Genomic DNA, 57089 nt, shown 5'->3' with positions numbered 1-57089 from the left:
CGCGAGCTCCTGCTCCGAGAGGGCCTGGATGGCGTTCATGATGTCGTCCGTGGCCCCGCGACGAGCGCGTCCCGACGACGCGGCACCGTGATGCGAGAGATCGATCGGCTCACCGAATCGCACCGTGACACGTTCGCGCAGCGACGGCATCTTCGCGCCCACGGGCATGACGCGGTCTGTGCCGATGAGGCCGACCGGCACCACCGGAGCGCCCGTCTGGAGAGCGAGGAAGGCGACGCCGGTGCGCCCCTTGTAGAGGCGCCCGTCGAGGGATCGAGTCCCCTCCGGGTACAGTGCGACGGCGCTGCCCTGATCCAGCAGAAGTCGCTGCTGGTCGAGGGCGTCCAGCGCCGCCTGCCCGGCACCCCGCGTGACGGGGATCGCGCCGATCGAGAGGAAGAACTGCTTGGACAGCCACCCCTTCATCCCGGGCCCGTCGAAGTAGCTCGCCTTGGCGAGGAAGTGCACCGGCCGCGGAGCGGCGACGGGTATCGCGATGCTGTCGATGAAGGACAGGTGGTTGCTGGCGAAGATCACCGGACCCTGCCGGGGGACGTGATGCCGGCCCTCGACCCGCGGACGATACAGCAGCCGACCGAGCGGGGTCACCACCATGCGGCCGAACGCATAGGTCGCGCCCATGCGGCGCACGCCCTCCGGCGTGCGCTCGTCGTCGTTGCCGGTGTTCTCGGAATCGGGGGTTTCCGCAGACATCACCCGACGAGGCTACCGCGGATCGCATGCCCGGCACGTTATGCTCCGGGCGCGTGGAGCCGGTCGGCTCTCGGCTCGTCGATCCACCGGATCCCGGCCCGGGCGACGGGGCTCTCAGCCCGATCAAAGAGATCGTGGGGCAGGATGGGGGCGACCGTGTCTGTCCACCGTCTCGAGGTCTTCGTGCGCAATCGCTCCCTGTTCGCCGTCTCCGCCGTCGCCGTTGCGGCGATCCTGCTCGCCGGATGCGGCACATCCGACCCCGAACCGGACGCGTCCGCCGATGCGCTCTGCGCCGCCGCCGCCCCCTCGGGGTCGGCCTCCGAAGCCGTGACCGTCGAGGGCGAGACGGGCGAGGAGTCCACCGCGACGTTCGAGTTCCCGCTCGAGGTCGGCGAGCTTCAGAGCTCCGTGGTGACCGAGGGCGAGGGAGACCCCGTGGAATCCGGCGACCTCGTGTCCTATGCGCTCACCGCCTACAGCGCCGAGACCGGCGAGGAGCTGGGAACGCTCGGGTACGAGGGCGCGGAGATCCTTCCCGCACAGATCTCCGCCGACAACCCGATCGGTCAGATCGTCGGGTGCGCGACCCCCGGCACGCGCGTGGTCGCGGCCTTCCCCGCGAGCGACACCAACGGTGCGGAGGTCTACGTCTTCGATCTGCTGAGCGTCGTTCCCGACGCCGCGTGGGGCGAGGAGCAGGAGCCCGTCGAAGGCATGCCGGACGTGACCCTCGACGACGACGGCGCCCCCACGGTGACCATCCCCGACGCCGAGGCGCCGACGGAGGTCGAGATCGCCGAGTTGAAGGTCGGCGACGGTGCGACGGTCGAGTCCGGCGACACGGTGCTCGTGCACTACGCCGGTGTGAAGTGGTCCGACGGCGAGGTCTTCGATTCCAGCTGGGATCGCGACACCCCCGCCACCTTCACCACCACCGGTGTCGTGGCCGGCTTCCAGCAGGCGCTGGAAGGGCAGACCGTCGGTTCGCAGGTGCTCGTGGTCATCCCGCCGGAGTTCGGATACGGGGACAGCGAGGGAAACGAGCTGCAGGACGAGACGCTCGTGTTCGTCGTGGACATCCTGGGCACGCAGCACGCCGTCGCGGCCGAGTGACCCCACGCGTGCGGCGTCGGTAGTCTGACCGCATGCGGCGCGTCATCGTTCTCGGTTCCACCGGCTCCATCGGCACCCAGGCGCTCGAGGTCATCCGCGCGAACCCGCGTCGTTTCGACGTCGTCGGTCTGTCCGCTCACTCCTCGCGCGACGCGCTCTCCGCCCAGGCGGAGGCGTTCGGCGTGGAGCACACGGCGCTCGGAGCGGAGGAGGCCGCCCAGCTGGTGCACGACGTCGAGGCCGACGTCGTGCTCAACGGCATCACCGGTTCGGTGGGGCTGGGACCCACGCTCGCCACGCTGGCGACCGGCACGACGCTCGCCCTGGCGAACAAGGAGTCGCTGATCGTCGGCGGTGATCTGGTGCGTCGTGCGGCGCGCCCCGGACAGATCGTCCCGGTCGACTCGGAGCACTCGGCCATCGCGCAGGCCCTGCGAAGCGGTGAGAGGGCCGAGGTGCGCAGGCTCGTGCTCACCGCGTCGGGAGGTCCTTTCCGCGGACGCTCGCGCAGCGACATGGCGACCGTCACTCCGCGTGAGGCGCTCGCGCATCCGACCTGGGACATGGGCCGGGTCGTGACGACCAATTCCGCCACGCTGGTGAACAAGGGCCTGGAGGTCATGGAGGCGCACCTGCTGTTCGAGGTGCCGTTCGAGCACATCGACGTGGTCGTGCACCCGCAGTCGATCGTGCACTCGATGGTCGAGTTCGTCGACGGATCGACGATCGCTCAGGCATCGCCTCCCGACATGCGGCTGCCGATCTCCCTCGGCCTGGACTGGCCGCACCGCGTCGGCGGGGTGGGGGCACCCCTCGACTGGACGAGCGCCACCTCGTGGACGTTCGAGCCGCTCGACGACGATGCGTTTCCGGCCGTCGGGCTGGCCAAGCAGGTCGGTCGTGCGGGATCGACCTTCCCCGCGGTGTTCAATGCGGCGAACGAGCAGGCCGTTGACGCGTTCCACGACGGCGCGATCGCTTTCACCGACATCGTCGAGACGATCGCCGCCGTGGTCGATGCGCACGAGCCTCCGACGGAGCTCACGCTCGAGACCCTCGCCGAGGCCGAGCGCTGGGCGCGTGAGGCGGCGGATCGCGCCGTCGCCGCGGCCTGAGTCAGCGCGACGGGCGCAGCGGGTCGGAGTCCGGCGTCCGATCGTCGGGGTAGGGCACGGGCCAGCGCGGTTCGGGCACCGGCCATCCCCTGTCGCGCAGAGCGCGGCGGGCGAGCTCGCGGGCCGAATACGGTGTGCGCACGCCGCGGATGTCGCGGTAGTCCTGGTGGCCGGGCCCGGCCCACAGGATTGCATCGCCGTCGCCGACGAGCTCGACGGCCTCGCGGATGGCGCGCTCCGGCGGTGAGGACTCGCGGATGTCCGCGTCGGGCCGCGCCCGGCGCGCGCCTTCGACGAGGCTCGCACGGATCGCGTCCGGCTCCTCATGACGGGGGTGATGGTCGGTGACGATCAGGATGTCGCTGCCGTCGACGGCGGTGCGGCCCATGTCGTGTCGCTTCGTGGTGTCGCGATCGCCGTCCGCGCCGAACAGCATGAGGACCGTGCCCGGCGTGACGCGCCGGACGGCGGCGAGGGTCTTCTCGAAGGCGTCGGGGGAGTGCCCGAAGTCGACGTAGACGGCCGGGCCGGTGTCGCCGGAGACCAGTTCGGTGCGACCGGGCAGGTACGCCTCGATGCGGCCGCCCTCGAGCGCCGCGGTCAGCCGCTCCCACGGGTAGCCGGCCTCCAGGATCATGACGATCGCGAGACCCGCGTTGGCCGCCATGTGACGGCCGATGACCGGCACGGTCGTCTCCAGCCGCCGGCCGTCGCGAGCGGCGAGCGCGAAGCGTGTGCCGATCTGCTGCTCATCGATGATCTCCACGACCCAGTCGGCGTCCGCGGCAGCGTCGCGATCGTCGGCGATGTCGGGAGTGCCGATCGTGACGCACGGCACCTCGCACGCCGCGACGACACCGGCCCCCGATGCGGAGTCGAGGCTGATGACGGCGCGTCGCGAACGGTCCGTGCGGAACAGCGGGAGCTTGGCCTCGAAGTACTCGGCCATGTCGGCATAGTCGTCGAGATGGTCGTGGGAGAGATTCGTAAACCCGGCGACGTCGAACATCATCCCGTCGACGCGGCGCCGCGACAGCGCCTGCGCGCTCACCTCGACGGCCACGGCCTCGACGCCGCGTTCCCGCATCAGCGCCAGCAGCGCGTGCATCTCGTAGGCCTCGGGCGTGGTCAGTCGCGACACGATGATCTGTCCGGCGATGTGGCGCTCGGCGGTGGACGAGAGCCCGGTCACCGCGCCGATCTGCGACAGGATGCCCTCGAGGAGGTGCGACACGCTCGTCTTGCCGTTGGTGCCGGTCGTGCCGAGCAGGAGGGGCAGGTCGTCGTCGGCGCCGGTCGCGTAGACACGCGCCGACATGTCGCCGAGAGCCGCTCGCGGGTCGTCGACGACGAGCACGGGGATGCCGGCCGTGCGCGCGATCGCCTCTCCGGCGGCGTCGGTGACCACCGCGACCGCTCCGGCGGCGGCGGCATCGGCCGCGAACTCCGCGCCGTGCCGGTTCACCCCGCGCACCGCGACGAAGACGTCGCCCGGTCGCAGGTCCGCGGTGGCGAGCGTGATGCCCGACAGCGTGACGCCGGCGAGGTCGTCCGAAGAGCGCGCGCCGACCTCGCGCGCGAAGTCGGCGAGGCCGTGCGTCGGCGGATTCTCGGGCCGGAGCACGGGTGGCAGATGGGAGGCGGTGTCGGTCGGCATGGCGGCATCCATCCTCTCACCTCGCGGCCTCTTCATAGGCAGGCGCGAGTACCGTGGGGTCGTGATCGCATTCGTCATCGGCTTCGCCCTGCTCTTCGTGGGCCTCGCCGTGTCGATCGCCCTGCACGAGATCGGTCACCTGATGCCCGCTAAGCGCTTCGGGGTTCGCGTCGGGCAGTACATGATCGGCTTCGGGCCGACGCTGTGGTCCCGCCGTTTCGGTGAGACCGAGTACGGCGTGAAGGCCCTCCCGATCGGCGGCTACATCTCCATGGCGGGAATGTATCCGCCCACCCCCGCCGAGCGTGCCGGCGAGGGACGCGCCGGCGGCGGATTCTTCGCCACGATGGTCCAGGACGCCCGTGCCGCGAACGATGAGACCGTCCACGGTGACGGCGACGATCGCGTCTTCTACCGGCTGCCGGTGTTCAAGCGCGTGATCATCATGCTGGGCGGCCCGGTCATGAATCTGCTGCTGGCGATCGTCCTGTTCGCCCTGTTGGCCTCGGGCATCGGATTGTCCACGGCGACGACGACGGTCGCTGCCGTGTCCGAGTGCGTGGTGCCGGCGTCGGCGGCGGGCGCCGAGTGCACATCGGCCGACCCCGTCGCACCCGCGGCGGAGGCGGGGATGCTGCCCGGCGACGAGATCGTCTCGATCGACGGCACGCCCGTGGCGAGCTTCGACGAGGCCTCGTCGATCATCCGCGACGCCCCGGGCGAGACGCTCGAGGTGGTGGTGCTCCGCGACGGCGTCGAGACGGCCCTCGCGGTCACCCCGCTGCTGACCGAACGGCCCGTGACCGATGAGGCCGGGCGAGCCGTCACCGACGAGAACGATGTCGCCGTGACCGAAGAGGTCGGATTCATCGGCATCTCGCCGGTGAGCGAACTGCAGCCGCAGCCCATCTGGGCGGGTCCTCAGATGGGCTTCGAGAACGTCGGTGCCGTGGCGGGCATCATGTGGCAGCTGCCGGTGAAGGTCTGGGAGACCGGCGTCGACCTCGTCACGGGGGGAGAGCGTGATCCCGACGGGCCGCTGAGCATCGTCGGCGCGGGCCTCATCGCCGGTGAGGTCGCGTCCGCGGAGGCTCCGGTCCTGAACCGGGTCGCGGGCATCCTGTCGGTCCTGGCCTCGCTGAACATCGCCCTGTTCGTCTTCAACCTCATCCCGCTGCTGCCGTTGGACGGCGGTCACGTCGTCGTGGCGCTGTCGGAGGGGATCAAGCGGGCGTGGGCGAAGCTGCTGCGTCGTCCGCCCCCGGCTCCGGTGGATGCGACCAAGCTCGTCCCCGTGACCTTCGTCGTGGTCGTGTGCCTGATCGCCATGGGCGCCGTGCTGATCCTCGCCGACATCGTCAATCCGATCTCGATCTTCGGCTCCTGAGCTGCGCCGCCCGTCGATCGCGGGACTTCGCAGCGCTCAGGCGGGGGTGACGGCGAAAGCCTCGGCGACCAGCCGCTCGAGGGTGCGCAGCCCGTCGCGCGACAGGATCGACTCGAGGTGACCCTGCACCGAGGCGAACCCCGGCCCGCGCAGCGCATACACCGCGCCGGATTCGGGGTCGGCGGAGACCTCGGCCTCGCCGATGCGGCTCGTTCCGGCGGGCACCGTCGCGGTGAAGGTGTTGTAGAACCCGATCGAAGCGGGCTCGCCGAAGATGTCGACGCGCAGCTGCACACCCTGGTGCGGGCGCGCCAGCGGAGCCAGCTCGATGCCGAGGCTGTCGGCGAGGATCTGATGGCTGAGGCACACGGCCAGCAGGGGCCGGCCGCTCGCGCGCCGCATCGCCACGACCTCGCGCATCCGAGCGATGCGCGGGTTCTCGAGTCCGCGGGGGTCGCCGGGGCCGGGACCGCACACGAGCAGCTCGGCGCCGACGATCTCTTCATCGGTGGCGGCGTGCCACGGGGTGATGGTGACGTCGAGGCCCAGGTGGCGCAGCTGGTGCGCGAGCATCGTCGTGAACCGGTCCTCGGCATCCACCATCACCGCGCGGTGTCCGGCGAAGGGGCCGTCGGTGCCGCCGGATTGCGGATTGAGCCAGAAGTCGGCGAGGCGGGAGTTGCGCGAGGCGAGCAGGCTCGCGACATCCGGGTCTTCCGCGAGCCGCGCGGGAGGTCCGGTGGGAGCGTCGTCGTCGCCGGCGGATGCGGACGTGTCACGCGCGACGGCGCCGATCGCGCCGAGCACCCCGGCGGCTTTTCCGTGCGTCTCGCCGACCTCTCCGTACGGGTCGGAATGCCGCACGAGCGTCGCGCCGACCGGCACCCGCAGCGCCCCGTCGACGAGGTAGGCGGTGCGGATGAGGATCGGCGCGTCGAGATCGTGCGTGGGCTCATCCGGAACCTGCGTCGGGCGCGGCGTGAACAGGGCGGCGACGCCCGAATAGTATCCGCGCGGGGAGGTCTCGTGCCGGGCGATGACGGTGCAGGCGTTCTGCATCGGGGATCCGGTGACGGTGGGTGCGAACATCGTCTCGCGGAGGATGTCGCGCGGGTCGAGGCGGCTGCGTCCGCGCAGCATGTACTCGGTGTGCGTCAGCCGCGACATCTCCTTCAGGCGCGGTCCGGTGATGCGGCCGCCGTCGGAGCACACGGCGCTCATCATCTTCAGCTCCTCGTCGACGACCATGAAGAGCTCTTCGGTCTCCTTGGTCGATTCGAGGAACTCGCTCAGCGTCGCCACGGTGGCGCCGCCCTGCGGGTGGCGGAACGTCCCCGAGATCGGGTTCATGGTGACCACGCCCCCGGTCGCGCTCACGTGCGCCTCGGGGCTTGCGCCGACCGCCACGTGACCGTCGGTGACGATGGCGAAGGTCCAGTACGCGCCCTGCTCGTGCTCGGCGAGCGCGCGGAACCACGTGAGCGCGGCGACGCGCGGGTCGGCGTCGACCGAGGCCGTGAAATCACGTCGGATGACGAAGTTCGCTCCTTCGCCGCGGCCGATCTCATCGGCGATCACTCGGCGCACGATGTCGGCGTAGTCGTCGTCGGCGATGTCGAAGCCGGCATCGGAGAGGGTGACCGGCGCTCCGGGGAGCTCGGCGAGCACGTCTGCTCGCGGGAGGGAGGTGTGCTCGTCGACGAGCAGGCATCGCAGCGGTGCGCCGTCGTCGTGGCAGACGAAGCCCCGCTCGCGCACCTGCCGGAACGGCACGAGAGCCAGCACCTCCCGAGGCGTGCCGTCGCTTGCGACCAGCGGGATGTCGCCGAGCAGGTCGACGTCCACGACCTCGCCGGTGAGCACCTCGACCGTGTCGGCATCGCGGGCGATGAGAGCGAAGGGAGCGTCGCTGGCGGCCAGGGCAGCGAGGGAGGGGGCAGGCGTGCTCATCGGGTTCTCTCGTCGGATGGGCGGTCGGCCCTTGCAGGGAAGAGGACCGCCCGTGTCAGTCAGGGGCGGTCTGTCGTTCGCGCGAAAACCCACCGCCTATGCGGTGAGCCACCAGTGACGTCGCGGGAACATGCGCCGAACCTACCACAGGCCCGTGAGGCCGCCTGCGGCCGTGCCGGGTGCTCCACGGCGTACCCTGAAGAGGTGCCCGCAGTGAACATCGGTATGCCGAGTGTCCCCGACGTGCTCGCGCCCCGGCGCAGAAGCCGGCAGATCCGCGTCGGGAAGGTGCTGGTGGGCGGCGACGCGCCGGTCAGCGTGCAGTCGATGACGACGACGCCGACAACGGACATCAACGCGACCCTCCAGCAGATCGCCGAGCTGACCGCATCCGGATGCGAGATCGTGCGCGTCGCGGTGCCGAGTCAGGACGATGCGGATGTGCTGCACATCATCGCGAAGAAGAGTCAGATCCCGGTCATCGCCGACATCCACTTCCAGCCCAAGTACGTCTTCCAGGCCATCGACGCGGGATGCGCGGCCGTGCGGGTGAATCCCGGCAACATCCGCAAGTTCGACGACCAGGTCGGCGCGATCGCCCGCGCGGCGCAGGATGCCGGGGTTTCGCTGCGCATCGGGGTCAACGCCGGCTCCCTCGACAAGCGGCTGCTCGAGAAGTACGGCAAGGCGACACCGGAGGCCCTCGTGGAGTCGGCGGTATGGGAGGCGTCGCTGTTCGAGGAGCACGACTTCCACGACTTCAAGATCTCGGTCAAGCACAACGACCCGATCGTGATGGTGAAGGCCTACCGGCAGCTCGCCGAGCGCGGCGACTGGCCGCTCCACCTCGGGGTGACCGAGGCCGGGCCCGCCTTCCAGGGGACCATCAAGAGCGCGACGGCGTTCGGCATCCTGCTCTCCGAGGGCATCGGCGACACCATCCGCGTCTCGCTGTCGGCCCCTCCCGCCGAGGAGGTCAAGGTCGGCCACCAGATCCTGCAGTCCCTCAACCTGCGCGAGCGCAAGCTCGAGATCGTCTCGTGCCCATCGTGCGGGCGCGCGCAGGTGGACGTCTACACCCTCGCCGACTCGGTGACCGAGGGCCTCAAGGACATGACCGTTCCGCTGCGGGTGGCCGTGATGGGATGCGTCGTCAACGGGCCCGGCGAGGCCCGCGACGCCGACCTGGGGGTCGCCAGCGGCAACGGCAAAGGCCAGATCTTCGTCAAGGGCGAGGTCATCAAGACCGTTCCGGAAGCGGACATCGTCGCCACCCTCATCGCCGAGGCGAACCGGCTCGCCGATGACATGGGTCCGGATGCGCCCGTCGGCACGGCCCAGGTCCTCACCTCCTGACCCAGCCCCGCGTCGCGTCCGCGCCGCGCCCGCCGCGCCCGCCGATGTCGGAGAATCACGCCGATGTCGGAAGATTCGGGCCGATTCCTCCGACGTCGGGCGGATTCTCCGACCAAGCCGCCGGCGCAGGGGTTGGTCAATGGATGCTGCCGGCCGGCTCCGAGAGGTCGTGCGGGGTCGCGAGCGTGGTGGCGATCGCGACGTGCAGGGCCGCGGCGATGTCCGCGAGCGGCACCGCGGGCTGGCCCTCCGGGGCGTGCGCGGTGTCCCACGGCACGTGGATGAAGCCGGCGCGCGTTCCGGGGCGCGACGCGGCGCCGTGCGCGGCGACGTAGAAGACGTGGTTGCACACGTAGGAGCCCGCCGACAGGGAGACCCGCGCCGGGATGCCGCCGGCCGAGACGTCTCGTGCGATCGCCTTCACCGGGAGTGACGAGAACAGGGCCGCGGGGCCGCCCGGCACGCACGGCAGATCCACCGGCTGCGCGCCGTCGTTGTCGGGAATCCGCGCATCCTGCAGGTTGATGGCCACCCGCTCGGGGGTCACCGCGTCTCGCCCGCTGGCGAGTCCGGTGGAGATCACGATGTCGGGACAGTGGCGCTCGATGAGTTCCTCGAGCCGCACGGCGGCACCGGCGAAGGTCACCGGCAGCACGTCGGTGACCAGACGCGCGGCGCCGTCCCATCCGCCCGCCACCAGGCGCACCGCGTCGCCCGACGGGTTGGTCGGATCGGCGGCGAACGGCTCGAAGCCGGTCAGGAGCACGGTGGTCACCCGGTCCACCCTAGATCGCCGGTCGCGCGCCGTCGGGCGAGGTCACTCCCACAGCGCGTGATAGGCGTTGATCGCCGGCTGACCGCCGAGATGGGCGTACAGCACGTTCGAGTCGGCGGGGATGTCGCGGTCGCGAACGAGGTCGATGAGCCCCGCGAGCGACTTCCCCTCGTACACGGGGTCGGTGATCATCGCCTCCAGCTGCGCGCCGAGGGCCATGGCCGCCATCGTCGACTCGACGGGAATGCCGTACAGGTCCCCGGCCCAGCCCTCGAGCACCTGGATCTCGTCGTCGCGCAGGTCGCGGCCCAGCTCGATGAGATCGGCGGTGTGGCTCGCGATACGTGCGACCTGGTCCCGCGTCTTCTCGAGCGTCGCCGAGGCGTCGATGCCGATCACGCGACGCTTCACGCCGGTGAGGTCTTCGAGGGCGGCGAAGCCGGCGATCATGCCCGCGTGCGTGGAGCCGGTCACCGTGCACACGACGATCGTGTCGAACGTGATCCCGAGCTGCCTCTCCTGCTCGGCGAGCTCGAACGCCCAGTTGGCGAAGCCGAGGCCTCCCAGCGGATGCTCGGAGGCGCCCGCCGGGATCGGGTAGGGCGTGCCGCCGGCCTCCTCGACCTCACGCAGCGCATCCTTCCAGGAATCGCGGATGCCGATGTCGAAGCCGTGATCGTCGAGTCGCGAGTCGGCGCCCATCATGCGCGAGAGCAGGATGTTGCCGACGCGGTCGTTGGTGGGGTCGTCCCACGGCACCCACTTCTCCTGCACGAGGCGCGCCTTGAGCCCGAGATGAGCGGCCACCGCGGCCACCTGACGCGTGTGGTTCGACTGGTAGCCGCCGATGGAGACCAGGGTGTCGGCGCCGGAGGCCAGCACATCCGGCACGATGTACTCGAGCTTGCGCACCTTGTTCCCGCCGAAGGCGAGGCCGCTGGAGACATCCTCGCGCTTGGCCCAGATCTGCGCTCCGCCGAGGTGCTGGGTCAGCCGCTTCAGGTGCTGCAGCGGGCTCGGGCCGAAGGTGAGTGGATGGCGGGGGAACTGGTCGAGCTTCACGGGGTCTCCTCGTGTCGGGGGTCGGTAGGGGAGGCGTCGATGACGAGTGCCTGCCAGATCTCCTCGGCGAGCGCCGCCGCGGACTCGGCATCGCCGGCCGCGCACAGCTCGATGAACCGGTCGTGACGGGCCGCGGAATCCCTGCCCTCCTCGACCGATGCGAACCGCAGTCGCTCGGCGCGGTGGAGGATCGGCTCGTACTGCGCGATCACCGCCCGGGCGGCCGAGTTGCCGCACACGTCCACCGCGACGGCGTGGAAGGCGGCGTCGGCGACCAGCGCGCCGTCGGCGTCGCCGGCCGCGTGGGCGGCCGCGAAGCGGGCGTTGGCCGCGCGCATCCGATCGAGGTCGACGGCTGTCATGCGGGGCACCGCCGTGAGGACGGCGAGCCGGTGCATGGCGGCGACGACCCGCTGCGCGTCGCGCACGTCATCGCTCTCGAGGGGCGAGACCACGGTCGATCGCCCCGGCGAGGAGCGCACGAGCCCGGCCCGCCCGAGTTCGAGGAGGGCTTCGCGCACCGGGGTTCTGCTCACGCCCAGCCACGTCGCGAGATCGGCGTCGCGCACCTGCTCACCCGGGGTGAGAGTGCCGTCGACGATCGCATCGCGGATGCGGTCGAGAACATCGTCGCGCAGGAGGGGGCGCGGAGGTCGAGCCTCCGTGGGAATCGGCATGCAATATATTGCATACTCATCGAGCGTCATCTGTCAAGGCGATGCCGCGTCGTCGCGGTCCGTACACTTGTCGATCGTGGTCACCCGTCTGTCGCACCTGTTCCTCCGCACCCTCCGTGAAGATCCCGCGGATGCCGAGGTCACCAGTCATCGGCTGCTCGTACGCGCCGGGTACATCCGCCGGCAGGCTCCGGGCATCTTCGCCTGGCTGCCGCTCGGACTCCGCGTGAAGAACCGCCTCGAGCGCATCATCCGCGAGGAGATGACCGCGGCGGGGGCCCAGGAGGTGCACTTCCCGGCGCTCATGCCGAGAGAGCCGTACGAGGCGACCGGTCGATGGGAGGAGTACGGCGACGGGATCTTCCGCCTGAAGGATCGCAAGGACGCCGACTACCTGCTGGCGCCGACGCACGAAGAGGCCTTCACCCTCCTGGTGAAGGACCTGTACTCGTCGTACAAGGACCTCCCCCTGACGATCTACCAGATTCAGGACAAGTACCGCGACGAGGCGCGTCCGCGCGCCGGTCTGCTGCGCGGCCGTGAGTTCACGATGAAGGACGCCTATTCGTTCGATGCGTCCGACGAGGGCCTCGATGCGTCCTACATGGCGCAGCGCGACGCGTACGAGCGCATCTTCCAGCGTCTCGGCCTCGAGTATGTGATCGTGCAGGCCGACGCGGGTGCGATGGGAGGCTCGCGGTCGGAGGAGTTCCTGCACCCGACGCCGGTCGGTGAGGACACGTTCGTGCGCAGCGCGGGCGGCTACGCGGCCAACGTCGAGGCCTTCGCGACCGTTGCGCCGGAACCGGTCACCATCGAGGGACAGCCGGCGCCGGTGATCTTCGACTCGCCGAACACGCCGACCATCGCCACCCTCGTCGACCACTGCAACGCCCACCTGGACGGCCGCTTCACCGCCGCGGACACCCTCAAGAACGTCGTGCTCGCCCTCAGACACCTCGACGGCACCCGCGAGCTCGTCATCGTGGGAGTGCCCGGCGACCGCGACGTCGACGACAAGCGGGTCGAGGTCGCGTTCGCGCCCGCCGAGGTCGAGCCCGCGACCGACGAGGACTTCGCCCGCCACCCGGGCCTCGTCAAGGGGTACATCGGGCCGTGGTCTCCCGAAGGTGCGGTGCTCGGTGGGGAATCGACGACCGGCATCCGCTACCTGGTCGATCCGCGCGTCGTGGACGGCTCGCGCTGGATCACCGGCGCGAACATCGACCAGAAGCACGTGCACTCACTCGTCGCCGGCCGCGACTTCGTCGCCGACGCCGTGGTCGACGTCGCGAGCGTGCGAGAGGGCGACCCCGCTCCGGACGGCTCCGGGCCGGTGTCACTGGCACGCGGGATGGAGATCGGGCACGTCTTCCAGCTCGGCCGCAAGTACGCCGAGGCGCTGGGCCTGAAGGTGCTCGATGAGAACGGCAAGCTCGTCACGGTCACCATGGGCTCCTACGGCATCGGCGTCACCCGCATCCTGGCCATCATCGCGGAGCTCAACAACGACGATCGCGGTCTCATCTGGCCCACCTCGGTGGCGCCGTTCGATGTGCACGTGGTCGCAACCGGCAAGGATCCGGTGGCCTTCGAGCTCGCCGAGACGCTCGCCGCACAGCTGGAGCAGGCGGGGCTGGATGTCGTCTACGACGACCGCCCGAAGGTGTCTCCCGGGGTGAAGTTCGGCGACGCGGAGCTGGTCGGCGTGCCGCGCATCCTCATCGCCGGTCGTGGCGCGGCCGACGGCAACGTCGAGCTGTGGGACCGGCGCACCGGCGAGCGCGTGACGCTCCCGGCCGCCGACGCGGTCGCCGCCCTGACCTGACGCCCCTCTTGCCGGCGCGAAGGTGACATCGTCACGGCGAAGAACACCTAATCGTCGAGGCGGGCGTACTTCCCGCGCAGAACCGAGAAGACGCCATAGGCGATGAACCCGAACCCGACGCCGACGACGAGCGCCGGGCCGTAGGGGAGACCCACCAGCGTCTGGATGGCGCCGTCGAGGCCGCCGGCGGCATCCGCGTCGACGCGGACCGCGGCGACGAGCACCAGGATGCCCACCGTCACCAGCGAGATTCCCTTGGCGATGTAGCCGATGACGCCGATCACCACCACGGTCCTCCCCATCGCGCCGACGGGGAGATCGACCTTCTTCCGGAATCCGCGGCGGATGCCGATGACGACGAATCCGACGCCGATCCCGCCGATCACGAGTGCCCCGGCGCCCAGGAGGAAAGGACCGCCCGGGAGGGAGAGGACTCCGCGGCTGACGTTCTCGGTGCTCTGCTCGCCGTTCGGACGCGCGCCGAGGGCGACGGATGCGGCGATGCCGCCGAGGGCGAGGTAGACGACCGCGCGCGCCCACAGCGAGGCCCGTCGGCCCCACTTCTTCGCCGTCCCCTTGCTGCCGGGGCGATCACGCTGCAGGAACCCGTCGAGCACGTACCAGGCGCCGAGCGCCCAGAGACCGGCGACGAGGGCCCACAGCGCCACGAAGCCCATCGGGGCGGCGGCGAGCGCCTTGAAGGCGCCGGACTGGTCGCTGTCGGCGTTTGCTCCGAAGGCGATGGAGACGATGATCGCGCCGAGGATCAGATGCAGAACGCCGTTGGCGACGTAGCCGAGGCGAGCGGCGATGCGCACCGCCGGCGCGGAGCTCGCGTCGCGTGCGGCGGCACTCGCGGATGTACCCATGCGGCAAGGTTAGCCGCGGCCCCGGGCGCGCCTGCGGGGTTGCCCGTCGCTCGCGGATATGTCAGTCGCGCGCGGACCTCTCGTGCAAGTGGTCGCGGTGCTTCTCCGCCTGGCGGCCGCGGGTCGTGAGATCGATCGGCCCGGTGACCGACAGCTCGTCCTCCCACATCTCGATGTTCGCCACCCCGGGCAGCCGGTCACGGGTGAAGACCGGGTCCTTGCCCTCGCGCCGCTGCTGCGTGTAGTCGCGAAGGAGCGCGAAGGCGATGCCCGAGAGGAGTCCGATCGCCACGAGGTTCACCAGGGCCATGAAGCCCATCGCGCCGTCGGCGAAGGTCCAGACGACGTCGGCGGACAGCAGCGCTCCGATCAGGACGGCAGCGATCGCGGCGATCCGGTAGCCGAGCAGCACCCCGCGGCTGCGGGTGATGAATTCGATGTTGCTCTCGCCGTAGTAGTAGTTGCCGAGGATCGAGCTGAAGGCGAGCAGGAAGATGATGACGCTCAGCAGGATGTTCGACCACTCGCCGAGGGTGCCGATGACGGCGCCCTGAGTCAGGTCGATGCCCCGCTCGGCGTTCGCCAGATCCGGAACCGACACCAGGATGATGAACGCGGTGATCGAGCACACCAGGAACGTGTCGAAGTACACTCCGAGGGTCTGCACGAGGCCCTGTTTGACCGGATGCGTCACGGCCGCCGAGGCGCCGGCGTTGGGCGCCGAGCCGAGACCTGCCTCGTTGGAGAACATGCCGCGCTTGACGCCCGTGAGGATGATGTATCCGAGCGTCGCGCCCACGACCTCGTTCGGCCCGAACGCCTGGGTGAAGATCGTCGCGACCGCAGCGGGCAGCCGGTCGATGTTCAGCGCGACGATGACCAGCCCGATGAGCAGGTACAGCAGTGCCATGAGCGGAACCAGGAGCTGGGTGACCGAGGCGATGCGGCGCACGCCGCCGAAGATGACCAGCGCCATCAGCGCGCTCAGGACGATTCCGATCACCCACGGCAGCCAGGCGGAGGCGGAGTCGTCGAGGCCTCCGGCGATCGTGGCCTGGATGGTGTTGGCCTGCAGCGAAGAGAAGGCGACGGGGAAGCAGATGATGAGGATGACGGCGAACACCACGCCCATCCAGCGGGCTCGCAGTCCGCGCTGCATGTAGTAGGCCGGGCCGCCGCGGAAGCCGTCGGCGTCGCGGGTCTTGTACAGCTGCGCAAGCGACGATTCGATGAACGCCGATGCACCGCCGATGAAGGCCATCAGCCACATCCAGAACACCGCGCCCGGACCGCCGATGGCGATCGCCGTGCCGACGCCGGCGATGTTCCCCACTCCGACGCGGGAGGCGGCGGAGATCGTGAATGCCTGGAACGCCGAGACCGACTGGGGTCTGCCCTCGGCGGTGCGCGGCGTCTTGTCGGTGAGGGTGCGGAACATCTCCGGGATCAGTCGGAACTGGACCACCCCGGATCGCACGGTGAAGTACAGCCCGAGCAGCACCACGATGGGCAGCACCAGCCACGTCCAGAGATTGTCGCCCCACGTGGCCAGCCACGCGCTCACATCCGCCATCCGGTCAGTATGGCGGTGATCGGGCGGCCGCGTCGACGCCGCAGCGGTTTCGACCTGCCTATGCTGACGAGGTGAATCGGGTGGACGCATGGCGACGGGGATTGAACGCCCTGCCGCGCCTGATCGCCGGCGCTCCGCCGATCGTGGTGATCCTTGTCGGCGGAATCGCGCTGCTGCTGGGCGCCCTGATCGTCACGCGGCCGCTGACCTCGCTCGTGCTGCTCACGGTCTACGTCGGATTGAGCGCGCTCATCTTCGGACTCGTCCAGTTCGCCGCACCCCACCAGGAGCGCGGATGGGCCGCCCGGATCTTCGCGGCGCTGTGGGTCGTGCTCGGCCTCGCGATGCTGCTGGGACTGGGACGCACCCTCGAACTCCTTCCGGTCGCCCTGGCGCTCCTTCTCCTCGTCGGCGGTGCGCAGGCCGTCGTCGATGCTCTGGTCGGCGGCACCCTCAGCCAGCGCGTGCTGTGGGCTGCCTCCGGCGCCGCGCAGATCGTCTTCGCGGTGCTCTCCCTCACCTGGCCCGACGTCACCGTGCTGGTGGTGGCCGTCGTCTTCGGCGTGCGCACCCTCGCATTCGGTGTGTCCACCGTCGTCCGCGGGTCGGTCGCCTTCACGCGGGCACCCCACGAGCGGGACGCCGCGCTGTTCGCCCGGTCCTCGCTCAGCATCGCGGAGGTTCATGATCGACGCCGGCGCGTGTGGGCGGCCGCGGGTCGCTATGCGCTGGCCGTCCTCCTCGTGGCCGTTTCGGCCGGCGGCTGGTGGCTCAACGACTGGCTCCAGGATGGCGCGCCCGTCGTCGACGCCTTCTACGATCCGCCTGCCGTTGTCCCGTACGACCACGGGCAGCTGATCCGCGTGGGTGACTTCTCGGGTCAGCAACCCGACGGCGCCGAAGTCCAGCGCATCCTCTACACCACGCGCGACGCACTCGGGCAGCCCGCCGTCGGCAGTGCGCTCGTGATCTCGCCGACCGCGCCCACGCGGGGTCTGCGCCCCGTGGTGCTGTGGAATCACGGCACCACCGGGGTCGCCCAGGGGTGTGCGCCGAGTCTGCGCGACGCCGCCGCGACGAAATGGTCCGTGCCGAGCCTCGACGAGGTGATCGACAACGGATGGATCGTCATCGCTCCGGACTACTCGGGGCAGGGGGCGCCGGGCACCTTCCCTTATCTCATCGGACTCGGCGAGGCGCGCTCGTCCCTCGACGCGGCCGTCGCCGCGCGGCAGATGGACGACCTCTACGCGTCCACCCGCACCGTCGTGTGGGGCCACTCCCAGGGCGGGCACGCTGCGCTGTGGGCATCGCAGATCGCCGACAGCTACACGCCCTCGCTGCAGGTTCTCGGGACGGCCGCCATCGCGCCGGCGGCCGATCCGCACGCCCTCGCCACCGAGCTGCTGCGCGAGAGTGCATCCGTGGAACTGTCCATTCTGATCTCGTGGGTGCTCGTGCCCTATGCGGACACCTACGACGACGTCGAGCTCGCCCGGTACGTCGCCCCCGGCGGCGAGGCGATCGTGCGCGAGATGACGCAGCGGTGTCCGTCCGAACCCGGTGTCGTCATCTCGGTCGCCACGGCGCTCGGCGTCTCGGAGGATCGTCCGCTGTACGTCGAGAACCTCGCGGCCGGACCCCTCGGGCAGCGCCTGCGCGAGAACACGCCGCAGGGTCCGTGGGAGACGCCGTTGCTGATCGCTTGGGGCGGAGACGACGAGGTCATCCCGCCGGTGCTGCAGGAGCGCTTCGTCGCCGACCTCTGCGAGCAGGGGGAGCACGTGCGCTTCCTCGAGTACGAGGGGTACGAGCACCTGAACGTGATGCAGCCGCGGTCCGCGCTGCTGCCGGTGCTCGTGCGCTGGACGAAGGACCGGTTCGAGCTGCGCGAACCCGCGCGCGACGACTGCGTGACCGGGGCGCTCCCCGGCTGAGGGGATCGCCTCCGGGGTGATCGGGTAACGTATACGGGATGCCGTCGGCCACGCCGCGACGGCGTGAGAGCTGAATAGGGAGGTCGACGTGGACATCGATCTGGGTCTGCTGCGGACGGTCGAGCGCGAGAAGGAGATCCCCTTCGACGAGCTGGTGCGCATCATCGAACAGGCGATCCTCACCGCGTACGCGAAGCACAGTTCGCCGTCCGGAGAGGTCCCCGACGGTGCTCGTGCGCAGCTGGACCGAAAGACCGGCCACGTGGCCATCTTCGTGCCCCTGCAGGATGACTCCGGCGCCGTGATCGGCGAGGAGGAGACCACTCCCGACAACTTCGGGCGCATCGCCGCCTTCGCCGCCAAGCAGGTGATCAGCCAGCGCCTGCGCGACATCGCGGACGACGCCGTGCTCGGAGAATTCCGGGGCAAGGAGGGCGACATCGTCGCCGGCGTGATCCAGCAGGGTCCGAATCCCCGCATGATCCACGTCGACCTCGGAACGGTCGAGGCGATCCTGCCGCCCGAGGAGCAGGTGCCGGGCGAGGAGTACACGCACGGCTCTCGCATCCGGGTCTACGTCACCAGCGTCTCCAAGGGGACGAAGGGGCCGTCGATCACCGTCTCCCGCACGCACCCGGGCCTCGTGCGCAAGCTCTTCGCGATGGAGGTGCCCGAGATCCCCGCCGGTCTGGTCGAGATCGTCTCGCTGGCCCGGGAGGCCGGGCACCGGTCGAAGATCGCCGTCAAGGCGAACGATCCGGCGATCAACGCCAAGGGCGCCTGCATCGGGGAGCTCGGCCGTCGCGTGCGCGCGGTGACCGAGGAGCTCGCCGGCGAGAAGATCGACATCGTCGACTACCACGCCGACCTGCCGACGTTCGTGGCCAACGCCCTGTCGCCGGCGAAGGTCACCTCGAGCTTCGTGCTGGACGCGAACAACAAGGCCGTGCGGGCTCTCGTGCCCGACTATCAGCTGTCGCTCGCGATCGGCAAAGAAGGCCAGAACGCTCGACTGGCAGCCAAGCTCACGGGTGCGAAGATCGACATCCAACCCGATTCCATTCTCGAGTAGCGGGCGGAGCGGGCGTATCGAAATCTCCGTGCGAACCCCGGCGTTCGCCGCCGTGGGAAACGTCTCGGGCGCCGAGGTGTAGGATGGAACCCGTACGAACGTGCGTCGGTTGTCGCACGCGTGCTTCCCGGTCCACTCTCCTTCGGGTGGTCGCCATCGATGACCGGCTCGTCCCCGACGACCGCGCTTCGATGCCGGGAAGAGGCGCGTGGGTCCATCCGACACCCGAGTGCATGACAGCCGCTCTGCGGCGACGTGCTTTCGTGCGTGCATTGCGTGTGTCAGGACCACTTGACGCGCAGACCATCGAGAAACGGCTGAACGGCTATGGAAACAAAGTGAACGGCTCGAAATGAGACCCGTCCGCGACTAACGGTCTGCCCTGCCTGGGTGGACCCCAGACAGGAGAATTGTGGCAAAACCACGCGTACACGAGATCGCTTCCGAGCTCGGCGTCGACAGCAAGGTGGCCCTCGCCAAGCTCAAGGAGCTGGGCGAGTTCGTCAAGAGCCCCTCATCGACGATCGAGCCCCCGGTCGCCCGCAAGCTTCGCGCAGCCCTCGCCTCTGAGGGCGGGTCGGCTGACGCCAAGCCCGCCGCCGGCGCGCCGAAGCCCGGTTCCGCTCGACCCGGCGCGACCGCTCCGAAGCCGGGTGCGGCACCCAAGCCCGGTGCGGCCCCGAAGCCGGGAGCCGCGACTCCGGCAGCCGCGGCGGCGCCCGCCGCGAGCGCTCCGAAGCCGGGTGCACCGGCGCCGAAGCCTTCCGCGGACGCACCCGCTTCGCGTCCCGGACCGAAGCCCGCCCCCGGCGGTTCGACGCCGCAGGCTCCCCGTCCCGGCGGCACCCAGCGTCCCGGCGGCAATCAGCGTTCCGGTGGCTCTCCCCGCCCGGGCAACAACCCGTTCGCGTCGTCGCAGGGCATGGGCCAGCGTCCCGCGGGCCCGCGTCCCGGAAACAACCCGTTCGCGTCGTCGCAGGGCATGGGGCAGCGCCCCAACCCCGGCAACATCCCGCGTCCGCAGGCCCCGCGTCCCGGTTCGCCGCGTCCCGGCGCCCCGCGTCCGGGCGGCGCCGGTCGTCCCGGTGGCGGCCGCGGCGGTGCCCCCTTCCAGCAGCGTCCGGGCGGCGCCGGTCGTCCCGGTGGCGGCGGCGGTGCCGGTGGCGGTTTCGCCGGTCGGCCCGGCGGCGGTTTCGCCGGTCGGCCCGGCGGTGGCGGCCGTGGCCGCGGCGGCGGCACAGCCGGTGCCTTCGGCAAGGGCGGCGGCAAGTCGAAGCAGCGCAAGTCGCGTCGGGCGAAGCGTCAAGAATTCGAGATGAGGGATGCGCCGCAGGTCGGCGGCGTCAACGTTCGCAAGGGCAACGGCGAGATCATCCGCATGCGCCGCGGCGCATCGATCTCCGACTTCGCGGACAAGATCGAGCAGCTCGCCGGCTACTCGGTGCAGCCGTCGACCCTGGTGACCATCCTGTTCAACCTGGGCGAGATGGCCACCGCGACGGAGTCCCTCGACGAGGCCACCTTCGAGGTGCTCGGCGATGAGCTCGGCTACAAGATCCAGATGGTATCGCCCGAGGACGAGGACAAGGAGCTCCTCGAGGGCTTCGGCCTCGACCTCGAGCAGGAGCTCGCAGAAGAGGACGACGACCAGCTCGAGATCCGTCCGCCCGTCGTGACCGTCATGGGCCACGTCGACCACGGTAAGACGCGCCTTCTCGACGCGATCCGTGAGACGAACGTCACCGAGGGCGAGGCCGGCGGCATCACGCAGCACATCGGCGCCTATCAGGTGTGGACCGAGCACGAAGAGATCGAGCGCGCGATCACCTTCATCGACACCCCGGGCCACGAGGCGTTCACCGCCATGCGTGCCCGTGGTGCGCAGGTGACCGACCTCGCGATCCTCGTGGTCGCCGCCGACGACGGCATCATGCCCCAGACGGTGGAGGCCCTGAACCACGCCCAGGCCGCCGAGGTTCCGATCGTCGTTGCCGTCAACAAGGTCGACAAGCCCGACGCGAACCCGGGCCGGGTGCGCCAGCAGCTCACCGAGTACGGTCTCGTCGCGGAGGAGTACGGCGGCGACGTGATGTTCGTCGACGTGTCGGCCCGGCAGGGCACGGGCATCCAGGACCTTCTGGATGCGGTGCTGCTCACCGCCGACGCGGGTCTCGACCTGCGTGCGAACCCGAACAAGGACGCCCGCGGTGTCGCGATCGAGGCCAAGCTCGACAAGGGTCGCGGTTCGGTCGCGACGGTGCTGATCCAGTCCGGAACCCTCCGGGTCGGAGACGCCATCGTCGCCGGCACCGCCTACGGCCGCGTGCGCGCCATGATCGACGAGAACGGCGAGCAGGTCGCAGAGGCCGCTCCGTCGCGGCCGGTCCAGGTGCAGGGTCTGAACTCGGTGCCCCGTGCGGGTGACGTGTTCATCGTGACCGAAGAGGACCGCACCGCGCGCCAGATCGCCGAGAAGCGCGAAGCCGCCGAGCGCAACGCCCAGCTGGCCAAGGCCCGCAAGCGCATCTCGCTCGAGGACTTCACCCGCGCTCTCGAGGAGGGCAAGGTCACCTCGCTCAACCTCATCATCAAGGGCGACGTCTCCGGTGCCGTCGAGGCGCTCGAGGAGTCGCTGCTGAAGATCGAGGTCGACGAGTCGGTGCAGCTGCGGATCATCCACCGCGGTGTGGGTGCCGTCACCGAGTCCGACGTGAACCTGGCCACGATCGACAACGCGATCGTGATCGGCTTCAACGTGCGCCCCGATGCCAAGGCTCGTGAGCGCGCCGCGCGCGAGGGTGTGGACATCCGCTTCTACTCGGTCATCTACAACGCGATCGACGACGTCGAGCAGTCGCTCAAGGGCCTGCTCAAGCCGGAGTTCGAAGAGGTCCAGTCGGGTGTCGCGGAGATCCGCGAGGTGTTCCGCTCGTCGAAGTTCGGCAACATCGCCGGAGCGATCGTGCGAAGCGGCACCATCACGCGCAACGCCAAGGCCCGCATCATCCGCGAAGGCGTCGTCATCGCCGATGGCCTGGCCATCGAGTCGCTGCGCCGCTTCAAGGACGATGTCACCGAGGTCCGCACCGACTACGAATGCGGTATCGGCCTCGGCAAGTACAACGACATCCAGATCGGCGACGAGATCGAGACGATCGAAATGGTGGAGAAGCCGCGCGGCTGACGGTTGTGCTGCTCCGGATTCGGATGTCCCACTCCTCGCAGAGCGGGGGCCCCGCCCGCTTCGCGGGCACCCCGATGCTCGGATTGGGACATCCGAATCCTCCACCCCCGGACGCCGTGCAGAAGGTAGGAAGAGATGAGCTCAGAACGACAGGCGCGACTGGCGGACCGGATCCGCGTCCTCATCGCCGAACGTCTCGAGAAGGGGCTGCGCGACCCGCGGCTCGGCTTCGTCACCATCACCGACGTGCGCGTGACCGGAGATCTCCAGCACGCGTCGGTGTTCTACACGGTGCTCGGAGACGAGAAGGAGCGGGCGTCGTCGGCTGAAGCGCTGCGCGCAGCCACCGGGATGCTCCGCAGTGAGGTGGGACGCAAGCTCAGCGCCCGCCTCGTGCCGACCCTGGAGTTCATCCCGGACGGGATTCCCGAGAACGCCGGCCACATCGAGGAGCTCCTGCGCGAGGCGCGTGAGCGGGATGAGGCCGTGGCCGGGATCGCGGGAACGGCGAGCTTCGCCGGCGAGGCGGACCCCTACAAGAAGGTCCGCGACGACGACGAGGAATGAGCGCGTCGCGTTTCAGCGCGGCAGTCGGAGCATCCCGTCGACCGCCTCGATGAGCCCATCGGCCACGAGGGAGTCGATCGCGCGATCGCGCTGGACCGGGTCCGGCCACGCGGGGATGACCTCCTCGGCGGAGACCTGATGCGCCTCGATCTCCCGCAGCGCGGCGAGGATCGCGCCGCGCGCCTGTCGGTCGCTTCCCTCGTATTTCGCCTGCTTCTTGCGGGTGTCGCCGGTGTCGGGGTATCCGGCCGCCCGCCAGGCGCATATGGCGGAGACGGGGCACGACCCGCATCGCGGTGATCGCGCGGTGCACACCAGCGCGCCCAGCTCCATCGCGGCGGCGTTGAAGCGTGCGGCGGCGCCGTCGTCCGACGGCATGAGCGCCTCCATCGCCGCGAGGTCGCGACGATGCGGCGCGCCAGGGTGAGCCTGACCGTCGATGATCCGCGCGATCACCCGCCGGGTGTTCGTGTCGACGACCGGATGGCGGTCGCCGTAGGCGAACACGGCGACGGCGCGGGCCGTGTAGTTCCCGATTCCGGTGAGTGCGAGGAGATCCTCGACCGAACGGGGAACGACGCCGCCGTGGCGCTCCGTGATCTCCACGGCGGCGCGATGCAGCCACAGGGCGCGGCGCGGGTAGCCGAGATTGGCCCACTGCCGGACGGCGTCGGCCGGGGGAGAAGCGGCCAGAGCCGCGGGCGTGGGCCAGCGTCGCAGCCACGCCTCGAGCAGCGGGATCACCCGGTTCACCGGTGTCTGCTGCAGCATGAACTCGCTCACGAGCACGCCCCAGGCGCCGAAGCCGGGGTGTCGCCAGGGGAGATCGCGCGCGTTGTCGGCGAACCAGGCGTTCAGCGGCGTGGCGATCTCGGCGCTGCGGGGCATCCCTCCAGCGTACGATCCGATGCCGCGCACGGGGCAGGCGAGCCGGGCCACGTAGGCTGGGAGGATGCGTCCTGCCCCCGGCATCCTGCTCGTCGACAAGCCGGGCGGCCTCACGAGCCACGACGTCGTCGCGCGTGCGCGGCGCGCACTCGGAACGCGGAAGATCGGCCATGCGGGGACCCTCGATCCCATGGCGACGGGCCTCCTCGTGCTGGGGGTGGAGGCGGCCACCCGCCTGCTCACCTTCGTCGTCGGCCAGGACAAGACGTATCGCGCGACCATCCGGCTCGGAGTGGCGACCGACACCGACGACGCGGACGGCCAGGTGACGGGCCGGATCGACGCCGGCGGCGTCTCACCCGACGCCGTGACGAGCGCCATCGCGCACCTTCGCGGAGACATCTCGCAGATCCCCAGTCGCGTGTCGGCGATCAAGGTCGACGGGCGCCGCGCGTATGACCTTGCGCGGGCGGGCGAGGATGTCGAGCTCGCCGCTCGAGAGGTCACGGTGTCGCGCTTCGACGTGATCGCCGAGCGCCGCGAAGGCGACATCCTCGACCTCGACGTGGTCGTGGACTGCTCCAGCGGGACCTATATCCGGGCGCTCGCACGCGATCTCGGCGCCGCGCTGGGCGTGGGCGGTCATCTGACGGCGCTGCGGCGCACGCGCGTCGGATCGTTCGACGTCGCCGATGCCTCGGCGCTCGATGACCTCGATGCGGCGCGGATGATGCCGGTCGCCGCGGCGGCGTGCGCGGTGCTGCCGCGGCTCGAGGTCACCGCCGACCAGGCCCGTGACCTGCGACACGGCAAGCGGCTGCACGGACTTGCCGCGACGATCGACGCCCCGCGCGCCGCGGCGATCGCGCCGGACGGGACCTTCGTGGGGGTCGTGCGTCCGCGCGGCGACGATCTGCGGAGCGAGATGAACATGCCCGAGGAGGCCGGGGCGTGATCGAGTGGTTCACCTACGTCCAGGTCGCTGTCGCCGTCGTCGCGGGTGCCCTGTGCATCGTGCTCGGCCTCGCCGAACGCCGCCCGAGCGACCTCACCGTGGGCTCGCTCGCGCTGGTCGAGCTGCTGCTTCTCGCCCAGATCGTGATCGCGATCATCGCCCCGTTCGCCGGCAACCCGCCGACCGGGAGCCTGCTCGAGTTCTGGGTCTATCTCGTCAGCGCGGCGCTCGTTCCGCCGGCGGCGGTGCTGTGGGCTCTGCTGGAGCGGAGCCGGTGGAGCACGGTCGTCCTCGGTGTCGCCGCGCTCGCGGTGGCGATCATGGTCTACCGCATGCAGGTGATCTGGGCCGTCCAGATCGCGTGACGCGGCCCGCTCGCGCGAGGCCTAGAATCGAGGTGCGATGTCCACACCCCCGTCCCGCCCCCGTATGACCGGCATCGGTCGGGTGCTCGTGATCGTGTACGCGATCATGGCCCTCGCCGCGACCGGCCGCAGTTTCGTCCAGATCGTCCAGCGCTTCGACGAGGCACCGCTGGCGTATTCTCTGTCGGCTCTGGCCGCCGTCGTCTACATCCTCGCGACACTGGCCCTGGTGTTCTCGGCCTCCGCGATCTGGTACCGCATCGCCTGGGTGGCCATCGGCTTCGAGCTCGCCGGTGTCCTGATCGTCGGAACGCTGAGCTTCGTGCTCCCCGACCTCTTCGCCCACCCGACGGTGTGGTCCTGGTTCGGCGGGGGATACCTCCTCGTGCCGCTCGTGCTGCCGTTCCTCGGACTCTGGTGGCTGTGGACGCACCGCGCCCGCGTCACCGCGGAGCCGCATCCCGCTTCGGTGGCCCCGTGACGGTGTGGCGTCATCCCGACGAGGTTCCGGAGGGCTACGGACCGTCGGTCGTCGCCATCGGCAAGTTCGACGGCGTGCACTCCGGTCATCGCGCGGTGATCGATCGCGCGCGCGTCGATGCTGCCGCGACCGGTGCCCGTGTGGTCGCGGTCACCTTCGACCGCAATCCGCTCGCGGTCCTGCGACCCGAATCGTGCCCGGACGCGCTGGCGAGCACGACCCAGAAAGTGCGGCTCCTCGCCGACGCGGGTGTGGACGCGACCCTCGTGCTCACGTTCGACGAGCAGCTCGCCGCCCTGGATCCCCGCGACTTCGTCGAGCACGTTCTCGTCGACGCCCTGGCCGTGCGCACGGTTCTCGTCGGGCAGGACTTCCGCTTCGGCCGCGCCGGTGCCGGCGACCCGGAGACGCTGCGCGCACTCGGAACCGAGCTCGGGTTCGACGTGCATGTCGTCGAGGACGTCTGCGCGGTCGACGGCCGCCGCGTGTCGTCGACCTGGGTGCGCGACCTGCTCGCCGAGGGGGATGTGGCCACGGCCGCGCGGCTCCTCGGTCGGCCTCACGCGGTGCGCGGCGAGGTCGTGCACGGGCTGAAGCGGGGGCGCGATCTCGGGTACCCCACCGCGAACCTCTCCGCCGATGGCGACGGCCTCGTTCCCGCCGAGGGGGTCTACGCCGGATGGCTCGTCGATGAGGGCGAGCCGACCGGTTCGGGTGCGGCGCCTCACGCCCGCACCCGCTATCCCGCCGCCATCAGCATCGGCACGAATCCGACGTTCGGCGATGTCCTCGTCCGCCAGGTGGAGGCCTATGTGCTCGATGAGACCGATCTCGATCTGTACGGACACACCGTGGAGATCCGCTTCGTGGAGCGGCTGCGCGGGATGGTGGCCTTCAGCGGCATCGAGCCGCTGATGGCGCAGATGGCCGATGACGTCGCCCGCACGCGGGCGACGCTCCTCACGCGCGGCACCTGACGCCCGAGCGCCTCGCGCGTCAGTAGGAGGACTCGTCGACTCCGCCGGCAGGCGTCTCGCCGGCATCGTGCGCGCGGGCGGCGCCGAGGATGGTCGCCGCCGCGGAGGTGCCCAGGCGCGTGGCGCCGGCGTCGAGCATCGCGACGGCCGCGTCGAGGCCGCGCACTCCGCCGGAGGCCTTCACCTGCACGCTGTCCCCGACGCTGTCGCGCATGAGCCGGATGTGCGCGACCGTGGCGCCTCCGCCGGCGAATCCGGAGGACGTCTTCACGAAGTCGGCTCCCGCGGCCTCGCTGAGGCGGCACGCGCGGATGATCTGCTCGTCGTCGAGGTAGGAGGTCTCGAAGATCACCTTGACGACGTGGCCCTCAGCTGCCTCGACCACCGCACGGATGTCGGCCTGCACGTCGGCGTCCATGCCGGAACGCAGCCATCCGATGTTGAGCACCATGTCGAGCTCGACCGCTCCGTCGGCGAGAGCCCGGGTCACCTCGGCGACCTTCGTCGCGGTCGAGGTGGTGCCGTGGGGGAAGCCGATCACCGTGCCGACGGCGACCCCGGTCCCCGTCAGGCGCGCGACGGCGTGGGGGATGTCCGAGGGACGCACGCAGACGCTGAAGACCTTCCATTCGGCGGCGATGTCGAGTTCGGCGTCGACCTCGGCCCGCGTCAGTTCGGGCTTGAGGATGGCGTGGTCGATGGTCGCGGCGAGCTGACGCTCGGTGTAGGTGGTCATGTGCTCAGCCTACGTCGGAGCGGGCCGGGAGCCGGTTGCGGATGCCGGCGAACGAGACCGCGCCGCCGACCGCGAGCAGGGCGGCCGTCACGACGGCAGCGCGGTGGAAGCCGTCGAGGTCGAGGGCGCCGCCGACGATGGTGGCGAGCATCGCGATCACGATGAGCCCCGCGACCCGTGAGATGGCGTTGTTCACCGCCGATGCGATACCCGATCTCGACGTGTCGATCGCGCCGAGGATCGCCGAGGTGAGCGGCGACACCGTGAGGGTGAGACCCAGACCGAAGGCGATCACCCCGGGGAGCACCTGGGTCCAGTAGTCGAACGCTTCGCCGACGGACAGCAGCAGCAGGGCGCCCGCGGCCATCACGATCGGCCCGACGGTCATGAACAGGCGCGGGCCGAACCGGCCGGCGAGGTCACCGACGCGCGAGCTGAAGAGGATCATGAGGATCGTGATGGGGAGGGTCGCGAGTCCGGCCAGGGTCGCCGACAGCCCGGCTCCCTGCTGCAGGTAGACGCCGACGACGAAGCCGTTGAGCGAGAGCGCGGCATAGACGAACGCCGTCGCGAGGTTGCCGGCCCAGAAGTTGCGCGCACGGAACAGGTCCAGGGGCATCATCGGATCCGCTGCCGTCGCCTGCCGCACGAGGAAACCGGCGAACGACGCCACGCCGACGGCGGCGCTGCCCCAGATGGTGGGGGATCCCCACCCCAGGCTCGGCTGCTCGATGAGCGCGAAGACCATGCCGCCGAGACCCAGCGTGCACAGCACGGCGCCCCACACGTCGACGGTGCGGCCCGGCGCGCGCACATCGGGGCGTCTGAGCACCGCCAGCAGCCACAGGGTGATGACGATCGGCACCACGTTGATGAGGAACACCAGTCGCCACGAGAGCAGGTCGACGCTCAGCCCGCCGATGACGGGGCCCACCACCATCGCCCCGGTCGTGGCTGCCGTCCAGATGCCGATGGCGCGCGCCTGCGCGGCATCGCGGAAGGTCGCCGTGATGAGGGCCAGTGAACTGGGCACGAGGAGCGCTCCGGCCACCCCCTGGAGGGCGCGCGCGACGATCAGGAACTCCGGCGTGGGGGCCGCGGCGATCGCGATCGAGGTGATGCCGAACAGCACGAGTCCCCAGCGCAGCACGCGGATGCGGCCATAGACGTCGCTGAGGGATCCCGCCACGAGGATCAGGGCGCCCAGGGTGATCAGGTAGGCGTCGACCACCCACTGCTGCGTCGCGAGGCCACCGCCGAGGTCATCGCGGATCGCCGGGAGGGCGACGGTCACCACCGTGCCGTCCAGGAAAGACACGAACGATGCGAGGATCGCGATCGTCAGGACGAGCCGCTGGTCCCGCGGCATCCGTTCCGGCATGTTCTCAGGGTACGTCCGCCGCGCCGCCGCGGGGCCAGCCTCGTGGGTCGGTAGAGTCGGTGCCCGTGCCGCCCCTCCGCGGTGCAGCGCCCCTCCAGGAGGTACCGTGACTCGTCACCACCGGACGCCCCGCCTGCTCGCCGCGGGGGCCGCCGCGGCTGTGGCATTCTCTCTCGCCGCATGCCAGCCCGAGCCCGTGCCGTCCGGCAGCGCGGAGCCCGACGGTACGACGGCCGTACCGACCGAAACCGTCGAGAGCGCTCCGACCCCGACGCCCACCGAGACCGACGCCTTCGTTCTTCCGAGCTCGTGCGAGGAGATCTACTCCGCGGATATGCGGGCGACCCTCGAGGCGGACAACCCACCGCTCAACGACCCCGGTGTGACGATGTATTCCAGCGAGAACGCCGTCGTGCTCGAACTGATCGACTCGGGTGCCCCGACTCTGCGGTGCACGTGGGGCACTCCGTCCGACTACGGCCTGGCCACGAACATCACCCTCATCGACGACGCGCAGGGCGAGGAGATCGCCGCTGAGCTCAGCGCGGCCGGGTTCAGCTCCGAGGACGTCGCCGTCGGCAGCATCCATCGCATCGAGCAGCGGGGGATCACGCTCGACGACGAGCCGTACACGCTGGGTGAGACCCACGTCATCGGCGACGGCGCGATCGTGACGACCCGGTGGATCAACTTCGCTCCCGAGGGCTACAGCGAAGACATCATCGCCACCCTCTGGGGAGCAGATTCTGCGGATTCGGCCGGGTAGCCGCTAGAATGCTGTGCGGGGATCCCGACCGCCCTGTCGCTGCTCGCTGAAGCGGGTGCTCGCGACCGACGGTGCCGGCATCTCCGCCCCGTGTTCGTGACGGCGTCGTGGCGCCGCCCACGGGAATCACGTTCTCTCGCCGGATCACCGGATCGACCGGTATCCGATCCCTAGGCTCAGGAGGAGCATGCCGACCTCGGCACCCGCCGCACAGACTTCCGCCGCGCGTCGTCGCAAGTCGTCGTCTTCCCGACGCGACGATGAGGCGCCGCTGATCCCGATCCTCGCCCGCAAGGTGCGCGAGGTCGAAGCCAAGGCCCAGCGCGGAAAGCTCGGCCCCACCAACCGTGTCAAGTTCCAGGTGATCGCCTTTCTCGTCCGCGAGGAGCGCGCGCGGGTGAAGGCCGACACTGCCGTTGCCGACTCCGCGCGGGCGGAGCTGCTCAAGCGCCTCGACGGCGTCGCGACGATCCTCGCGAAGACCGCCGCGCGCGACACGTCGCTCATCCAGCTGCTCGAGGCCGACCAGGCCACGTCGCCGGTCGCCAAGCGCATGCGACGGGACTGGCTGCTGGAATCGGGCGCCGAGCTTCCGCCGGACGAGCTCATCATCACCGACGTCGCTCCCGTCGCTCCGACGGTGGTGCCGCCCGCGCTCGCCGACCGGCAGGTCGTGCCGGCCGGGATCGAGTCGCGCCAGATGGCGAATCCGTTCCTCGCACCCGACCTCACCATGCGCGCGCCCGTGCCGAGCCCGCGTCGTCGGCTCGACGGCTGGGAGCTCATGGGACCGCTGTACAAGGCGTTCGAGACCGGTGCCGGCGGAGCGAGCGCATCCATGGAGCTGCCTCCCGTGCCGGAGTTCGACCGCGTCTCGCCGCGGGGCCTCGAGGTGATGCCGCACCAGTCGCGTTTCCTCGAGGCGGTGCGCGACGGACACCGCAGCTTCCTCCTGGCCGACGAACCGGGTCTCGGCAAGACCGCCGAGTCGGTGCTGGCGGCCTCCGTGGCCGACACCTATCCGCTGCTGGCGGTCGTTCCCAATGTCGTGAAGATGAACTGGGCCCGAGAGGTCAAGCGCTGGACGCCGCACCGTCGCGCGACCGTGATCCAGGGCGACGGCGAAGACATCGATGCGTTCGCCGACGTCTTCATCGTCAACTACGAGATCCTCGACCGCCATCTGTCATGGCTCGGCTCGATCGGTCTGAAGGGCATGGTCGTCGACGAGGCGCACTTCATCAAGAACCTCACCTCGCAGCGCTCGCGCAACGTGCTCGCGCTCGCCGGGCGCATCCGCGAGCAGGTGCGCGACCCGCTCATGATGGCCCTCACCGGAACGCCGCTCATCAACGACGTCGAGGACTTCGATGCCATCTGGCGCTTCCTCGGCTGGACCAACGGCGAGAAGCCGGGCCCCGATCTGATGGCGAAGCTCGACGCGACCGGATTCACCCCTGCCGACAAGGCGTTCTACCCCGAGGCGCGTGACGCGGTGATCTCGATGGGCATCGTCCGCCGCAAGAAGAAGGACGTCGCGGCGGACCTGCCCGACAAGCTCGTCGCCGATCTGCCGGTGGAGCTCGACGACGAGTTCGGTCGCTCCATCCGCGAGGCCGAGCGCGAGCTCGGCGCGCGCCTGGCCGATCGCTACCGCCGTATCGTCGATGCCCGTGAGAACGCCCGCTCCGGGGCGGCCCTGGCTCCGGGCGAGGTCGACGACGACATCGTGCGGCTGGTCGCGCAGAACGAGCTCGACGAGTCGAAGGCGGCGGGTTCGGGGAGCGAGAACGTCTTCACGATGGTCCGTCGCATCGGACAGGCCAAGGCTCAGCTGGCGGCGGACTACGCGCTGCAGCTGCAGCGCTCGGTGGGCAAGGTGGTCTTCTTCGCCAAGCACATCGACGTGATGGATGCCGCCGAGGCGCACTTCGCCGCATCCGGCCTGCGAAGCGTTTCGCTCCGGGGCGACCAGACCTCCACGGCGCGCCAGGAGGCCATCGACGCGTTCAACAACGACCCCGAGGTCGGTGTCGCGGTCTGTTCGCTGACCGCCGCGGGCGTCGGCGTGAACATGCAGGCCGCGTCGAACGTGGTGCTGGCCGAGCTGTCGTGGACCGCTGCCGAGCAGACGCAGGCGATCGACCGCGTGCATCGGATCGGACAGGACGAGCCGGTGACCGCGTGGCGCATCATCGCCGCCCACACGATCGACACGAAGATCGCCGAACTGATCGATTCCAAGGAGGGATTGGCGCAGCGTGCCCTGGACGGGCAGGCCGTCGATCCCGGTTCGAGCGACTCCGTGCAGCTGTCGGCCCTGATGCACCTGCTGCGGCAGGCGCTCGGCGCCGCCTGAGTCCTCCGCATCCGACCGACCGTGTGGCAGCGGGAGTCCGCGGCCACTAATGTCGGGTGAGGCAGCGTCGCCCAGCATCATCCCGACGATTGAGGACCACAGCATGAAGATCGGAATCCTGACCAGCGGCGGCGACTGCCCGGGCCTGAACGCCGTCATCCGCGGCGTCGTGCTCAAGGGCACCACCACTTACGATCTTGAGTTCGTCGGCATCCGTGACGGCTGGCGGGGCGTCGTGGACGCCGACTTCTTCCCGCTCACGCGTCACGAGGTCAAGGGCCTGTCCAAGGTCGGGGGCACGATCCTCGGCACCAGTCGCACGAACCCCTACGAGGGTCCGCGCGGAGGCGCTGAGAACATCGCCAAGACGATGTACGGCCACCGCCTCGACGGCATCATCGCCATCGGCGGCGAGGGAACCCTCGCCGCCGCGGACAGGCTGTCCAAGGACGGCATCAACGTGCTCGGCGTGCCGAAGACGATCGACAACGATCTGCGTGCCACCGACTACTCCTTCGGCTTCGACACCGCGGTGAACATCGCCACGGACGCGATGGACCGCCTGCGCACCACCGGCGATTCGCACCAGCGGTGCATGGTCGCCGAGGTCATGGGCCGTCATGTCGGATGGATCGCCCTGCACGCCGGGATGGCCGCCGGGGCCCACGTCATCTGCATCCCCGAGGTGCCGATGTCGATCGACGAGATCTGCGAACAGGTCACGAGCGCCCACGCCCGCGGCCGAGCGCCTCTCGTGGTCGTTTCGGAGGGGTTCAAGCTCAAGGACATGGACGAGGCCTACAGTGACAAGGGTCTCGACGCCTTCAACCGGCCGCGCCTCGGCGGCATCAGCGAGCTCCTCGCGCCCGAGATCGAGCGGATCACCGGTGTCGAGACGCGCGCGACGGTGCTCGGCCACATCCAGCGCGGCGGATCGCCTTCGGGCTTCGACCGTGTGCTCGCGACGCGTCTCGGCCTGCACGCCGCCGACGCCGTCATGGACGAGGCATGGGGTCAGATGGTCGCGATGCGCGGCACGGAGATCGTCCGGGTTCCCTTCGCCGACGCGCTCGGTGAGCTGAACACCGTTCCCCTCTCCCGCTACGAGGAAGCCGCCGCCCTCTTCGGCTGACCACTCGCCCCTCCGGCGCATGTGCCGTCCGCGCCTCCCGGCGTGCCCCGCCTCCCGGCGCGCCCCCGCCCGAGCCACCACAGCATGTCCCCATTTCGGTCCCTCTCAGGCCTGAGACCGACCTTTTCTGGGACATGATCGGCCCTGCACAGGGGGCGGCGCTGCGTTAACTCTCCACAATGGGATGCTGACCGTGCCAGGACTGTCGGGCGGCGAGCAAGCCTCGGAGCATGAAACGGCCCTCCGAGCTCCCCGACATGCTTGCCGCCGCGTTCAGCGTGGCGAGCGCATCCGAGATCGGAGTCGGCGACGGTCGGCTCCGCGGTCGCGACCTCGGTCACCCGTTCCACGGCGTTCGCACTCGGCACCCTGTGCTGCCCGATGCGCAGATTCGCGAGCTCTGCCGTGCCTACGTACCGCGTATGGCTGAGCACCAGTTCTTCAGCCACGAGACCGCGCTCGCGCTCTCTGGGCACTCGATGCCCGGATGGCCGTACCGGCCCGGCATCCACGTCTCGACCCACCGGCCCCGTCGCGAACCCCGGACTCGCGGCGTCGTCGGGCATCGACTTCAGGCCCGCGAGTCTGCGGTCCGCACCACGCGGGACGGGCTGCCCGTCGAGGACCCTGCACGCGCGTGGCGTCAGTGCGGGTCGCTGTGGGTCCTCGATGATCTGATCGCGGCGGCCGACTCGCTCGCCTTCGACGCGACGCAGGGGGCGTCGCGGATGCAGCTCCGGGACGAGATCGAGATCATGGGCGACGTGCGGGACGGACTGCTGCGGCGTGCGCTCGCGGAGGCGCGTGACGGCGTCCGATCACCGCGCGAAACCCGGTTGAGGCTCCTGCTCGTGCGAGCCGGGCTGCCGGAACCCGAGATCAATTGGGTTCTGCGCGATCACCGCGGCGTCTTCGTCGCCGAGCTGGACCTCGCCTACCCGCGGTGGAAGGTCACGCCCGAATACGACGGGCGTGTGCACGCCGAGGACGCCGCGCAGTTCGCGCGCGACGCCGACCGGTGGGAGGCGATTCGTCGCGCTGGCTGGCGTCATGTCCGCTGCCTCGACCATCACGTGCGGGGTCGAGGCATCCCCGCGGTGCGTCTGGTCGTCGCGGCCCTCATGGAGGCCGGCTGGACACCACCACGCACCATGTCCCAATATCTGCTGCCCTGAGGCCGCTTGGGCGCAGAGAGTGGGACACGCATCCTCTCGCCGCCGGAGCGTGTCCCACTCTCGGCTCTCATGGCGGCTCATGAGGACAGAAATTGGGACATGCCGGGGTTGGGGATGCGCGGCCGCCGGGGTGAGGGGATGCGCGGTGGGGGAGGCGGGGTGGATCAGGTGGGATCGGCGACGCCGAGGGTGTCGAAGATCCAGGCGAGCTCGTAGGCGCGCTCCTGCCACGAGTTGTAACGGCCGCTGACGCCGCCGTGACCGGCGACCATCTCGCACTTGAGCAGCGCGTCGGCTCCGACGTCGCGCAATCGCGCAACCCACTTCGCCGGCTCGACATAGAGCACACGGGTGTCGTTGAGCGAGGTGACGGCGAGGATGCGCGGATACGTGACGCCCTCGCGCACGTTCTCATAGGGGCTGTAGGACTTCATGTAGGCGTACACCTCGGCATCGTGCAGCGGGTCGCCCCACTCGTCCCATTCGATAACCGTCAGCGGCAGCGTCGGATCGAGGATCGTCGTCAGCGCGTCGACGAAGGGGACCGCGGCCAGGATGCCGGCGAACAGCTCGGGGGCGAGGTTGGTCACGGCGCCCATCAGGAGCCCGCCGGCCGATCCGCCCTCGGCGACCATGCGCTCGGGCGTGGTGTATCCGCTGTCGACGAGGTGACGCGCGCACGCGACGAAGTCGGTGAACGTGTTGCGCTTGGCCAGGAGCTTCCCGTCCTCGTACCACTGCCGGCCCATCTCACCGCCGCCGCGCACGTGCGCCACCGCGAACACCACACCGCGGTCGAGTTCGCTCAGCCGTGCGATCGAGAACCCCGGTTCGATCGAGTGCTCGTATGAGCCGTAACCGTAGAGGTGAACGGGGCGAGGGGTCGCGCCGGCCTCGCCGAACGAACGCTTCCAGACGAGTGAGATCGGGATGCGCGTGCCGTCTTCGGCGTCGGCCCACACCCGCGCCTGCGCGTAGTCGCCGGGCTCGTATCCGCCGAGGACCGGCTGGCGCTTTCGCAGGAGGAGCGATCCGGTGGCGACGTCGTAGTCGTAGACGGTCCCCGGCGTCACGAACGAGCCGTAGCCGATCCGCAGCACGGGCGGCGCCCACTCGGCGTTCCCGCTCGTGCCGGCCGAGTAGAGCGGCTCGTCGAACGCGATCTCCGAAACGGACCCGGAGACGTAGTCGAGCATCCCGAGTCGCGCGAGGCCTTCGCGACGGTAGCCGATGACCGCCCAGTCGCGGAACGTCGACAGCCCGAGCAGTCGCGTGCCCGGCGCATGCGGCAGCACGATCTGCCGCTCTCCGGTCGGGTCGTCGGCGGCCACGCGCACGAGCTCGAAGTCGAGCGCATCGCTGTTGTGGAGGATGTACAGCACGTCGTGACCGTCGACGACGGCGTGCGAGACGTCGTATTCGACGCCCTCGGTGCGGGGCCACACCACCTGCGGCTCGGCGCCGAGGTCGTCGGCGGGCACGAGCCACTGCTCGGAGGTGACGGAGGACCCGGCCTCGATCACGAGGAAGCGCTCGCTGCGGGTGAATCCCGCCCCCACCCAGTAGCGCTCGTCGGGTTCGTGGTGGAGTCTGCGGTCGGCCGAGACCAGCGTGCCGATCTCGTGGAGCCAGACGGTGTCGGGCCGCCAGGCGTCGTCGACCGTGGTGTAGACGATGAACCGGCCGTCGGGGGAGAACTCCGCGCCGGCGAACGTCTCGGGGATCACGTCCGGCAGGTGACGGCCGGTGGCGAGCTCGCGCACGCGGATGGTGTACCGCTCGTCGCCGGCGACATCGACGCCGTAGAGCAGGAGGGACCCGTCCGCGGAGACCTCGAAGCTGCCGAGGGAGAAGAACTCGTGGCCCTCGGCCTCGACGTTGCCGTCGAGCAGAACCTCCTCACCGGGCACGGGCTCGTCGGGGTGGAGTTCCGGCGGGGTCCAGTCGTCGGGAGAAGTGAGCGGTGCGCGGCACTGGATGCCGTATTGCTGGCCTTCGCGGGTGCGGCCGTAGTACCACCAGTCGCCCCGGCGGATCGGTACAGAGAGGTCGGTCTCCAGCGTGCGCGCCTTGATCTCCTCGAAGATGCGTGCGCGCTGGGCCTCCAGATGGGCCGTGCGCGCATCCGCGTAGGCGTTCTCGCGCTCAAGGTGCGCGATCACCTCGGTGTCGTCCTTGTCGCGCAGCCACTCGTAGCGGTCCTCGACGTCGTCGCCGTGATGGCTGCGGATGACGGGACGGGCGGCGGCGCGGGGGAGGGGCGGCTCGAGGGTGTCGGTCACCCCTCCACGGTAGCCCGTCGGTGCCCTGGCCTAGGCTTGGGCGCATGGTCGCCGCATCCGTGACGTTCGGTCAGCACGCCCCCGCCCAGCGCACGATCCTGCACCTCAGCGACACCCACTTCCTCGCGGGGAACGCACCGCTGGTGGGGGTCTACGACACCGCGGCGAACCTCGAGGCCACGCTTCGCCGGGTCGAGCGCCTGGGCACCCAGCCCGACGCGCTGGTGTTCACCGGCGACCTCACCGATCTCGGCGAGCCCGACGCGTACCGAGCCCTGCGAGCTGCGGTGGAGCCGATCGCCGAGGCACTCGAGGCACCGCTCATCTGGGTCGCGGGAAACCACGACGAGCGGGGTCCGATGCGGCAGCATCTGCTCGACCTCGACCCCACCGAAGAGCCCATCACGTCGGTCACCGACCTCGGCGGCCTGCGGATCATCGCCCTGGATTCGAGTGTCCCCGGTTGGCACCACGGTGAGCTGGATGCCGGGCAGCTCGCGTGGTTGGCCGAGATCCTCGCCGAGCCCGCCCCGCTGGGCACCCTGCTCGCTCTTCACCACCCGCCGCTGCCGTGCCACCTGCCGGTCTTCGACATCCTGGAGCTGCGCGACCAGCCGGCGCTCGCCGCCGTCATCGCCGGCACGGATGTGCGGGGAATCCTCGCCGGGCACCTCCACTACTCCACGTCGGGAACGTTCGCCGGCGTGCCGGTGAGCGTCGCCGCGGCGACCTGCTACACCATGGACATCTCTCGTCCCGCGGTCGAGGTCAACGGGATGGATGCCGGTCAGTCCTTCCATCTCACGCACGTGTACGCCGACACCGTCACCCACTCCGTCGTCCCGGTCGTCGAAGCCCCGTCCGGCGACTTCTTCTCGCAGCAGTGGGTCGACCGCATGGCCGCGCTCAGCCCGCACGACCGCCTGGAGGCGTTCTCCCGGAAGCGCTGACCGTCCGCGGCGTACAGCGGCCATGGTCGGTCCCGCCGCGATGTCCATCCGGGTCGCTACGGGGGCCGAGTAGGCTCGGCATCGTTCCACCTTGCCGTGCCGACCCACGAGGATGACCCATGGCCCAGGACGCGACGACGCGCACCCGTATCGAGACCGATTCGCTGGGATCCCTCGAGATCCCGATCGATGCCTACTGGGGGATCCACACCGCCCGGGCGATGGAGAACTTCCCGATCTCGAAGCGTCCCATCTCGGTCTACAAGGATCTGGTGATCGCGCTCGCGATGGTCAAGCAGGCGTCAGCGCGGGCGAACCGTGAGATCGGCGTGCTGAACGCCGAGCGCGCCGACCTGATCGATCGTGCCGCCCAGCGGGTCATCGACGGCGACTTCCACGACCAGTTCGTGGTCGGCGTCGTGCAGGGCGGCGCGGGCACGTCGACGAACATGAACGCCAACGAGGTCATCACCAACATCGCCCTCGAGATGGCGGGACGTGAGAAGGGGGACTACGCGTTCCTCTCGCCGATCGACCACACCAACCGGTCGCAGTCCACGAACGACGTCTACCCGACGGCGGTGAAGATCGGGCTGAGCCTGGACCTGCGGAGCCTGCTGGAAGAACTCGACCTGCTGCGCCGGTCGTTCCTCGACAAGGCCGCCGAGTTCCACGACATCCTCAAGGTGGGGCGAACGCAGCTGCAGGATGCGGTTCCCATGACCCTCGGGCAGGAGTTCCACGGGTTCGCCACGACCCTGGGGGAGGACCACAAGCGGCTCACCGAGAACGCGTACCTGATGTTCGAGATCAACATGGGGGCCACGGCGATCGGCACCGGGATCACGACCCACCCGGGGTATTCCCCGGCCGTCCTGCGCCATCTGCGCGCGATCACCGGACTGGATCTCGAGCTCGCCACCGACCTCGTCGAATCGACCAGCGACACCGGCTCGTTCATGTCCTTCTCGGCGTCGCTCAAACGCAACGCGATCAAGCTGTCGAAGATCTGCAACGACCTGCGTCTGCTGTCGTCGGGTCCGCAGGCCGGCCTGGGAGAGATCAACCTTCCTCCGCGACAGGCCGGCTCGAGCATCATGCCGGGCAAGGTGAACCCCGTGATCCCGGAGGTCGTGAACCAGATCGCCTTCGCCGTCGCCGGCGCGGACACCACGGTCACGATGGCGGTGGAGGGCGGCCAGCTGCAGCTGAACGCCTTCGAGCCGATCATCGCGCACTCGATCTTCCAGTCGATCACCTGGATGCGACGCGGCATGCACACCCTGAGGGTCAACTGCATCGACGGCATCACGGCGAACACCGACCGTCTCGGTGCGATGGTGGGCGCCTCGGTCGGGGTGGTGACGGCCCTCACACCGTTCATCGGCTATGCGGCGTCGGCGGCGCTGGCGAAGACGGCTCTGCTGACGGGGCGCAACATCGCCGATCTGGTGGTCGAAGCGGAGCTCATGACCCGCGAGGAGGTGGCCAAGCAGCTCTCGCCGGCCCGTCTGTCGGGCCTCGAGGCGGTGACGTCGGCGATCCCGATCGCGCAGCCGGCCGAGAACCTCGTCTCCCCGGCGGATTCGCGCGGCCGCGACGTCAGCGCCGAGGGGAGTGTCGCGGCTGATCCGTTGCCGCCGGTCACACGGGACCGATAGCGTTCCGAGGAACGACGCCGCACCGCGCGGCCGCGAGGGAGGAAGACCGTGTCCGATCCGCAGAACCCCGTACCCCCGTCATCCCGTGGCGACGACGCCGCGACGCCGCGTGAGCCGTCGAGTGCGTATCCTCCGCCTGCCCAGCCCGGCGGTTATCCTCCGGCGCCTCCGGCGGCGGACGGGGCGCACGACGCGCCCGCCCCGTCCTCCGCCCCGACGCCCGGGAAGACCCTCGGCATCGTCGCGCTGGTGCTCTCGTTCTTCGTGCAGTTCGTCGCCCTCATCCTCGGCATCGTCGCGCTCGTGCAGAGCCGCAAGGCCGGTGCGAAGAACGGCTTCGCCGTCGCCGCCATCATCATCAGCTCCGTTCTGATGGTGATCGGGATCATCATCGCCGTCGTGCTGATCGCCGCCCTCGGCCCGCTCCTCGCCGCCTGCGGAGAGCTCGGACCGGGCGTGTGGGAGCTCACGGACGGCACCGTCATCACGTGCGGCTGACCGCTCGTCAGTCGAGGATGCGGCAGTGGGTCGTCAGCTCGCCGATCCCGTCGATCCCGACGGTGACGGTGGAGCGATCGCGCAGGAAGACCTGCGGGTCGCGTGAATAGCCGGCGCCTCCCGGGCTTCCGGTCGAGATGAGCGTGCCGGGCAGGAGGGTGGCGGCGCGGGACAGGTGCGAGACGAGCGTCGCGACGGGGCGCACCATCTGCCCCGTCGAGCCGTCCTGCAGGAGGTGGCCGTCGAGCCGGGTCCAGATGTGCAGGTTCTGCGGATCGGGCACTTCGTCGGCGGTGACGGCGAACGGACCGACCGGCGTGAAGCCGTCGAACGACTTGCACCGCGACCACTGGGCCTCGGAGTACTGGATGTCGCGCGCGGTGATGTCGTTGACGACGGTGTAGCCCCAGACGTGCGAGAGGGCGTCTTCGGGTGAGACATCCTTCGCGGGGGTGCCGATGATGACACCGAGCTCGGCTTCGTAGTCCACGGACTCGCTGAGTGCCCGTGGCCAGCTGGTGGTGCCCTCATGACCGGCCAGCGAGTTCGGCCAGAGCACGAACACCGTCGGCGTCGAATCGGTCTTCAGCCCCAGTTCGCTCGAGTGGGCGGCGTAGTTGAGGCCGATCGCGAGGATCACCGGCGGCGTCAGCACAGCGGGCGCGAAGGAGAGGCCCGCGATCGGGTGCCGCGTTCCGCTCGGCGAGGCCGTGGCGGTGCGGATGCGCCTCAGGAGCTCGTCGCCGCCGGCGATGAGCTCCTCGAGGGTGCGCGGCGCGCCCTCGAACAGCTCCGCCACCTCGATCACGGCGTCGGCGTCGGCGACGACCAGGCGGGGCTCCGATGACCCGGGACGGACGACGTGGGCGAAGCGCATGATCTCAAGGCTATCGCCGAGGGTGCGGTCACGGTCGCCCGTAGGCTGTGTCCATGACGCATTCCGCGCCGTCGTCCGATCCGTCGCGCCCGTCGCTGACGCCCCCTCCCTTCCACTCGCCGTTCGAGCAGCCCGACGTGGCATCGGGCGCGCCGATCCCGCGCGCCGACGCCCCCGCCGCTCCGATGCCGCAGGGGCGTGCCGTGTCGCCGCGCTCCGGTCGCTCGGCGCCGTTGTGGGTGCTCGGCGTGGTCGTGCTGGTGGCGGTCGCCGTCGTGGGCTATTTCCTCAACGCCCTCGGCCCCGTCGCCTCGGTCATCGGCATGATCCTGGCGTTCGTCCCTCTCGCCGTCGTCTTCTTCGCGGTGCGAATCATCGATCGCTGGGAGCCCGAGCCGAAGGGTCTGGTCGCCGCCGCGATCGCGTGGGGCGCCTTCGTCGCGATCGGCATCACGCTCGGGTTCGATCTCGCTCTGCTCTTCGCCTTCGGGCCGGACTCGTCCTTCGTCGCCGACGTCGTCGCCCCCGTGGTCCAGGCGCCGATCGTCGAGGAGGTCGCCAAGGGGCTCGGGGTGTACGTGATCTTCCTGAGCGCGCGGCGGGCCTTCGACGGTCCCGTCGACGGCATCGTGTACGGCGCGCTGGTCGGCGCGGGATTCGCCTTCACCGAGAACATCCAGTACTTCGCCGTGAGCTTCATCGAGGGCGGAGCCGCCGACACCACCGCGACGTTCTTCGTGCGAGGCATCCTGTCACCGTTCGCGCACGTGATGTTCACGAGTGTCACCGGCTTCGCGCTGGGCCTGGCCGCGCGCCGGGGTGCCCGCGCGGGAGCGGCCTTCGGCCCGTGGCTGCTCGGGCTCGGCGGAGCCGTGCTGCTGCACGCGTTCTGGAACGGCTCTGCCGTGTTCGGCGACTTCTTCGCTCTCTACCTGACCCTTCAGGTCCCGCTGTTCATCGTGTTCATCCTCGGTCTGGTGGCGCTGCGGCGCGAGGAGGCGCGGCTGACCCGCACCCGGTTGGCCGACTACGCGGCGGCAGGGTGGTTCACCGAGCAGGAGGTCGACATGGTCGCAACCGGACGCGGACGCAAGGCGGCCCTCCAGTGGGCCGGCACCCTCCGGGGCGATCGCACCGAGATCATGAAGGGGTTCATCCGCGACGCGACGGCGCTCGCCGCCGCGCGCCAGCGTGCCATCAGCGGCCGCGACCCCCACGCCGCACAGGATGAGCAGGTGCTGCTGCATCGCACCACGGCCGCGCGAGCGGCGATGTTCGCGCCCTGACGCGAAAGACTCAGCGCCCGGTGCCGCGGCGATGCCTGCGTGTCTCCCGAGCGCTGAGTTGGTCTGATCTCAGGATGCCCTTGTGCTTTCGGGGTGTCAAGAGCCGTCGTTCCGGCACCCGGCGCCGCGCGCGACGTGTTTGGATGGACACATGACTGCAGACCTCACCAAGCCCGAGATCGACGCTCCTCAGGGGCCGGCTCCTGCGGAGCTCGTCGTCCGCGACATCGTCGTCGGAGACGGCGCCGAGGCCAAGCCTGGTGACACCGTCACCGTTCACTACGTCGGCGTCGAGTACGACAGCGGGGAGGAGTTCGACTCGTCCTGGAACCGCGGTGAGACGATCCAGTTCCCGCTGCGCGGTCTCATCCAGGGCTGGCAGGACGGCATTCCGGGCATGAAGGCCGGCGGGCGTCGCGAGCTCGTCATTCCGCCGCACCTCGCCTACGGCCCCGCCGGCGGCCACTTCCTCGGCGGCAAGACGCTCATCTTCGTGATCGACCTCATGCAGGTCGGCTGACAGACCTGAGAAAGAAGCGGATGCGGTTGCATCCGCTTCTTTTTTCATTCACGGGAATAGACGGCGCGGAATGGCGTTGAGACCCCTGAGCCGTCGCGGCGGCGGCTGGACAACGACACGAAGGATGACGATGACCGAAACGACCACGATCGAGGTTCCCGGCTACAAGGCGGGGACCTGGGTCCTCGACCCGTCCCACAGCGAGGTGACCTTCTCGGTCCGCCACATGATGATCTCGAAGGTGCGCGGCACCTTCGGTGTGAAGAGCGCGACGATCACCGCGCCGGAGAACCCGCTGGCGGCGTCTCTGACCGCGACCGTCGACGTCGCCTCGATCAACACCGGCGACGAGGGACGCGACACGCACCTGCGCTCGGGGGACTTCTTCGACGTCGAGACCTACCCGACGATCGACTTCGTCTCCACGGGTGTGCGCTACGACGGCGGTGACTTCCTCGTCGACGGCGACCTCACCGTGCGCGGCGTCACCAAGCCGGTGACCTTCGAGGTCGAGTTCGGCGGCTTCGGAACCGACCCGTGGGGCAACTACAAGGCCGGCGCGACCGCCAAGACGGTCATCGACCGCGAAGAGTTCGGCCTCACGTGGAACGCCGCCCTGGAGACCGGCGGGGTCCTCGTCGGCAAGGACGTGACGATCACCCTCGATCTGCAGGGTTCGCTGCAGCAGGACTGAGCCGCTCTCACGGCATGGCGACGGGGCGGGGAGCGCATCTCCTCCGCCCCGTCGTCGCGTCAACGGCGGCGGCACAACGCTGGTAGACTGTTGCGGTTGCCGTTGGATCGGCCGCGGATAAAGAGAGCTCACGCATCAGGCGTCGGGCACCGCGCAACAAGCAGAGAGGGGATCACTTTATGGCACTGGAAGCAGACGTCAAGAAGGCGATCATCGAAGAGTACGCGACGCACCCCGGTGACACCGGATCCCCCGAGGTGCAGGTGGCGCTCATGACGCGGCGCATCACCGACCTGACCGAGCACCTCAAGGGACACAAGCACGACCACCACTCGCGTCGTGGTCTGTTCCTGCTCGTGGGTCAGCGCCGTCGCCTGCTCGGCTACCTCCAGGACGTCGACATCGAGCGCTACCGCGCGCTGATCGGTCGTCTGGGGCTTCGCCGATAAGAGCCACCGCGTTCAATCGTCTTCTCGAAGGGCCGTCCACGGTGTGGGCGGCCCTTCGTCGTGCGCTCCGTCCGGTCAGCCGCTGCGACCACGGCGTGACCCGGTCGGGTCATCGCGACGGCCCACGTCGGCGAGGGTCGCATCCGCGAACAGCCACGACGGGCGCGGCTCGACGAGGGGGCGGAACACCTTTCGTACGGGAGAGGTCGCCAAGCCCAGGGAGATGAGCACCGATGCGACGATGACGATGGGGAGCCACAGCCATGTCGGGTCGAGGCCTCGCAGGACGCCCGATTCCCGGAACGGGTAGAGCACGAACGAGTGCAGGAGGTACACGTACATCGTGTACTGGCCGAAGTGCGTCCACCAGTGGCCGTCGCGCGGGATGAGCGCGAAGAAGGCGAGGCTGAGGATGAGCGCGACGATCATCAGCAGGAGGCGCACGCCGCCCGCCCACCACCCGGTTTCGCCGATGGAGGCGTAATCGTCGTCGTAGAACAGCCACTGGCGCAGTTCCATCGCCTGCCAGATGTCCAGGAAGTACCACGCGGCCCATCCCGCGACGGCGAAGGCGGCCACCGAAGCGGCGGTGACCCACCATCGCACGCGCAGCAGTGCGAAGCGCTCGACCAGACCCCGTTCGTGCACCCACCATCCGAGGGTGAAGAAGGGGAGCAGGCCGAGAGTGCGTGAGAGCGAGAAGGTCGAGTCGATGTTCGGCACATATCCCACGCCGATGCTGATGACCATCGTCCACAGCAGCGGCCAGCGCAGGAGGGCGAGGTAGGGAAGCACGAGCCGGAAGATCGCGAGTGCCAGGAGGAACCAGAGCGTCCACGACGGCTGCGTGATGTTGGGGTTCGCCTGCCCCTCGACGAGCAGCTTGGTGATCGTCCACAGGCCCTCGAAGACGAGATACGGCAGCACGATGTCGGTGAGGACGCGCACCATCTGGCGCCTGCCGGGAGGGTCGGACTTCGAGAAGTATCCCGAGATGAGCGCGAACGCCGGCATGTGGAAGGCGTAGACGAGCAGATACAGGCCCAGCGCGATGTCGGAGTCGTAGGTGAGGCGCTGGATCGCGTGGCCGAGCACGACCAGCACGATGCATGCGAACCGCGCGTTGTCCCAGAAGGGGACGCGGCGTTTGCCCGAGGACGTTCGGACGGATCCGGTCGCGGGTGGCGGGGGAGTGGTGGCATCGCTCATGTCGAGAAGGACACCCTATCGCCGGGAATACCCTGGAGCGTACGGCGTTCCACAAGATACATTCACTTGCATAAATCGGATGCCACCCGCATCCGGAGGATCGGAGAGATCGTGGACGACACCACGTGGCCTGGAATGCAGTTCGGCATCTTCACGGTGAGCGACATCACCGAGGACCCGACGACCGGTCGGACCCCCAGCGAGGCGGAGCGGATCCGCGCGACACTGACGATCGCCCGTCACGCCGAAGACGTCGGGCTCGACGTCTTCGCGCTGGGCGAGCATCACAACCCGCCGTTCTGGTCGTCGTCGCCGACGACGGCCCTCGCCTACATCGCGGCGCAGACCGAGCGCCTCGTGCTCTCGACCGCGACGACCCTCATCACGACGAACGACCCGGTCAAGATCGCCGAGGACTTCGCCATGCTGCAGCATGTCTCGGGCGGCCGCGCCGACGTGATGCTCGGCCGCGGGAACACCGGGCCGGTCTATCCGTGGTTCGGCAAGGACATCCGCCAGGGACTTCCGCTCGCGATCGAGAACTACGCGCTGCTGCACAAGCTCTGGCGCGAAGACGTCGTGGACTGGGAAGGTCAGTTCCGCACGCCGCTGCAGGGCTTCACCTCCACCCCCCGTCCGCTGGACGGCGTCGCGCCGTTCGTGTGGCACGGGTCGATCCGCACGCCGGAGATCGCCGAACAGGCCGCCTACTACGGTGACGGGTTCTTCGCCAACAACATCTTCTGGCCGAAGGAGCACTATCAGCGGCTCATCGCGCTCTACCGCCAGCGGTACGCCCACTACGGCCATGGGAGCCCCGAGCAGGCCATCGTCGGGCTCGGCGGCCAGGTGTTCATGCGCAGCAACTCCCAGGATGCCGTGCGCGAGTTCCGCCCGTACTTCGACAACGCCCCCGTCTACGGGCACGGTCCCTCGCTCGAGGACTTCAGCCAGATGACGCCGCTGACCGTCGGGTCGCCGCAGCAGGTCATCGACCGGTACGCGAGCATGCGCGAACACTACGGCGACTACCAGCGCCAGCTGTTCCTCATGGATCACGCGGGTCTGCCCCTGAAGACGGTGCTCGAGCAGCTTGACATCCTCGGCGGCGAGGTCGTGCCCGTCCTGCGCCGGGAACTGGCCGAGAACCGACCCGCCGCCGTGCCCGACGCTCCCACGCACGCGGCACGCGTCGCCGCGGCCGGGGGAGCCCGCGAGGCCCGGCCTCGCGCGAACCGGGGCGACAACCTCTCGGGCCCGAGCCCCTACCGGGACGTCCCCGCGGCGGCGGGCTCGTCCTTCGGCGCCGCTGCGGCACGACAGGGGGCGTGAGATGACCGACACCCTCCCGCGCCGCATCGCCGTCGTCTCCGCCGGCCTGTCCAACCCGTCCTCGACCCGCATGCTCGCCGATCGCCTGGCACGCGCAACGGTGGAGCAGCTGCGCTCGCGGGAGATCCCCGTCGACGTCGACACGTTCGAGCTGCGAGACCACGCCCACGACATCACGGACAACCTGCTGACCGGCTTCGCGCCTCCGAAGCTCGAGGCGATGATCAACGCGGTCGTGTCGGCCGATGCGCTCATCGCCGTGACCCCGATCTTCTCCACCAGCTACTCCGGCCTGTTCAAATCGTTCATCGATGTGCTCGACCCGGACTCGCTCACGGGCAAGCCCGTGCTGATCGGAGCCAATGCCGGCACGCCGCGCCATTCCCTCGCGATCGACTACGCCATCCGACCCGTGTTCGCGTACCTGCACACCCAGCCCGTGTCGACCGGCGTGTTCGCCGCATCGGGGGACTGGGGCGGAGCAGACGGGAACGCGGCGTCCCTGTCGAGTCGGATCACCCGAGGGGCCACGGAGTTCGCCGAGGCCATCGCGTCGCGACCGGTCGCCCGCTCGGCCGATCCGTTCGACCCGGCGACCTACCTCGGTGAAGGACGCTCCTTCGGTCACCTCCTGGGAGGTCTCGCCGGCGAGTGAGGTTCATCACGGCGCCGCTCGCCGTCGCGCCGCCAGGATGACATCGACGGCGACGCCGAGGGCGAGCGCGATCGCGACGGACACGACGACCGCGATCACGGGTCCCCCCGGCACCAGCAGCGCCACCACGGCGCCGACGAACGCCTGATACGACGCCCAGCCGGTGGCAGCGATCGCCGCTACCGTGAGAAACCGCGGCGCGGACACGCGGGTGGCGCCCGCGGTGAGGTTCACCGCGAGGCGAGCGAAGGGGATGAATCGTGCGGTGAAGACGATCACCGCCATGCTGCGGTCGAGGCGTGCGTGAGCCCACGACATCGCCGAGCGCACGCGGGGCGTCTGCATCCATCGGCGACGCTCGATGGTGGAGAAGCGGCCGACCGCATACAGGATGGCGTCGCCGGCGAATGCCGCAGCCGCGGCGACGAGCACGACGGCGAACACCGGCGGCTGCCCGGTCGAGACTCCCAGCGCTCCGAACGCGGTCACCGACGCCTCACCGGGGACGATCACGAGGAACGCGTCGCCGATGACCACCGCGAACAGCAGCGGCAGAGCCCACGGGCTCGCGGCGAGGGACGTCAGCATGTCGTCGAGCATGCGCGAAGAACTACCAGGCGCCGGTGAACGGCGACGGAACGCCGACGGCCGGGTGACATGCCGAGGTGCATCGGGTGAACAGTCGGCGACGACCGCGGGGAACGTCTCATGTCGCGGGCTGCGAGCCTCACCCTGGAGTCGTGAGAGTCGCGATCCTTGCGGAATCCTTCCTCCCGCACATGAACGGTGTGACCGGGTCTGTCCTCCACGTCCTGCGCCACCTGTCCGACCACGGACATGAGACGCTGGTCATCGCTCCGAAGGCCGGCGAGGTCGACGCCGACCTGCACGGCGCCCGCACGGCGCTCATGCGCTCGGTCCCCCTGCCCTCCTATCCCGACGTGCGCGTGGTCTTCGCTCGAGCAGCGACACTGGCCGCACTGCTGCGCGAGTTCGATCCCGATGTCGTCCACCTCGCTTCCCCGTTCGTCCTCGGCTGGCAGGGCATCGCCGCGGCCGACGCCTTGAAGATCCCGACGGTCGCCGTGTACCAGACCGACGTGATCGCCTACGCACAGCGGTACGGTCTTCCCCACGTGACGTCCCTCGTGGCCGCGCACATCACGCGCCTGCACCGGCGGGCCACGCTCAACCTCGCGCCGTCGACGTCGTCGATGACGCAGCTGGCCGGCCTCGGGGTCGACAGGGTTCGACTGTGGGGGCGCGGCGTGGACACGGATCGCTTCAGCCCTGCCCGGCGAAGCGATCCGTGGCGGGAGCGCGTCGCACCCGGCAAGACGATTGTCGGTTATGTCGGGCGTCTCGCGCCCGAGAAGCAGGTCGAGGACCTGCGTGCGCTCGCCGACCTCCCCGGTGTGCGCCTCGTCATCGTCGGCGACGGACCCTCGCGACCCGCTCTCGAGCGGGCGCTGCCGGGAGCGGTGTTCACCGGGCATCTCACGGGTGACGCGCTAGGTGAGGCGCTCGCGAGCTTCGACGTCTTCGTGCACCCGGGCGAGAGCGAGACCTTCGGGCAGACCATCCAGGAGGCACTCGCCAGCGGCGTTCCGGTCGTCGCGACCGGCGTGGGAGGACCCGTGGACCTCGTCCGCTCGAGCATCGACGGCTGGCTGTATCGACCCGGTGATCTCGACGACCTGCGCACGCGCGTGTCGGACCTCACCGGCGACGATTCCAAGCGTCTGGCCTTCGCCGCTGCCGCCCACGAGTCGGTGCGCGAGCGGTCGTGGGAGGCGATGGTCGGACGCCTCGAAGCACACTACGAGGATGCGCGGCGCCTTCGTCGCATCGACGACGCGTTGCTCGCGCGAGCGGCTACGCGGCCGTGGGCCCCGCTCGAGACCCGTGCCGCGCCGAGGTGGCAGCGCTTCGTCGCGCTCGGCGACTCGCTCACCGAGGGCCTGTGCGACTCCTCGCGCATGGCCGCCGGCGAGTATCGCGGGTGGGCCGATCGCCTCGCCGAGCTGCTGGCCTACGCAGGGGGAGGGGCGGGTCCCTTCCACTACGCCAACCTCGCTGTCCGAAGCCGTCGGGTGCGTCATCTGACCGAGGAGCAGCTGCCGCAGGCGCTCGCGATGAAGCCGGACCTCGTCTCGATCCTCATGGGGTCCAACGACCTGGTCGCGCGGAAGGGGCACCCCGTCGGCCTCGCCCGTGAGGTGGAGGTGGCGGTGCGCGCCCTTCGCACGGCCGGCGCCGACGTTCTGCTGGTCACGCCGTTCCTTCCTCGCCGTCGCGTCGCGCTGCTCTTCGCCAAGCGCTTCGCCGCCTTCAACTCGGAGCTCCGGCGCATCGCCGAGGAGACCGGAGCGATCCTGCTCGACCTCGAAGCGCTCCCCGCGATCGGCGACCTGGAGATGTGGGCCGCCGACAAGGTCCACCTGCGCAGCCGGGGGCACCGCTTCGTCGCGTATCGTGCCGCCGACGCGCTCGGGGTTCCCGACGCCGAGACCCTCGGCGGTCTGGATGCGGCCCTGCACGCCGACAACGACCCGGTGCTCACCGGCACCTGGTTCCGACGCGACGCGCTGCCCTGGATATGGCGTCGGCTGCGCGGCCGCACGGCCGGCGACGGCCTGCTGGCCAAGCACTCGGGCCTCGTCGACATCGGCCGCGGCGGCACCGGCGCGCGCGACCGCCAGCCCGCCCCCTGACCCGGCTGACAGCGGCGGCCTCTCGCCGGAGCGGCTGTGATTGCATGGTCGAATGCGAGAGGTCGTCAAGGAGAAGGCGGATGCGCCGGCGCGATTCTTCGAGGCCGAGGCGGCGGGGCTCCGCTGGCTGGGCGAGGCAGAGGAACGGGGCGGAGCACGCGTCGCCAGGGTGATCGAGGTCGCCGCAGGGCGCATCCGTCTCGAGCGCGTCGCCACCGCGCCTGCCGACCGTGATGCGGCCCGGGCCTTCGGCAGAGCTCTCGCCCGCACGCACGACGCCGGAGCTGCCGCCTTCGGCGCGCCGCCGAACGGGTGGGACGGTCCGCTCTACATCGGCCGGCTCGCCCAGCCCGCGTCCGCCGAGCGCAGCTGGGGTGCGTTCTACGCCCGAGACCGCGTCGAGGTGTTCCTCCGCCCCGCGGTCGACGCGGGCAACCTCGCCGCGGACGACGTGCCGCTCGTCGAGCGGGCGTGCGCGGTGATCGCCGACGGTGTGTTCGACGACGACGATCCGCCGTCTCGTCTGCACGGCGATCTCTGGAACGGCAACGTGCTGTTCTCGCCCGACGGGGTCGTGCTCATCGATCCGGCCGCTCACGGGGGCCATCGTGAGACCGATCTGGCGATGCTCGAGCTCTTCGGCTGCCCCCACCTTCAGGAGGTGATCGAGGGCTACCGGCTCACCCACCCGCTCCGGGAGGGATGGGTCCAGCGCATCCCGGTTCACCAGCTTCATCCGCTGGCCGTGCACGCAGTGGGCCACGGGCCGGCGTACGGCGCCGCGCTGGTCGACGCGGCTCGCCGAACGCTGGCGCTGTCCGGGCGTTCCTAGGTCGCACGCCGGCGCGCTGGTAGGCTCGTCGAGGTTGCCCCCGTGGCAGCCGCTCAATTCCATATGAGCTCACGGAGCAGGCCGGCAGGAAGCTGGTCCCCTGTGGTGGGTTCCCGATCAGGCGATCGGTGATCTTCGACTGGTGACCAGTGCTGGCGCGAACGCGGCGTCGCCGCGCGCTGAGATCTGCCTGTTCCTGCTCCTTCGCACGATCTCGCCGGCGAAACGCGCCCGCGAGTCTAAACAAAGAAGGAGAGACCTCTTGGAAGGTCCTGAAATCACCGCCGCCGAAGCCGTTCTCGACAACGGCCGCTTCGGCACTCGCACCGTCCGGTTCGAGACCGGGCGCCTCGCCCAGCAGGCGCAGGGTTCCGTCGCCGCCTACCTGGACGACGAGACCATGCTCCTGTCGGCCACCAGCGCGGGCAAGCACCCGCGCGAAGGCTTCGACTTCTTCCCGCTGACCGTCGACGTCGAAGAGCGCTCCTACGCGGCCGGCAAGATCCCCGGCTCGTTCTTCCGTCGTGAGGGACGCCCCTCGACCGAGGCGATCCTCGTGTGCCGCCTCATCGACCGGCCGCTTCGCCCGTCGTTCGTCTCGGGTCTGCGCAACGAGGTCCAGATCGTGGTGACCGTGCTCTCGATCGCGCCGGGGGAGTTCTACGACGCCCTCGCGATCAACGCCGCATCGCTGTCCACTCAGATCTCGGGTCTGCCGTTCTCCGGGCCGATCGCGGGTGTGCGCCTGGCGCTCATCCCGGGCCAGGGCGACAACGCCGACCAGTGGGTCGCCTTCCCGAAGGCAGAGCAGCTCGACGAGGCCGTGTTCGACCTCATCGTCGCCGGCCGGGTGCTGCCCGACGGCGAAGTGGCCATCATGATGGTCGAGGCCGAGGCCACCGAGCACAGCTGGAACCTCATCCGCGGCGGCGCGACCAAGCCGTCGGAGGAGGTCGTCGCAGCCGGGCTCGAGGCGGCGAAGCCGTTCATCACCCAGCTGGTCCAGGCGCAGAGCCAGGTCGCCGCCACCGCGGCCAAGGAGATCCAGGAGTACCCGGTCTTCCCGGCATACGCCCAGGAGACCTACGACTTCGTCGCTGCCCGTGCGTACGACGAGCTCGTCGGGATCTACCAGATCGCCGACAAGCAGGAGCGCCAGAACGCCGACGACGCCATCAAGGACCGCGTCAAGGCCGAGCTGATCGCCGCGACCGAGTCGGGCGAGCTTCCGGCCACCGCGCCGCAGGAGTTCTCCGCCGCGTACAAGTCGGTCACCAAGTTGATCGTCCGCAGCCGGATCCTGACCGAGGGTGTGCGCATCGACGGTCGCGGACTGGCCGATATCCGCCCGCTCGACGCCGAGGTGCAGGTCATCCCGCGCGTGCACGGTTCGGCGATCTTCCAGCGCGGCGAGACCCAGATCCTGGGCGTCACCACGCTGAACATGCTGAAGATGGAGCAGCAGATCGACTCGCTGTCGCCCACGACCAGCAAGCGCTACATGCACCACTACAACTTCCCGCCGTATTCGACGGGCGAGACCGGCCGTGTCGGCAGCCCGAAGCGTCGCGAGATCGGCCACGGCTTCTTGGCCGAGCGCGCACTCGTGCCCGTGCTGCCCAGCCGGGAGGACTACCCATACGCGATCCGTCAGGTGTCCGAGGCGCTCGGCTCGAACGGCTCGACGTCGATGGGTTCGGTCTGCGCCTCGACGCTTTCGCTGCTGAACGCGGGCGTGCCGCTGCGCGCGCCCGTCGCCGGCATCGCGATGGGTCTCGTCTCCGACGAGGTCGACGGCCAGACGCGCTACGCCGCGCTGACCGACATCCTCGGTGCCGAAGACGCTCTCGGTGACATGGACTTCAAGGTCGCCGGAACGAGCGAGTTCGTCACGGCCATCCAGCTCGACACGAAGCTCGACGGCATCCCGTCGTCGGTGCTCTCGGCGGCGCTCACCCAGGCGAAGGATGCGCGTCTGACGATCCTGAACGTGCTGAACAGCGCGATCGACGCTCCCGACGAGATGGCACCGACGGCACCGCGCGTCATCAGCGTGCAGATCCCGGTCGACAAGATCGGTGAGCTGATCGGCCCCAAGGGCAAGACGATCAACTCGATCCAGGACGAGACGGGCGCACAGATCTCGATCGAGGAGGACGGCACCGTCTACATCGGCGCGACCGACGGTCCGTCGGCCGAAGCCGCGCGTGCACAGGTGAACGCGATCGCCAACCCGACCAACCCCGAGGTGGGCGACCAGTTCCTGGGTACGGTCGTGAAGATCGCGACCTTCGGTGCGTTCATCTCGCTTCTGCCCGGCAAGGACGGCCTGCTGCACGTCAGCGAGGTCCGCAAGCTCGCCGGGGGCAAGCGCGTGGAGAACGTCGAGGATGTCGTGTCGGTGGGGCAGAAGCTCCTCGTGCGCATCACCAAGGTCGACGACCGCGGCAAGCTGTCGCTCGAGCCGGTTCTCGAGGACGCCGACCAGGAAGGCCGCGCTGCGGCCAACCCCGGCCCGGAGGCTCCTGCCGAAGGCTGATCCGCTTCCCGCAGCGAATGCCCGTCCCCATCCGGGGGCGGGCATTCGCCATTGACCGTGATGAAAGCGTTATGTATAGTTCACCGCCACGTCGCCTGGGAGCAACGATCCTGCGCGCCGCTGCCGTACCCTCGAATCACGTGCCGGGGGGCGCGAGGGGCGGGTGCCCGCCTCGAGATTCGCGAGGGGGTGTGGGATGTCGGTGATCGGAGCGAACGCGGGTTTCGGGGGAAACGCTGCGGCGATGGCCGCCGGCTCCCACACATCCCGCGGACACCACCCGTCCGCGCCGATCCCGGTGCAGGGACCGGGGGTCGCGACCGGGCTCCGGGAGAGGCTCGGTGAGACCGGTCTCGAGATCTTCCCGCTCATTCTCGGCGGATCCGAGTTCGGGTGGAACGTCGATCTCGAGTCCAGCCACGACATCCTCGATGCGTACGCGGAGCTCGGCGGGAACGCCGTGCACACGGCCGACAGTTTCTCCGGAGGACGCAGCGAGCACATCATCGGCCAGTGGATGCACTCCCGCGGCCTGCGTGACGACATGGTGCTGGCGGTCCGCATCGGCGGCCATCCCGACAATCCCGGGCTCGGGCCGGTCGACCTCGTCCGCGCGGTGGAGTCCTCGCTCGGCCGACTGCGCACCGACCGCATCGATCTGATCTACCTCGACGCGACCGCCGACTCGGCCACCGCGCTCGAAGACACGCTGGCGACCGCCGAGTGGCTCGTCGACACCGGCAAGGCGCGAGCGCTCGGCGCGATCGGCTACACCGCGACGCAGCTCATCGAGGCGCGCATCCTCGCGTCCGCCGGCTTCCCACGGCTGAACGTGCTCGACGTGCCCTTCAACATCCTCCGCCGCCACGAGTTCGACGAGGACCTGCGGCTGATCGCCGGGGCGCAGCAATTGGCGGTCACGCCGTCTCACGCGCTCGAGCACGGATTCCTCGCCGGTCGTCACCGCACCCGGTCCAAGGGGGCGCTGTCGGTGCGCGGTGCGCAGCTGGCGGCGAGTCTGAACCGTCGTGGAACGCGCACGCTCCGCGCGCTCGACGTGGTGGGGGCGGAGCTGGGCGTTCCGGATGCCGCCGTGGCCGTCGCGTGGCTGCTCGCGCAGAAGCTGGTGAGCGCGCCGATCGTCAACGCGTATGCGGCGCAGCACGTCGAGGAGCTCATGCAGGGCGTCGGCGTGCATCTCAGCCGGGCCCAGTTGGCAGAGATCGCCCGCGCCGCCGATTGAGGATCGGCATCGCCGACGCGCCGCCCGGCGGGCGAGGGCGAAGAGGCCGTGACATAGGGTGGAAGGGCGCCCGAAGGGGCGCCCGATGACATCCCGATGGAGCGAGTGACGTGACGCACTACATCTACCTCGTGCGACATGGCGAGCACCAGGATGCCGAGCACGGACTGGTCGACGGACCGCTGTCACCGCGCGGTCGTCGACAGGCAGCGGCCCTCGCGGACCGGCTCTCGGGAGTGCCGTTCGACAGCGTGTGGCATTCGCCCCTCGAGCGTGCGAGTGAGACCGCGCGTGCGTTCGCCGAGCGCATGCCTTCGCTGTCGCCGCAGCCCTCGGCCCTCCTGTTCGACTGCGTACCGACGGGCATGACGCCCGACACGCCCGCGGTCTTCGAACCCTTCTTCGGCGGCGTGACCGACGCGGAGATCGACGCCGGGCGAGCCCAGATGGCGGACGCCGTGAGTGAATTCCTTCGCCGTCGAAGCGGCGACGTCCACGAGCTGATCATCACGCACAACACCGTCATCGCGTGGTTCGTGCGCGAGATCCTGCAGGCTCCGGAGTGGAAGTGGATGACCCTCAATCAGGCCCATTGCGGTCTGACGGTGATCGCTCAGAAGCAGGGCCGCCCGTGGATGCTGCTGACACACAACGACCTCGCCCACCTTCCGGTCGAGCTGCGCACCGGCCTCCCCGAGACCCATCCCGTCTGACCGGCGCGGGGCGGCTCGCCGTCAGGACAAAGCCTTGCCGTACCAGCGCGTCGCGTTCGGGTTGTCGTTGTAGGCCGGGATGGCGGAGAACCCGGTGGCGGCGTAGAGCCCGGCGGCGGCATCCAGGGTGTGATGGGTATCGAGGACCAGCTCGTCTGCGCCGAACGCACGTGCGCGACGCTCGAGATCTTCCATCAGCGCCCGGCCCCACCCTCGGCCCCGCGTCTCGGGACGGAGGTAGAGATGCTTGACCTCGTAGCGCATCGCGTCGCCCTGCTCTTCGAGCCGGCGGATGCCGCCGCAGCCGACCGGGTGGTCCTCGTCCGCAGCCACGACGAAGACACCCGCCGGCGCCGTGAACATCGCGGCGTCCGGCGACGAGCGGGTGTAGGTGCGAGACGGGAAGGATGCCGCGCGCGCGTCGAAGTATTCCGAGAGCAGCATGCGCGACACCTCGGAGTCGACCGGTTCGGCGGTGATGCGGAGCATCCCTGAAGAGTAGTCGGTGCGCGTGCGCGCCCGGGAGGCGCGGGCGGGCTACGGTGGAGACATGACGACGCGCGTGGCCATCGTGGGCGGGACCGGCAAGCTGGGCGGCATCATCCGCGACATCGTGAACGCCGACGACGCGTACGTCGAGCACGCCGTGCTCACCTCCCGCTCCGAGATCGACGAGATCGACGGCGCCGACCTCGTCGTCGATGCGTCCACCCCGGCGGTGTCGATCGACGTGGTGCGCGGGGCCGTCGAGCGCGGGATCAACGTGCTCGTGGGCACGTCGGGGTGGTCAGCCGAGCGCATCGCCCTCGTGCGGCCCCTGGTGGATGCGGCCGGCACCGGCGCCGTGTTCATTCCCAACTTCTCGCTCGGCTCCGTCATCGGGTCGGCTATCGCCAGCGCCGCGGCACCCTTCTTCCCCTCGATCGAGATCGTCGAGGCGCACCGGGAGTCCAAGGTCGACTCTCCGAGCGGCACCGCCGTGCGCACGGCCGAGCTCGTCGCAGCGGCGCGGAGTGCGGTGGGCCCGGTCGAGTCCCCGCACGTCGATCAGCGCGCTCGCGGGCAGCGGGTGGCGAGCGTCCCGATCCACTCGCTGCGTCGCCCGGGTGTGGTGGCCAAGCAGGACGTCGTGCTCTCGGGCCCGGGGGAGTCGCTGACGATCACCCACGACACGATCGAGCCGGCACGCGCCTACGCCCCCGGCATCCGCCTGGCCCTTCAGAACGCGATCGTGAGCCGGGGCGTCGTGATCGGCCTCGACAGCTTCCTCGACATCGGCATCCGCACCCCGCATTCCGGTGGCAGGCCCCCGGTCGATGAGGGTGGAGTGCCCGGCCAGGTGGCGCGCACAACCGGAGCATGAGCGTCAAGATCGGGGTCGCCGTCATGGCGGTCCTGCTGGCGCTCTACATCGCGCTCGTGGGATGGCGCGCGGTGCTGCTGCTCGGCACCGGCGATCCCGTCGGCATCACGATGGGCGTGGCGCTGATCGTGCTGCCCGTGGTGGCGGTGTGGGCGCTCGGACGCGAACTGTGGTTCGGATGGCGCGCCCAGCAGCTCGGTCTGCGGCTCGAAGCCGAACACGACCTCCCCGAGGAAGCGGTGGGGGTGCGACCGAGCGGTCGTGTGCTGCGCGAGGATGCCGACGCCGTCTTCCCGCGATATCGGGACGAGGTGACGGCCAGCCCGGACGACTGGCGCGCGTGGTATCGCCTCGGGCTGGCTTATGACGCGTCGGGGGATCGGCGGCGCGCCAGGGAGGCTGTGCGACGGGCCATCACGCTCGAGGCGGACAGTCGGCGCTAATCAGCCTCCGCCAGCGCGGCTGCGACAGCGGCTTCGACCGTCGAATGGGTGAAGGAGAAGCCGGATGCCTCCAGAGCGGCCGGAACGACGTTCGCATCGGTTGTGAGCAGCGCCTCCACAGCATCGCGGCCGAGTGCGGCGCGCAGCGCCCAGGCGGGTGCCCGGAGCAGATACGGGCGATTCATACGCACCGCCAGGGCGAAGCCCAGATCGTTCGCGGTCGCTCGGGTCGGCCCCGTGAGGTTGACCGGGCCGAGAATCCCGGTGTCGAGGATGTGGCGGATGGCGCGCACCTCGTCCTGCAGTGATATCCACGGCCACACCTGCGTCCCGCGACCGATCGGACCGGAAAGACCGAGGCGGGTCAGGAGCATGAGCGGCTTCAAGACGCCCTCCGGGTGCACGACGGGCGCCGTGCGCAGCAGCGACACGCGCGCGCGGTCACCGGCCCCGAGTGCGGCGTGCTCCCACTCGCCGCATACATCCGCGAGGAAACCCTCGCCGCGCTGCGTCGTCTCGTCGACGTCGCCCGGCGGAAACGCCCCGTAATACCCCACGGCGGAGGCCGACAGGAACGCGGGGGCGTCGTCGCCGAGCTCTCGCACGGCACGGGCCAGGGCGCGGGTCGGGGTGATCCGCGACCAGAGCAGAGTGCTGCGGTACGACCGCGTCCACGGAAAGCGTCCGATGCTCGCGCCGCCGAGGCCGACCACGGCGCGAGCGCCGGCGAGCACCTCGGGATCGAGCGGGCGCGTGTCCGTGAGCCATTCCACCT

At 69.9% G+C, this 57089-nt stretch carries 51 protein-coding genes (2 of these 51 only partly in view); 34 read left to right on the top strand and 17 right to left on the bottom strand.

What is annotated here, in order from left to right:
- Positions 1 to 714 carry the 5' portion of a lysophospholipid acyltransferase family protein gene (locus B3S45_RS13795; RefSeq protein WP_390178586.1) on the bottom strand. The gene continues 75 nt to the left of window position 1, outside the view, so 714 of the gene's 789 nt are visible here — the first part of the coding sequence; the start codon lies at positions 712 to 714; its stop codon lies off the left edge, out of view.
- Positions 715 to 870: 156 nt separating this feature from the next.
- On the opposite strand from B3S45_RS13795, the gene B3S45_RS13790 reads away from it, so the two are divergent.
- Together B3S45_RS13790 and dxr are read left to right on the top strand one after the other, a co-directional pair.
- On the top strand, positions 871 to 1830 hold the full coding sequence (locus B3S45_RS13790; protein ID WP_286721307.1) for an FKBP-type peptidyl-prolyl cis-trans isomerase: 960 nt from the start codon (positions 871 to 873) through the stop codon (positions 1828 to 1830).
- A 32-nt stretch (positions 1831 to 1862) separates the two neighbouring features.
- The gene (dxr, locus tag B3S45_RS13785; protein WP_286721305.1) at positions 1863 to 2945 is read left to right on the top strand and encodes a 1-deoxy-D-xylulose-5-phosphate reductoisomerase; all 1083 of its coding nucleotides are present in this window, start codon (positions 1863 to 1865) and stop codon (positions 2943 to 2945) included.
- 1 nt (position 2946) lies between these two features.
- On the opposite strand, the gene B3S45_RS13780 is transcribed toward dxr, so the two are convergent.
- On the bottom strand, positions 2947 to 4602 hold the full coding sequence (locus B3S45_RS13780; RefSeq protein ID WP_286721303.1) for a Mur ligase family protein: 1656 nt from the start codon (positions 4600 to 4602) through the stop codon (positions 2947 to 2949).
- A gap of 61 nt (positions 4603 to 4663) precedes the next feature.
- Between B3S45_RS13780 and B3S45_RS13775 the strand changes: the two genes are divergently transcribed.
- On the top strand, positions 4664 to 5989 hold the full coding sequence (locus B3S45_RS13775; protein ID WP_286721301.1) for a M50 family metallopeptidase: 1326 nt from the start codon (positions 4664 to 4666) through the stop codon (positions 5987 to 5989).
- A gap of 36 nt (positions 5990 to 6025) precedes the next feature.
- Here B3S45_RS13775 and B3S45_RS13770 read toward each other — a convergent pair whose 3' ends face one another.
- Complete coding sequence (locus B3S45_RS13770; RefSeq protein ID WP_286721300.1) at positions 6026 to 7939, bottom strand: anthranilate synthase family protein; 1914 nt, start codon at positions 7937 to 7939, stop codon at positions 6026 to 6028.
- Between the two features lie 225 nt (positions 7940 to 8164).
- On the opposite strand from B3S45_RS13770, the gene ispG reads away from it, so the two are divergent.
- Positions 8165 to 9295, top strand: coding sequence for a flavodoxin-dependent (E)-4-hydroxy-3-methylbut-2-enyl-diphosphate synthase (gene ispG / locus B3S45_RS13765; RefSeq protein ID WP_286721323.1), 1131 nt, complete (start codon positions 8165 to 8167; stop codon positions 9293 to 9295).
- Positions 9296 to 9431: 136 nt separating this feature from the next.
- Here the strand turns inward: ispG and pcp are convergent, their stop codons facing one another.
- The 3 genes from pcp to B3S45_RS13750 are packed head-to-tail and all read right to left on the bottom strand — an operon-like array spanning position 9432 to position 11839.
- Complete coding sequence (gene pcp, locus B3S45_RS13760) at positions 9432 to 10070, bottom strand: pyroglutamyl-peptidase I (RefSeq protein ID WP_286721298.1); 639 nt, start codon at positions 10068 to 10070, stop codon at positions 9432 to 9434.
- Positions 10071 to 10112: 42 nt separating this feature from the next.
- Entirely contained in the window at positions 10113 to 11132 is a 1020-nt protein-coding gene (locus B3S45_RS13755; RefSeq protein WP_286721296.1) for a 1-aminocyclopropane-1-carboxylate deaminase, read from the bottom strand.
- Positions 11129 to 11839: a GntR family transcriptional regulator gene (locus B3S45_RS13750; RefSeq protein ID WP_286721294.1), complete on the bottom strand. Its 711-nt coding sequence runs from the start codon at positions 11837 to 11839 to the stop codon at positions 11129 to 11131. Before B3S45_RS13750 ends, B3S45_RS13755 begins: the two co-directional genes overlap by 4 nt.
- 46 nt (positions 11840 to 11885) lie before the next feature.
- Between B3S45_RS13750 and B3S45_RS13745 the strand changes: the two genes are divergently transcribed.
- The gene (locus B3S45_RS13745; protein ID WP_286721293.1) at positions 11886 to 13637 is read left to right on the top strand and encodes a proline--tRNA ligase; all 1752 of its coding nucleotides are present in this window, start codon (positions 11886 to 11888) and stop codon (positions 13635 to 13637) included.
- Between the two features lie 47 nt (positions 13638 to 13684).
- Here B3S45_RS13745 and B3S45_RS13740 read toward each other — a convergent pair whose 3' ends face one another.
- Together B3S45_RS13740 and B3S45_RS13735 are read right to left on the bottom strand one after the other, a co-directional pair.
- On the bottom strand, positions 13685 to 14506 hold the full coding sequence (locus B3S45_RS13740; protein WP_071045666.1) for a DUF1206 domain-containing protein: 822 nt from the start codon (positions 14504 to 14506) through the stop codon (positions 13685 to 13687).
- Between the two features lie 61 nt (positions 14507 to 14567).
- The gene (locus B3S45_RS13735) at positions 14568 to 16079 is read right to left on the bottom strand and encodes an alanine/glycine:cation symporter family protein (RefSeq protein ID WP_286721290.1); all 1512 of its coding nucleotides are present in this window, start codon (positions 16077 to 16079) and stop codon (positions 14568 to 14570) included.
- 80 nt (positions 16080 to 16159) lie between these two features.
- On the opposite strand from B3S45_RS13735, the gene B3S45_RS13730 reads away from it, so the two are divergent.
- From B3S45_RS13730 to rbfA, 5 genes are all read left to right on the top strand, one after another.
- Entirely contained in the window at positions 16160 to 18016 is a 1857-nt protein-coding gene (locus B3S45_RS13730) for an alpha/beta fold hydrolase (RefSeq protein WP_286721289.1), read from the top strand.
- Between the two features lie 88 nt (positions 18017 to 18104).
- Positions 18105 to 19088 carry a transcription termination factor NusA gene (gene nusA, locus B3S45_RS13725; protein ID WP_071045668.1) on the top strand — a complete coding sequence of 328 codons (984 nt, stop codon included), beginning with the start codon at positions 18105 to 18107 and terminating at the stop codon, positions 19086 to 19088.
- An 83-nt stretch (positions 19089 to 19171) separates the two neighbouring features.
- Positions 19172 to 19444 carry a YlxR family protein gene (locus tag B3S45_RS13720; RefSeq protein ID WP_194383414.1) on the top strand — a complete coding sequence of 91 codons (273 nt, stop codon included), beginning with the start codon at positions 19172 to 19174 and terminating at the stop codon, positions 19442 to 19444.
- A gap of 56 nt (positions 19445 to 19500) precedes the next feature.
- On the top strand, positions 19501 to 22272 hold the full coding sequence (gene infB / locus B3S45_RS13715; RefSeq protein ID WP_286721287.1) for a translation initiation factor IF-2: 2772 nt from the start codon (positions 19501 to 19503) through the stop codon (positions 22270 to 22272).
- Between the two features lie 135 nt (positions 22273 to 22407).
- The gene (gene rbfA, locus B3S45_RS13710; protein WP_286721285.1) at positions 22408 to 22839 is read left to right on the top strand and encodes a 30S ribosome-binding factor RbfA; all 432 of its coding nucleotides are present in this window, start codon (positions 22408 to 22410) and stop codon (positions 22837 to 22839) included.
- Positions 22840 to 22851: 12 nt separating this feature from the next.
- Here the strand turns inward: rbfA and B3S45_RS13705 are convergent, their stop codons facing one another.
- On the bottom strand, positions 22852 to 23727 hold the full coding sequence (locus tag B3S45_RS13705) for an A/G-specific adenine glycosylase (RefSeq protein WP_286721283.1): 876 nt from the start codon (positions 23725 to 23727) through the stop codon (positions 22852 to 22854).
- Positions 23728 to 23791: 64 nt separating this feature from the next.
- On the opposite strand from B3S45_RS13705, the gene truB reads away from it, so the two are divergent.
- From truB to B3S45_RS13685, 4 genes are read left to right on the top strand one after another with little or no spacing between them, the layout of a single operon-like run.
- Positions 23792 to 24682, top strand: a complete 891-nt coding sequence (gene truB, locus B3S45_RS13700) for a tRNA pseudouridine(55) synthase TruB (protein ID WP_286721281.1) — start codon at positions 23792 to 23794, stop codon at positions 24680 to 24682.
- Complete coding sequence (locus B3S45_RS13695) at positions 24679 to 25047, top strand: hypothetical protein (RefSeq protein ID WP_286721279.1); 369 nt, start codon at positions 24679 to 24681, stop codon at positions 25045 to 25047. Before truB ends, B3S45_RS13695 begins: the two co-directional genes overlap by 4 nt.
- A 37-nt stretch (positions 25048 to 25084) precedes the next feature.
- Positions 25085 to 25528: a hypothetical protein gene (locus B3S45_RS13690; protein ID WP_228480772.1), complete on the top strand. Its 444-nt coding sequence runs from the start codon at positions 25085 to 25087 to the stop codon at positions 25526 to 25528.
- Positions 25525 to 26505 carry a bifunctional riboflavin kinase/FAD synthetase gene (locus B3S45_RS13685; RefSeq protein ID WP_194385527.1) on the top strand — a complete coding sequence of 327 codons (981 nt, stop codon included), beginning with the start codon at positions 25525 to 25527 and terminating at the stop codon, positions 26503 to 26505. Before B3S45_RS13690 ends, B3S45_RS13685 begins: the two co-directional genes overlap by 4 nt.
- Before the next feature lie 19 nt (positions 26506 to 26524).
- Here B3S45_RS13685 and deoC read toward each other — a convergent pair whose 3' ends face one another.
- Positions 26525 to 27241: a deoxyribose-phosphate aldolase gene (deoC, locus tag B3S45_RS13680; RefSeq protein ID WP_194383408.1), complete on the bottom strand. Its 717-nt coding sequence runs from the start codon at positions 27239 to 27241 to the stop codon at positions 26525 to 26527.
- 4 nt (positions 27242 to 27245) lie between these two features.
- On the bottom strand, positions 27246 to 28622 hold the full coding sequence (locus B3S45_RS13675; protein ID WP_286721276.1) for an MFS transporter: 1377 nt from the start codon (positions 28620 to 28622) through the stop codon (positions 27246 to 27248).
- Positions 28623 to 28728: 106 nt separating this feature from the next.
- Between B3S45_RS13675 and B3S45_RS13670 the strand changes: the two genes are divergently transcribed.
- The 4 genes from B3S45_RS13670 (at position 28729) to B3S45_RS13655 (ending at position 34054) form a co-directional block, all read left to right on the top strand.
- Positions 28729 to 29388, top strand: a complete 660-nt coding sequence (locus B3S45_RS13670; protein ID WP_286721274.1) for a hypothetical protein — start codon at positions 28729 to 28731, stop codon at positions 29386 to 29388.
- Between the two features lie 187 nt (positions 29389 to 29575).
- Positions 29576 to 31747 (top strand): DEAD/DEAH box helicase, encoded by a 2172-nt coding sequence (locus tag B3S45_RS13665; protein ID WP_286721272.1) that lies wholly within the window; start codon positions 29576 to 29578, stop codon positions 31745 to 31747.
- A 103-nt stretch (positions 31748 to 31850) separates the two neighbouring features.
- Positions 31851 to 32879 (top strand): 6-phosphofructokinase, encoded by a 1029-nt coding sequence (locus tag B3S45_RS13660; RefSeq protein WP_071045745.1) that lies wholly within the window; start codon positions 31851 to 31853, stop codon positions 32877 to 32879.
- 230 nt (positions 32880 to 33109) lie between these two features.
- Positions 33110 to 34054, top strand: a complete 945-nt coding sequence (locus tag B3S45_RS13655) for a hypothetical protein (RefSeq protein WP_286721269.1) — start codon at positions 33110 to 33112, stop codon at positions 34052 to 34054.
- A 164-nt stretch (positions 34055 to 34218) separates the two neighbouring features.
- On the opposite strand, the gene B3S45_RS13650 is transcribed toward B3S45_RS13655, so the two are convergent.
- Positions 34219 to 36336 (bottom strand): S9 family peptidase, encoded by a 2118-nt coding sequence (locus tag B3S45_RS13650; protein ID WP_286721267.1) that lies wholly within the window; start codon positions 36334 to 36336, stop codon positions 34219 to 34221.
- Positions 36337 to 36380: 44 nt separating this feature from the next.
- On the opposite strand from B3S45_RS13650, the gene B3S45_RS13645 reads away from it, so the two are divergent.
- The 3 genes from B3S45_RS13645 (at position 36381) to B3S45_RS13635 (ending at position 39445) form a co-directional block, all read left to right on the top strand.
- Complete coding sequence (locus B3S45_RS13645) at positions 36381 to 37286, top strand: phosphodiesterase (protein ID WP_286721265.1); 906 nt, start codon at positions 36381 to 36383, stop codon at positions 37284 to 37286.
- A gap of 119 nt (positions 37287 to 37405) precedes the next feature.
- Positions 37406 to 38947 (top strand): aspartate ammonia-lyase, encoded by a 1542-nt coding sequence (locus B3S45_RS13640; RefSeq protein ID WP_194383402.1) that lies wholly within the window; start codon positions 37406 to 37408, stop codon positions 38945 to 38947.
- A 48-nt stretch (positions 38948 to 38995) separates the two neighbouring features.
- A complete protein-coding gene (locus B3S45_RS13635) occupies positions 38996 to 39445 on the top strand; it encodes a DUF4190 domain-containing protein (RefSeq protein WP_286721263.1) in 450 nt (149 codons plus the stop codon).
- A 7-nt stretch (positions 39446 to 39452) separates the two neighbouring features.
- On the opposite strand, the gene B3S45_RS13630 is transcribed toward B3S45_RS13635, so the two are convergent.
- On the bottom strand, positions 39453 to 40322 hold the full coding sequence (locus tag B3S45_RS13630) for a fumarylacetoacetate hydrolase family protein (protein WP_286721261.1): 870 nt from the start codon (positions 40320 to 40322) through the stop codon (positions 39453 to 39455).
- 53 nt (positions 40323 to 40375) lie between these two features.
- Here B3S45_RS13630 and B3S45_RS13625 point away from each other — a divergent pair, with 53 nt between their 5' ends.
- The 4 genes from B3S45_RS13625 (at position 40376) to rpsO (ending at position 43271) form a co-directional block, all read left to right on the top strand.
- On the top strand, positions 40376 to 41608 hold the full coding sequence (locus B3S45_RS13625; RefSeq protein ID WP_286721260.1) for a PrsW family intramembrane metalloprotease: 1233 nt from the start codon (positions 40376 to 40378) through the stop codon (positions 41606 to 41608).
- A gap of 151 nt (positions 41609 to 41759) precedes the next feature.
- The gene (locus B3S45_RS13620) at positions 41760 to 42128 is read left to right on the top strand and encodes an FKBP-type peptidyl-prolyl cis-trans isomerase (RefSeq protein ID WP_071045683.1); all 369 of its coding nucleotides are present in this window, start codon (positions 41760 to 41762) and stop codon (positions 42126 to 42128) included.
- Between the two features lie 130 nt (positions 42129 to 42258).
- Positions 42259 to 42822: a YceI family protein gene (locus B3S45_RS13615; RefSeq protein ID WP_071045684.1), complete on the top strand. Its 564-nt coding sequence runs from the start codon at positions 42259 to 42261 to the stop codon at positions 42820 to 42822.
- Positions 42823 to 43001: 179 nt separating this feature from the next.
- The gene (gene rpsO / locus B3S45_RS13610; protein ID WP_071045685.1) at positions 43002 to 43271 is read left to right on the top strand and encodes a 30S ribosomal protein S15; all 270 of its coding nucleotides are present in this window, start codon (positions 43002 to 43004) and stop codon (positions 43269 to 43271) included.
- A 75-nt stretch (positions 43272 to 43346) separates the two neighbouring features.
- Here rpsO and B3S45_RS13605 read toward each other — a convergent pair whose 3' ends face one another.
- Complete coding sequence (locus B3S45_RS13605; RefSeq protein WP_286721258.1) at positions 43347 to 44480, bottom strand: acyltransferase family protein; 1134 nt, start codon at positions 44478 to 44480, stop codon at positions 43347 to 43349.
- A 135-nt stretch (positions 44481 to 44615) separates the two neighbouring features.
- Between B3S45_RS13605 and B3S45_RS13600 the strand changes: the two genes are divergently transcribed.
- Together B3S45_RS13600 and B3S45_RS13595 are read left to right on the top strand one after the other, a co-directional pair.
- Complete coding sequence (locus B3S45_RS13600) at positions 44616 to 45812, top strand: LLM class flavin-dependent oxidoreductase (RefSeq protein ID WP_071045686.1); 1197 nt, start codon at positions 44616 to 44618, stop codon at positions 45810 to 45812.
- 1 nt (position 45813) lies between these two features.
- Positions 45814 to 46467, top strand: a complete 654-nt coding sequence (locus B3S45_RS13595) for an FMN reductase (protein WP_286721256.1) — start codon at positions 45814 to 45816, stop codon at positions 46465 to 46467.
- 6 nt (positions 46468 to 46473) lie between these two features.
- Here B3S45_RS13595 and B3S45_RS13590 read toward each other — a convergent pair whose 3' ends face one another.
- On the bottom strand, positions 46474 to 47055 hold the full coding sequence (locus B3S45_RS13590) for a DedA family protein (protein ID WP_286721254.1): 582 nt from the start codon (positions 47053 to 47055) through the stop codon (positions 46474 to 46476).
- Positions 47056 to 47207: 152 nt separating this feature from the next.
- Between B3S45_RS13590 and B3S45_RS13585 the strand changes: the two genes are divergently transcribed.
- The 5 genes from B3S45_RS13585 (at position 47208) to B3S45_RS13565 (ending at position 54508) form a co-directional block, all read left to right on the top strand.
- A complete protein-coding gene (locus tag B3S45_RS13585) occupies positions 47208 to 49181 on the top strand; it encodes a glycosyltransferase (RefSeq protein ID WP_286721252.1) in 1974 nt (657 codons plus the stop codon).
- 52 nt (positions 49182 to 49233) lie between these two features.
- Positions 49234 to 50013, top strand: a complete 780-nt coding sequence (locus B3S45_RS13580; RefSeq protein ID WP_286721251.1) for a fructosamine kinase family protein — start codon at positions 49234 to 49236, stop codon at positions 50011 to 50013.
- Between the two features lie 262 nt (positions 50014 to 50275).
- Entirely contained in the window at positions 50276 to 52552 is a 2277-nt protein-coding gene (locus B3S45_RS13575) for a polyribonucleotide nucleotidyltransferase (RefSeq protein ID WP_286721249.1), read from the top strand.
- 244 nt (positions 52553 to 52796) lie between these two features.
- On the top strand, positions 52797 to 53795 hold the full coding sequence (locus B3S45_RS13570; protein WP_390178588.1) for an aldo/keto reductase: 999 nt from the start codon (positions 52797 to 52799) through the stop codon (positions 53793 to 53795).
- A 110-nt stretch (positions 53796 to 53905) separates the two neighbouring features.
- Positions 53906 to 54508 carry a histidine phosphatase family protein gene (locus B3S45_RS13565; protein ID WP_071045692.1) on the top strand — a complete coding sequence of 201 codons (603 nt, stop codon included), beginning with the start codon at positions 53906 to 53908 and terminating at the stop codon, positions 54506 to 54508.
- 21 nt (positions 54509 to 54529) lie between these two features.
- On the opposite strand, the gene B3S45_RS13560 is transcribed toward B3S45_RS13565, so the two are convergent.
- Positions 54530 to 54997 carry a GNAT family N-acetyltransferase gene (locus B3S45_RS13560; protein ID WP_071045693.1) on the bottom strand — a complete coding sequence of 156 codons (468 nt, stop codon included), beginning with the start codon at positions 54995 to 54997 and terminating at the stop codon, positions 54530 to 54532.
- A gap of 61 nt (positions 54998 to 55058) precedes the next feature.
- Between B3S45_RS13560 and dapB the strand changes: the two genes are divergently transcribed.
- Positions 55059 to 55871 carry a 4-hydroxy-tetrahydrodipicolinate reductase gene (gene dapB, locus B3S45_RS13555; RefSeq protein WP_071045694.1) on the top strand — a complete coding sequence of 271 codons (813 nt, stop codon included), beginning with the start codon at positions 55059 to 55061 and terminating at the stop codon, positions 55869 to 55871.
- Positions 55868 to 56314 (top strand): hypothetical protein, encoded by a 447-nt coding sequence (locus tag B3S45_RS13550; protein ID WP_071045695.1) that lies wholly within the window; start codon positions 55868 to 55870, stop codon positions 56312 to 56314. The genes dapB and B3S45_RS13550 overlap by 4 nt, the downstream gene beginning before the upstream one ends.
- Here B3S45_RS13550 and B3S45_RS13545 read toward each other — a convergent pair.
- On the bottom strand, positions 56311 to 57089 hold the 3' portion of the coding sequence (locus B3S45_RS13545) for a TIGR01777 family oxidoreductase (RefSeq protein ID WP_286721247.1). 136 nt of this gene lie beyond the right edge of the window; the window shows 779 of its 915 coding nt (coding positions 137–915); its start codon lies beyond the right edge, outside the window — the gene reads right to left on this strand; it ends in the stop codon at positions 56311 to 56313. The two genes, B3S45_RS13550 and B3S45_RS13545, sit on opposite strands and share 4 nt — an antisense overlap.

Origin of the sequence: Microbacterium sp. UBA1612 (assembly GCF_002321605.1) — a bacterium.
GTDB classification, from domain to species: Bacteria; Actinomycetota; Actinomycetes; order Actinomycetales; family Microbacteriaceae; genus Microbacterium; species Microbacterium luteum.
The sequence above is the reverse complement of the archived record's forward strand: the minus strand, read 5'-3'. Positions and strand labels throughout refer to the sequence as shown.

Coding starts and splice junctions, on each gene's coding strand:
- rpsO (WP_071045685.1), top strand. CDS start 43,002: ATGGCACTGGAAGCAGACGTCAAGAAGGCGATCATCGAAGAGTACGCG.
- B3S45_RS13570 (WP_390178588.1), top strand. CDS start 52,797: ATGGCCGCCGGCTCCCACACATCCCGCGGACACCACCCGTCCGCGCCG.
- B3S45_RS13595 (WP_286721256.1), top strand. CDS start 45,814: ATGACCGACACCCTCCCGCGCCGCATCGCCGTCGTCTCCGCCGGCCTG.
- B3S45_RS13590 (WP_286721254.1), bottom strand. CDS start 47,055: ATGCTGACGTCCCTCGCCGCGAGCCCGTGGGCTCTGCCGCTGCTGTTC.
- deoC (WP_194383408.1), bottom strand. CDS start 27,241: ATGACCACCTACACCGAGCGTCAGCTCGCCGCGACCATCGACCACGCC.
- dxr (WP_286721305.1), top strand. CDS start 1,863: ATGCGGCGCGTCATCGTTCTCGGTTCCACCGGCTCCATCGGCACCCAG.
- B3S45_RS13605 (WP_286721258.1), bottom strand. CDS start 44,480: ATGAGCGATGCCACCACTCCCCCGCCACCCGCGACCGGATCCGTCCGA.
- B3S45_RS13615 (WP_071045684.1), top strand. CDS start 42,259: ATGACCGAAACGACCACGATCGAGGTTCCCGGCTACAAGGCGGGGACC.
- B3S45_RS13735 (WP_286721290.1), bottom strand. CDS start 16,079: ATGGCGGATGTGAGCGCGTGGCTGGCCACGTGGGGCGACAATCTCTGG.
- B3S45_RS13645 (WP_286721265.1), top strand. CDS start 36,381: ATGGTCGCCGCATCCGTGACGTTCGGTCAGCACGCCCCCGCCCAGCGC.
- B3S45_RS13770 (WP_286721300.1), bottom strand. CDS start 7,939: ATGAGCACGCCTGCCCCCTCCCTCGCTGCCCTGGCCGCCAGCGACGCT.
- B3S45_RS13550 (WP_071045695.1), top strand. CDS start 55,868: ATGAGCGTCAAGATCGGGGTCGCCGTCATGGCGGTCCTGCTGGCGCTC.
- B3S45_RS13580 (WP_286721251.1), top strand. CDS start 49,234: ATGCGAGAGGTCGTCAAGGAGAAGGCGGATGCGCCGGCGCGATTCTTC.
- B3S45_RS13705 (WP_286721283.1), bottom strand. CDS start 23,727: ATGCCCCGCAGCGCCGAGATCGCCACGCCGCTGAACGCCTGGTTCGCC.
- dapB (WP_071045694.1), top strand. CDS start 55,059: ATGACGACGCGCGTGGCCATCGTGGGCGGGACCGGCAAGCTGGGCGGC.
- B3S45_RS13625 (WP_286721260.1), top strand. CDS start 40,376: ATGACGCATTCCGCGCCGTCGTCCGATCCGTCGCGCCCGTCGCTGACG.
- B3S45_RS13750 (WP_286721294.1), bottom strand. CDS start 11,839: ATGACGCTCGATGAGTATGCAATATATTGCATGCCGATTCCCACGGAG.
- B3S45_RS13720 (WP_194383414.1), top strand. CDS start 19,172: ATGGAACCCGTACGAACGTGCGTCGGTTGTCGCACGCGTGCTTCCCGG.
- ispG (WP_286721323.1), top strand. CDS start 8,165: ATGCCGAGTGTCCCCGACGTGCTCGCGCCCCGGCGCAGAAGCCGGCAG.
- B3S45_RS13630 (WP_286721261.1), bottom strand. CDS start 40,322: ATGCGCTTCGCCCACGTCGTCCGTCCCGGGTCATCGGAGCCCCGCCTG.
- B3S45_RS13780 (WP_286721303.1), bottom strand. CDS start 4,602: ATGCCGACCGACACCGCCTCCCATCTGCCACCCGTGCTCCGGCCCGAG.
- B3S45_RS13665 (WP_286721272.1), top strand. CDS start 29,576: ATGCCGACCTCGGCACCCGCCGCACAGACTTCCGCCGCGCGTCGTCGC.
- truB (WP_286721281.1), top strand. CDS start 23,792: ATGCGTCCTGCCCCCGGCATCCTGCTCGTCGACAAGCCGGGCGGCCTC.
- B3S45_RS13620 (WP_071045683.1), top strand. CDS start 41,760: ATGACTGCAGACCTCACCAAGCCCGAGATCGACGCTCCTCAGGGGCCG.
- B3S45_RS13600 (WP_071045686.1), top strand. CDS start 44,616: ATGCAGTTCGGCATCTTCACGGTGAGCGACATCACCGAGGACCCGACG.
- B3S45_RS13640 (WP_194383402.1), top strand. CDS start 37,406: ATGGCCCAGGACGCGACGACGCGCACCCGTATCGAGACCGATTCGCTG.
- B3S45_RS13690 (WP_228480772.1), top strand. CDS start 25,085: ATGTCCACACCCCCGTCCCGCCCCCGTATGACCGGCATCGGTCGGGTG.
- rbfA (WP_286721285.1), top strand. CDS start 22,408: ATGAGCTCAGAACGACAGGCGCGACTGGCGGACCGGATCCGCGTCCTC.
- B3S45_RS13675 (WP_286721276.1), bottom strand. CDS start 28,622: ATGCCGGAACGGATGCCGCGGGACCAGCGGCTCGTCCTGACGATCGCG.
- B3S45_RS13740 (WP_071045666.1), bottom strand. CDS start 14,506: ATGGGTACATCCGCGAGTGCCGCCGCACGCGACGCGAGCTCCGCGCCG.
- B3S45_RS13560 (WP_071045693.1), bottom strand. CDS start 54,997: ATGCTCCGCATCACCGCCGAACCGGTCGACTCCGAGGTGTCGCGCATG.
- B3S45_RS13660 (WP_071045745.1), top strand. CDS start 31,851: ATGAAGATCGGAATCCTGACCAGCGGCGGCGACTGCCCGGGCCTGAAC.
- B3S45_RS13655 (WP_286721269.1), top strand. CDS start 33,110: ATGAAACGGCCCTCCGAGCTCCCCGACATGCTTGCCGCCGCGTTCAGC.